Consider the following 57671-nt stretch of genomic DNA (forward strand, 5'->3'; position numbering starts at 1 on the left):
TGGTTCCGGGTCAGCAAACCCGACGGCGAGCGGCTGCCTACCGTGCGCAGCGGCAATGGCTTCTTCATCGTCTGCATCGACCGCGGCGACTACCTGCAGGTCGCCTACATGATCCCGAAGGGCGGATTCGCGACTGTGAAGGCCGCCGGACTCGCCGACTTCCGTGCCGACCTCGCCGCGATCTATCCGAGCCTCACCGAGCATCTGGCGGCCGAGATCCGCACCTGGGATGACGTGAAACCCCTTGATGTGCGGGTGGATCGGCTACGGCGCTGGTACCGGCCCGGCCTCCTCGCGATCGGCGATGCGGCCCATGCCATGTCGCCCGCGGGCGGAGTCGGCATCAATCTCGCGGTACAGGACGCGATCGCGACCGCCCGGCTGCTCGCGCCCATCCTCGGCACGGGTGCTCGACCGAGCGTCGCACAATTGCGCGCCGTGCAGAGCAGGCGTGAATTCCCCATGCGCGTAGTCCAATTCGCGCAACTGCGGCTGCTGTCGGATCTCTATCCGAATGCCGGACGACCGGGCACCGACAGGCCACTGCTGGTACGTCTGCTGCGGCGCTTTCCCCGGCTACCCCGTTTGGTGGCCCGGGTGATCGGGCTCGGCATCCGGCCCGAACATGTGCCACCGGTGGCCGATGTCGCCGGAACCGTCACTGCCCTAACGAAATTCAGGGAGAACTGATCGTGTCGACATATCTGCTCGTGCATGGCGCATTTCACGGCGGCTGGGCCTGGCAGCGGGTGCTGCCGCTGCTCGAGGACGCCGGACATCGTGTGCTGGCCCCGTCGCTTGTCGGCCTCGGCGACCGCGCCGATCTCTTGACCCCGGATGTCGGCCTGGATACCCACGTCGAGGATCTGGTCGGCCTGCTCACCTCCGCGGATCTCACCGACGTCGTCCTGGTCGGGCACAGCTACGCGAGCATCGTGGTGACCGCGGTCGCCGACGCCGTCCCCGACCGCATCGCCGAACTCGTCTATATCGACACCTTCGTCCCGCGCGACGGTGAGGCGGTCGCCGACATCATGCCCGGTATGGTCGATGCCTTCGCCGCCGCGGCCACCGAATACGGCGATGGCTGGCGCGTACCGCCGCAGACCGAGCCGATGGGCGACGGCGGCCTGTACGGCATCACCGAGGAACCCGATTTGAGCTGGGCCGCCTCGATGATGACCGCACAGTCGCTCGAGACTTTCCAACAGCGCATGCTGCTCACGAATCCCATTGCGCTGGCGGATATTCCGGTGACACACGTGTATTGCAGCGAGGGCGGCGAAGCCTACAAGGCCATGCGCGCCGCCATGCCGCGCACCCTGCCGCCCGCCGACCTGCCGCCCGGCCGTCTGCACGTGCTGCCGACCGGGCACGACTGCATGATCACCATGCCGCGCGAATTGGCCGGGCACCTCCTGGCATTGGCACCGCGGACAACGCTTGCCTAATGCAGGACACCGTAGGTCGCCGCAAGGGTGAACCCGTGCGCTCCGGTCTCGCAGGTCACCGTGCCCTGGTAGCCGATGCCGCAGGTGGTGCCACCGACGGCGACCTTCTGCCCCTCCGGCAGCACCTGCGCGCCACCCGGGTAGGTAAAGGTGGGTTGGTCGGCCGTCAGGAAATGGGCCGCTTCCACGGTCGACGAACGCACCTGGTTCGTGCCCGGCGGTGCGTCGATCGGCACCGCATCGCATCCGGCCGGGCCGTCCAGGAAGAATCCGCAGTTGCGGCCGTCGGGCGACCGGAAGAAGACGGCGCCCTTGTAGTGCGGGTCGTCGACCAGATATCCGGTCTCGTCCACCGGTGTCAGCTGATCGAGCCCATTGGGGTCGGCGGCTGCCGGGCCGGCGGCGGTCGCCACGGCGGCAATGGCGAGTGGTACCAGGGTCGACAGAGCGAACAGCTGCGAGCGATCGAACACGATGCGCCTCCTTGGTCGTCATCCGACGGAACCCCATGACGTTAGCGGTGAATCCGCGCGATAGCCATTGCCTCTCGATGACGAAACAGTTTGCCGCCCAGCCGGATCGGGTCAGGATTCGGCCGCGTCGTACGCGGCGCGGGCGGCGAGTACTTCGCTGAGATGTGCGCTCGACCAGTCGACGATGCTCGCGAAGACCGGGGTCAGGGTGACCGCGAGCGGGGTGGCTTCGTACTCGACGCGGGGTGGCACCTCGGCGTGGTAGGTGCGGGACACCAGTCCGTCGCGTTCCAGCTGGCGCAGGCGCTGGGTCAGCACCTTGGGGGTGAGGCCAGGGATGCGCTGTTCGAGTTCGGTGAAGCGCAGTCGGCCGTCATGGGTCAGCACCCAGAGCACCTGGGTGGACCACCGGCCGAAAACGAGGTCGATCACCGGGGTGATCGGACACGGATCGACGGCGGCCGGCCCACTCGCCGCCCGACCACCACCCCTCATCGAATCGCTACGCGATGCCTGCCTCATTGGTCCTCACTTTCCACTTGGTAAGTACTATACTTTGGAAAGTACTGTGAAGCCAGGGGTCGTGAGCGAGCACCACCGCGAACGAAAACCGAAGGGAACACAGTCATGACAACGGCATCCGTGGACGGACGCATCGATCTGCCGCGCCGCTCCGGCGACCGGCCGCGCACCCGGGCACACAATCCACATCAGCAGCTCAACCAGCTAGCGCCACCGGATCTGCAGGAAACCCTGTGGTCGCGGATGACCACGCTGAACGGCGTGCTGCTCGGCCGCAGCGGCGTTTCGCTGCCCGATACCCGGGCGCTGCATCTGCGCCCGACGATCGCCAAAGGACCGGGCGAGGCATATCTGGTCGGCACCGAATTCGCCCATCTACACGGATACGACGACGGCAGCCTGCACATGTGCCTGCCGAAAGATATTGCGGCCGAGGCGATCACGCAGGGCTGGGCGGAATTGCATCCCATGGCGCGGCAGCGTTTTCTGCCGCAGACGCTGGTAATGGTCTACGGGCCACGCGATCTCGACGAACTCGAGATGGTCTGGCGACTGGTGCGGATCAGCCACGGTTTCGCGCGTGGGGCGGCTACAGCGTGATTAGAGCGGCGGCCGCCATCGTGGGAGACATGAACGCCACCGATCTCGTCGGAACCTGGGAATTGCTGTCCTACTTCGATATCGACGAACACGATGCGACCAGCACCGGGCCACTGGGTGACGCACCGCGCGGCCTGCTGATCTACGGCGCGCACGGCTATATGTCGGTGAGCATGATGCGCACCGACGCAGCGACGGGCACACCGCCCTTCATGGGTTATGCGGGAACCTGGCGCAGGCGCGGCGCGGAGATGGTGCACGCGATCACCGTGTGCTCCAACCCGGCCTGGGCCGATACCGAACAGGTGCGCCAGATGTCGCTGAACGGCGACGTCCTCACGCTCATCGGAGCCGCACGGGTCGACGGGCGGATGCAGCGCCGGGTGCTGACCTGGCGCCGCTCCTGCCCGCCGTCCTGAAATCGCCTGTTATTCAGGCGAATACGAGAATAAGGGCTCATCGAATTGGACCGGTTCGTTGTTTTCCTTGAGTATCTCGGTGATCACGCCGCCAGCCTGCGCGGTCACCGGGATCATCAACTTCATCGCCTCCACGATGGCGATCTGCTGTCCGGCCGTCACCCGGTCGCCCACCTCTACGAAGGGGGCCGCGCCCGGTTCCTGGCCGCGATAGAACACCCCGACACTCGGTGCGCGGAAGACCGCACCGAGTGCCGGCTCATCGGGCGCGGCCGGGGTTTCCACCGCTCCCCCTGCCACTTCGGGGGCCACGCCGAGCGGTGCTGCCGAGACCTGCCATTCGGCCTCGATCGTCACCTCACCCACCTGGACACGCAGCGCGCTCGGCTGCTGCGGAAAACCCGCGAGCAGTTGCAGCGCACCCGTCTGGATCGCCTCGAGGATCCGCAGATACTCGTCGTGCCCGGTTGCGCCGTCGAGCGCACCCGATGTGTTCTCCTCCACTGCGGTCATTGCCCAGGCCTCTCAGTAATTGCCAAGTCCGCCACAGACATTCAGCGCCTGCGCGGTGACCGCGCCCGCGCCGGGGCCGATCAGATAGTCGACCATCGCCGCGACCTCGAACGGCTGCACGTAGCGTCCGATCGGCACACGTGCGCTCACCCGGGCGTGCACCTCGTCGGTATCCACACCCCACAGACCGGAGTAGACCTCCCGAACCCGTTCGGCCATCGGGGTTTCCACGAAACCCGGGCACACCGCGTTCACCGTGATCCCGGTCTTGGCCAGTTCCAGTCCGAGCGCCTTGGTGAAGCCGACCACGCCGTGTTTGGAGGCCGAATACGGCGCACCGTGTACGACACCCTGTTTGCCGCCGGTGGAGGCGATATTCACGATGCGGCCGCTGCCGCGCTCGAGCATGCCGCCCGCGGTCAGCGCTGCCTTGGTCATCAGGAAGACGCTGTTGAGGTTGGTATTGATCACGTCGAACCACAGCTCGTCGGTGACTTCCGCGGTGACGCCGCCGCCGCTGCGTCCCGCATTGTTGACCAGGATGTCGACCGGGCCATAGCGCCGCACGCCCGCGTCGACATATTCACGGATCTGCGCGGCATCGACGACATCGCAGACCGTGCCGTCGACCTCGTGACCGTCGTCCTGCAGGCTCTTGACCGTATCGGTCAACTTCTGCTGATCGCGAGCGCAGATGAACACCGCGATGCCCTGGGCCGCCAGGCTTTTGGTGATCTCCAGGCCCATACCGCTGGTCGCTCCGGTGACCAGCGCGACGCGCTGACTTTCCGCCATGACTCCTCCATCGGTCTTTCCGTACTCGCCGGGCTTTTCGACCTCCAGACTCGTCGCGGGTCCTATAGCCCCGGTCAACCCGCGCGCGGCTCGAGCCAGTCTCTAGCGGCATCGGCGACCGTTGCGTCCAGCCGCGCCCCGCCGCAACCAAGGAGCCACCATGACCACCGTCGCCAGCCGCACCGAGTTGTACGCCGAGGTCCAGCAGTTCTACGCCGATCAGATGCAGCGGCTGGACAACCGCGACATCCCGGGATACGCCGAAACCTTCACCGAGGATGCGGAATTCGAACACACACCGGGCCGGCCACCGGCCCGGACCAGGGCGGGCATCGTCTCGGACCTGGTCGAATTCCACAAGCGTTTCGAGGCTGATCCGATGCAGCGCAGGCACTGGTTCAACATGATCAACCTGCAGCCGCAGGACGATGGAACCATCGTCTCCACCGCCTACTGCCTCGTGGTCAAGATCCGGCCGAACAGCAAGCCCGAAATCGCGCCGAGCTGCGTCGTACACGACGTGCTCGTCCGGGTGGAGGGCAATCTGCTGACCCGGTCCCGGCGCGTCGCCCATGACTGATTCCGCTGTCCCCGACGATATTTCGAGGAGTACCACGTGAACACCGTGCAGCCAGAAACCCTGTTGACCCTTGCCGCCGAAGCCCAGGACCTGTTGTTCCGGGAGGCGCGCACCGCGAACACCTTCACCGACGCACCGGTCACCGACGACCAGATCCGCGATATCTACGAACTGATCAAATACGGCCCCACATCGATGAATCAGCAGCCGCTGCGCATCGTCCTGGTTCGCAGCCCGGAGGCACGGGCCCGCCTGGTCACCCACATGATCGACAACAACAAGCCCAAGACCGCGGCCGCACCCCTGACCGCAATCCTGGCCGCCGACTTGAACTTCCACGAAAACCTGCCGAAGGTCTTCCCGCACGCCCCCGAAGCCATGGACTATTTCGCCGACCGGGGCTACCGCGCCGAATCGGCCCGCTTCAACGCCCTCATCCAAACCGGTTACTTCATCCTCGGCATCCGCGCGGCCGGTCTCGCCGCAGGTCCCATGAACGGTTTCGATGCCGAGGGTCTCGACAAGGACTTCTTCCCCGACGGCACCCACAGCGCACTGGTCGTGGTCAACATCGGCATCCCGGGCACCGACGCCTGGTTCCCCCGCTCCCCCCGCCTGACCTACGACGAGGTCGTCACCACCGTCTAGACGACCCCCGCCGGCGAGTGGCAGGCGCGCCACTCGTCGGCGACACCAGGGCGGGAACATACCTCACCAGCGCGATCGCCCTAGCTGGTCAGACGATCACCATGCGTTGTTGGCGGCATAGGCCGATAACACCAGCGCATGGTGACCCTCTGTCCGAATTGGTGCAGGCTCGGCAGATCAGCAGCCCGGGCGTGTCGGCTCATCCCAGGGCACGGGTGAAGCCCTCGACGAGTTCGTCGACTTGGGCGTCGGTCATGACGAAGGATGGGGAGATCTGCATCGCGCCCTGACCTGCTGCACGTCCCGAAATACCGTTGGCTCGTAGAGTTTTGACCAGCGGGAGACCTTCGGCGGGATCGGCCAGTTGGATCGCGGCCACAGCGCCGAGGCCGCTGCGGACCTCGGCGACGCGGGGGTGATCCGCGAGGGGCGCGAGCTTTTCGTGGAGGGTGGATTCCAGGCGCTTCGCTTCGGCGAGGAGGTTTTCACGTTCGATGATGGCGAGGTTGGCGAGGGCTGCGGCGGCGGCGCCGGCGTGGCCGCCGTAGGTGTAGCCGTGGCGCCACCAGACGCCGCCGCGGAAGAAGGGGTCGGCGATGTGGGGTGCGATGAAGACCGCGCCCATCGGGACGTAGCCGGAGGTGAGGCCCTTTGCGGTGGTCATGAGATCGGGTTCGAGCTCGAAACGGGTTGCGGCGAACCAGGATCCGCCGATGCGGCCGAAGCCGGTGACGACCTCGTCGACGACGAAGAGGATGTCGTGATCGCGGCAGATGCGGCGGACCTCGGTGAGGTAGTCGTCCGGCGGCAAGTAGATCCCGCCCGCGCCGATGATGGGTTCGCAGAAGAAGGCCGCGATGCGCTCCGCGCCGATCTCCTCGATGAGCGCGAGTAGCGCCTTCGCATCGTCCCATTCGACGGTGCGGGCATCTGCCATCAGCTCGCCGTAGCCCTCGCGGTTGACCGGTATTCCCGCCAAAGCCGTTCCCGCGATATGCATTCCGTGATACGCGCGCTGTCTGCCGACCACAATGGTCTTGTCCGGCCGTCCCAGCTCGTGCCAGTAGCGGCGGGCGAGCTTGGCCGCGGTGTCCACCGAATCCGAGCCGCCGGAGGTGAAGAAGATCTTGCTGCCCGGCACCGGTGCGATGCTCGCCAACTTCTCCGCCAACTCCTGTGTGGCGGGTTCGGCGAAATCACCGAAGTTCGAATAGTGCGCGACCGTGCGCAGCTGTGCGGCGACCGCATCCGCGATCTCGGCGCGTCCGTGCCCGACATTGGTGAACCACAGCCCGGCCGTCGCGTCCAGATACCTGGTGCCCGCCTGGTCGTAGATGTAGGCACCCGCACCGCGTGCCACGACGAACGCGCCATCGCGTTCGACAGCACCCATGTCGGCGAACCCGTGCCATAGCGCGCCCATGTCAACCACCTCTATTCGACAACCACGTCACTTCGTCGCTCCCCGGCTCGTCCGCACCGCGCCGGCGGCCGCACAGCGCACCGAGCGCGGCCACCGCGACGACGAGTAGCGCGAATCCGATGACCAGGACCACCAGGCCCATCGCCATCGACACATAGCCCTGATGCCGTGGATCGAGGAACGGGTACGGATACCAGTCGACGATCGGCCCACGAATGAGGGTGTACGCGCCGTAGCCGAGCGGGTAGACCAGCCAGCACGCGATCAGCCGCCCGGAAATACCGAGAGCGACCGGTGCCAGCACCCAGTCCACGATCATCACCATAGGCATGATGCGCTGCAGCACGTCATCCACCCACCCCTGTTCATCTCCCACCGGGATATGCGACAGCAGCACCGCGTACACGATGCCGATGATGAGCAGATACAGCGTGGCCGCACCGCGCACCAACTGCCAGTGTCGATCACGCGGATCGAACAGCGCCCCGACCAGCAGTACGAGCAAACCGAGGAGATTCGCCTGATCGGTGAAGAGGTTCAGATCACCGGCCTGAACCGAGCCGTTCTGCAGCAGTCCGACGATGAGCGCGACCAGGCCGAGTACCGCGAACGCGACCCGAAGCCACCGTATCCACCAAGGAGAAATCGCGACGGCGCGCATGCCGCGATTGTTGCACGGACGGTGGCATGCACTCCGCGGTAACGCGGATCTGGTCGGCGGAGCGGAGCTGTTTCGTCACCATTCATCCACTGGCACACCTGTTTCCGACAACCAACCGCGACACGAAATTCAGACCGGCAGAGTCGTTGCTGATCACGCGGGACGAGCGAACGATCGACGCCTTCGGGACCGATCTACACGACCGTGAACACCGGATACCGTCCTTCCGAGCGGGATTCGCGCAAGCGGATGCGGAAGACGCACGACTCCACGGGATCTGGCCTACTTCAGCCCGTCGAGCCGTTCACTGATCCGGTGGCGGCCGACTCAGGAGGTCACCAAGCGAATCTGCTCGACTTCAGGAGCTGGTCAGGCGGTTGAGATCGGCTCGCGTCGCCGGTCGACCAGTGCGCCGAGAGCGGCGACGGCCAGTAGGGCGAAGACGCCGGTGAGGATGACCAGGCCGATGACGAGGGAGACGTCGCCCTGTTCGCGGGGGTCGATGAACGGGTACGGATACCAGTCGACGATGGGCCGCGGATGAGGGTGTGCGCGCCGTAGACGACCGGGTAGATGAGCCAGCCGCCGATCAGTGCGTGGCTGATGCCCAGGGTCACCGGGACCAGGATCCAGTTCAGGACCATGACGATCGGCAGGATGCGGTGCAGGATGTCGTTGATCCATCGGTCGGTGAGCATGACGTCGACCTTGGCGAGCAGGACGGCGTAGACGACGCCGGTGATCAGCAGGTAGAGGGTGGCGGCGCCGCGAATCGCCTGCCAGCGGCGGGCGCGGATCGCCCCGATCTCGTCGATTCTTCCCACATCAGGACCGCTCCGAGCGGCGAGCCGAGCAGCGCGACAGCACAGTGTCGCCGGCCGCACCGCCGGTGTGCTGAACGGATGCCCACGCCCGACTCGGATTCGACGCGCCGGTTTCGCTACCCTGGTGAACGCAATGACCAGGACAGCCGACGTGAATCTTCGCGAGCTTCGGACCCGCCTGGCCGCCGTAACCCTCCGCGATGAACACCGGTTGCGCCGCAACCTGGACCGGGCCCGCGGCGGCGATCTCACCGGCATCACGGCCGAGATCGCGGCGGCCGAGCAGCGCGTCGAGGCCCGCCGCGCCGCGGTACCCGAAATCCGCTATCCGGAGCAGCTACCGGTCTCCGCACGCCGCGACGATATCGCCAAGGCGATCCTGGACAACCAGGTCGTCATCGTCGCCGGTGAGACCGGATCGGGTAAGACCACCCAGATTCCGAAGATCTGCCTGGAACTCGGCCGTGGCATCCGCGGCACCATCGGCCACACCCAGCCGCGCCGTCTGGCCGCGCGCACGGTCGCCGAGCGCATCGCCGAGGAGTTGGGCACCGAACTGGGCGATGTCGTCGGCTACACCGTGCGTTTCACCGACCATGCCTCGGATCGCACACTCGTCAAGCTGATGACCGACGGCATCCTGCTCGCCGAAATCCAGCGCGACCGGCTGCTGCGCCGCTACGACACGCTCATTATCGACGAGGCGCACGAACGCAGCCTCAATATCGACTTCCTGCTCGGCTACCTGAAGCAATTGCTGCCGCGCCGACCGGATCTCAAGGTGATCATCACCTCGGCGACCATCGATCCGGAATTGTTCGCCAGGCACTTTGCGCAGCAAACAAATGACCCGAGCGCGGACGATTCAGGGATTCCCGCACCGATTGTCGAAGTATCCGGCCGTTCCTATCCGGTCGAAATCCGGTACCGGCCGCTATCGCTGGAGCTACCCGTCGCCACCGATGACGACGACGAGGACACCCGGATCGTCGACCGCGACCCGGTCGACGCCATCGGTGACGCGGTGCGGGAACTCTTCGCCGAGGGCGACGGTGACGTGCTGGTCTTCCTATCCGGCGAACGCGAGATCCGCGACGCCGCGGATGCGTTGCGCGACCTACAGATTCCGCGCACCGAGATACTGCCGCTCTACGCGCGCCTGTCCACGGCCGAACAGCATCGCGTCTTCGCCCCGCATCCGGGGCGACGAGTTGTGCTGGCCACCAATGTCGCCGAGACCTCGCTGACCGTCCCCGGCATCCGCTATGTCGTCGATCCCGGCACCGCGCGCATATCACGCTATTCGATGCGCACCAAGGTGCAGCGCCTGCCCATCGAAGAGGTCTCGCAGGCCTCGGCGCGCCAGCGCGCGGGACGCTGTGGCCGCGTCGCCGACGGCATCTGCATCCGCCTGTACTCCGAGGACGATTTCGAATCCCGGCCCGCCTTCACCGAACCGGAGATCCTGCGGACCAATCTGGCCGCCGTCATTCTGCAGATGACCGCGCTCGGACTCGGCGATATCGAGAAGTTCCCCTTCGTGGAGGCGCCCGACCGCAGGGCTATTCGCGACGGTGTCGCGCTCCTGGAGGAATTGGGCGCGCTTGCACCGCGCGCAACCGCGAAACCCGCTCGGCAGCAGGCTGATTCAACGACGCAAGAAGTTGCCGCCACCGATAGCACTGGGCGAGCGGACCAGGTGCCGGACACGACATTGACGCTTACGCCTACCGGCCGCGAAATGGCACAGATACCGGTGGATCCGCGAATGGCGCGCATGCTGGTCGAAGCCCACCGCAATGGCGTGCTCGCCGATGTGCTGATCATTGTTGCCGCACTGTCCATTCAGGATGTGCGCGAACGTCCCGCGGACCATCAGCAGGCCGCGGACACCAAGCATGCCCGCTTCGTGGTCGACGGCTCGGATTTCCTGGCTTACCTGCGGTTGTGGGAGTACCTGACCGAACAGCGGAAGTCGCTGTCGTCCAATCAGTTCCGGCGCATGTGCCGGGACGAGTTCCTGCACTATCTGCGGATTCGGGAGTGGCAGGATCTGCACGGGCAGCTGCGGACGATCACGCGGGGGCTCGGGTGGTCGGCGAGCGGCGACGGTTCGGACGGCACCGAAAGCGGTTCGCGCCGTGAGCGATCCGCCGCGGATAGTCGCGATTCGGAACGTGGACAGCGCAAGTCCGATTCAGCTCGCGCGACGGCGAACCGCGGCCGCGACAACACCGACGCTTCGAAACCACCGGCCGCCGGAGACGATGGCACACCATGGGATTCGACCGCCATCCATCAGGCCCTGCTGGCGGGCATGCTCTCCCACATCGGCGTCCGTGAGGCCGAGACCCGCGAATTCCTCGGTGCCCGCAATGCCAAATTCATGATCTTCCCCGGATCTTCGATGGCGAAGAAGCCGCCCCGCTGGGTGATGGCGGCCGAACTGGTCGAAACCTCCCGGCTCTGGGGCCGGATGGCGGCGCGGGTGGAGCCGGAGTGGGCCGAGCGCCTGGCCGGAGATCTGGTGAAACGCACCTACTCCGAACCGCATTGGTCATCCAAGCGCGGCGCGGCGCGCGCCTATGAGCGGGTGACGCTGTACGGCGTACCGCTGGTGGTCAGCCGTGCCGTCGACTACGGCCGGATCGATCCGGAACTGTCGCGCGAGCTGTTCATCCGGCATGCTCTCGTACAGGGTGAGTGGCAGACCCGGCACGAATTCTTCCACCGCAATCGCGAACTCCTCGACGATGTCGCCGATTTGGAGCACCGCGCCCGCCGCCGCGACATCCTCGTCGACGATGAGGTGCTGTTCGAGTTCTACGACAAGCGCATCCCGGCCGATATCGTTTCGGTGCGCCACTTCGACAGCTGGTGGCGCACCGCGAAGCGCAAAGATCCCGCGCTGCTGGACTTCTCGACCGATACCGTGGTCAATGACGCCGCGGCGACGCTCGACCCGACCGCATTCCCGGACGCTTGGCGCCAGGGCGAGTTGAGCTTCCCGCTCACCTATCAATTCGAGCCGGGCAATGACGATGACGGTGTCACCGTGCGGATCCCGGTCGAGCAGCTGGCACATGTGCGTGCCGTGGGCTTCGACTGGCTGGTCCCCGGTATGCGCGACGAATTGGCCACCGCGCTGATCAAGACGCTGCCCAAGGCTCTGCGCCGCACCGTCGTTCCCGCACCGGACTTCGCCGCGGCCGCACTCGCCGCGCTCACGCCGCGCGCCGAGCCCCTGCGCACCGGCCTGGCCAGGGAGCTGTCGCGGCTCGGTTCGGTCACCATCGCACCGAGGGATCTCGACCCCGCCGCGCTTCCGGACCACCTGCGCATGACCTTCGCCGCGATCGCTGCCAGCGGTCAGGTGCTGGCGCGCGGGAAGAATCTCGCCCAGTTGAAAACCCAGCTGTCCGAGCAGGTTTCGGCCTCGGTCGCCCGCGCGACCGCGGGTGCGGAACGTGCCCCCGCCACCGTGTGGACCTCGGAATCACTGGGGACGGTCGAGCCGACGGTGCGCAGCGAGGTGGCCGGACAGACGGTCACCGGTTACCCGGCGCTGGTCCCCGAGGGCGAGGGTGTCGCGGTGCGCGTCCTGAGCTCCCCCGCCGAGCAGGCCGCCGCCATGCGGGCGGGCACGCGCGCACTGGTGTCGAGCGCCATTCCCACCTCGGTCCGCACCGTCACGGCGAGTCTGCCACCGCGGGATCGGCTTGCGCTGAGCCAGAATCCGTACGGCTCGCTCGACGCGCTCATCGAGGACTGCCGCGCCGCCGCCGCGGACGAACTGATCGCCGCCGCCGGTGGGCCGGTGCGCAGTCCGAGCCAGTTCGACGCTTTGGTCGCGAAGATCCGCCCCGACTTCGTGTCCGCCGTTGCCCGCATCGTACGCCTGGTAGTGCCGGTGTTGGCTGGGGCGCACCAGGTTTCATCCGCGCTCACCGACACCGCCGAACGCGATATCGCCGACGATGTCCGCCAGCAACTCGACGACCTGATCTTCCCCGGTTTCGTCTCGGAGTGGGGCAGCGCTCGGCTGCGCGAACTCCCCCGCTACCTGGCGGCCGCCCACACCCGCCTGGAGTCGCTACCCGGCTCCGCGGTCCGCGACCGCCAGGGCATGGTCGAAATCGACCGCGCACTCACCGCCTACGACCGCCTCGTCAATGCCCTGCCCGAAACCCGCAAGCACGCGCAAGATGTCACCGAAATCTGGTGGATGATCGAGGAATTCCGCGTCAGCCTCTTCGCCCAGAAGCTCGGGACGCCGTACCCGGTCTCCACCAAACGCATCGAAAAAGCCATCGCCGCCATCCGCCGCTGACCCACCGCAGCCGTGCGACGGCTGCCAGAGCGCACATCAGCACCCGTTTGTCGCGATCCGCACCCCTTGTGTGCGCCCCCAGGATGCGGATCCCCGGCAAAGGGGTGGCGACAGTTTCGAGGCGCTCGCTGAGCTCGCGAGAGCGCGCGGGACCGATAGTTCTGGGGGCGTGACCGGAGCGTGCGCGCGGCGATACAGTCGCCAGGACATGGTCGCATGCGCCGGTATCGCGGACGCAGACTGCGCGTCGGTTCGGCCGTCCGGCGCGAATCTCGAAAGAGGCATTCGCTATGCGGAAATCCCTCGCGCCGATCCTCACCGCCTGTGCCGTCGCGCTCGCCCCGATGGCGACCGCTTCCGCGGACACACAGGCACCACAGCCCGCGTCGGTGCGCACCGACACCGATGTGCTGCGACAGCTGGTTCGGCTGCTCGACACCGGATCGGTCACCATCTGCCCCGGACAGGCCATGGGCAGCTTCGGCTGCTCGTGCCCGCCGGGGATCTGCCTCTGACCACCGGATCAGTCGGCGGCGGCGGCGACCGTCGCTTCCTCGCGATGCTTGCGCAGGTCGGCGATTTCGCGTTCGAAATCGTCGGCGGAGGTAAAGGAGCGGTAGACCGAGGCGAAACGCAGGTAGGCCACCTCGTCCAGATCGCGCAGCGGGCCGAGGATTGCCAGGCCGACCTCGTGGCTGGGCACCTCGGGCGAACCCGTGGCGCGCACCGCGTCCTCCACCTGCTGGGCCAGCATGTTCAGGGCGTCTTCGGCGACCTCGCGGCCCTGGCAGGCGCGACGAACACCACGGATCACCTTCTCCCGGGAGAACGGTTCGGTGACGCCGCTGCGCTTGACCACGGATAGGATCGCGGTCTCGACGGTGGTGAATCGTCTCCCACACTGCGGGCAGGAACGCCGGCGGCGGATGGCCGCGCCTTCCTCGGCCTCACGCGAGTCGACGACCCGCGAGTCGGGGTGTCGGCAGTAGGGGCAATGCATCCGAGAGATCCTTCGTCGATGCGCGCGCCCGCGTCCGAATCGGCTCCGGTTCGCCAGTCCCGATCCGGCGAGCACGTGTACAGGGGTCTAGACCGATACGTCGATATCAGGTCCAGGATACCCGGGAGGGGTCACCAACCGTCTCACACGTCCCAACTACCCCGTCGACCGATGCTCAGCCGAGTTGCCACTGCGTCGTCAGATCGGCGATCAGATCCGGAATGCGCGCGATCATCCGGCCGTGCGCGAGCTTGCTCCAGAACGATTCACCCAGCACCACCTCGGCGAATGGCCGGTTGCTCTCCATATCGATGTGGCGCAGCACCAGATCGCGGGTGATGTAGGCCCAGCGGGTATCGCGGTCGGCCCAGTTGAAGTCCGGCAGCGGTGTGCGCAGCGAGACGGTGCGTCCCGCGATATCCGCGCTGACGGTGGCGGGCGCGAAAACACCGGGTGCGCGCACGCCGGGGACTGCGGGCTTGCCGGCCACCGTGCTCACATAGGTCATGACCCGGCCCATCGCGCCGCGGCCCGCCGAGGTGGCATCCCATTGGTCGGCGATGACACGGTTCTGCTCACGATCGGTCATCCGGATGAGCGCGTCCACATATCCGTCGCGGGTATTCGAATCGATCGACTGCCAGGCGGTGCGGATATCGGCATCGATCACCCCGGCCGCATACATTTCGTCGATTCCGGCCATCCCCAGTGCGGCATACGCCTCGTGCATCGGGACCAGATCGGTGAAGATGTGCTTCTGCATGATCATCAGCCGGGTCTGGTACCAAGCGACATCCTCGACGCTCAGCCGCGAACCCTCGGTGGCGAGCAGCCGGATATCGGCGGGCAACCCGGCCACCAATTCCGGTGGGGTGCCGCGCAACAGGTCGGCGACCGCGTCGCCGAGTTGATGGATGCCCGGTACGTCGAGCACCAGCCCGACATCGCTGAGGTCGAAGAACCCCGATGCGAAGGAGCCGCCCGCAATTCCGGCAAGGCCCGCCCACCAGTACTCCTGATGCTGGTTCGCCAGCCGGAAGTAGTTGACGTACACCTGGCAGAAGGTGCGCTGGTTGGCACGCACGCCGAGCGCCGGATCCCAGGCCGCGAGGTCGATATCGGCATTGCGGGTCGAGACCACCAGCCAATACTGGTGCAGCAGTGTGGCATAGCGGCTCGGCGCCACCCCAGCGGCCCTGGCCTGGTCGAGCGCCACACGCAACGTCGACTCGTCCAGCGGTAGTGCGGGATTCAGACCACCGCCGCCTGCCCCGTCTCCGTTGAGCGCGGGTAAATCCAGGTACGCCTCGTATGCGGGTGCCGCCTGTGCGGCCGGAATCATGGTGAGCCCGAAGATAAGACAGGCCAGCAGCCCGGCGATCCGGGCGAGCAGACGGACGGCGAGTGCGGCGGTGGAGCGATGCGTCATTGCGTGGTGTCCCGAAATCGATCGTCGGCAAGAGTTGCCTAGGTCACGTTTTCAGGCACAGTAACAACATGTTCTAGTTTGCAATCGACAATTTCGGCCACGCTTCGTGGCGGATCGACCGGTCGCCATCCGCCACACCGACTTTCGACGAGCTACCGCGGCACACCGACTCCCACGCCGTCCGGAACCGACTGCTGTTCGACCACAGCGGGCACCGTCGTCGAGGTCTCGCCGCCGAAAGTTCCGGCGCGCCAATGCGCCAACCCGATCAAAGCCGTCACCGCCAGCGCGCTCAGCAGCGCGGACACCGCGAGCACGGCGAAACCGACCTGCGCCTGTTCGATCCGCTCCATCGGATGCGGCCCCCGCGCCCGACGTAGTGCGGGCGTTCGAACAGGACCGCGGTCGTACAGCACCACCGCACCGTCGGGCCGAGTGTCGCGCGGACGCCGATCCGTCACGACGCGCGCGGACTCCAGGGCGCGCACGCCACCGCGATGCGGACGCTGCACGCGCGGAACGGATTCGAAGCCGAGATCGACGTCGGCCTCGTCCTCGAGGTCGGTGCTCAGGGCGCTGATCGCTGTGCTCATCGGACAAACCTCCGTGAAGGGGTGTTGGTGGCTGCTCAGGTATGTCACGAGACGATGGGGGTAGCTGTTCGATCAAATGTTCGAAGAACTTGTGTTCGATTTCTACCACGCTCAACCGACAAAGTCAGCAGAAAACGCCGACATGCCTCGAACAGATGTTTGATACATCGGCGTGACCGGACTAGATTCGGTAGACGAAATCAATGGACACAGAAGGGCGGTTGCGGTGAGCCACACAGACGACACGGGCAACGAGAGCGGAGTTGGCAACGACCCGTCCGGTATCGGGGCGGATCTCACCGTGCGTCAGCGCAAAGTTCTGGAGGTCATCCGCACCTCGGTGAGCGAGCGCGGCTACCCGCCGAGCATCCGCGAGATCGGCGATGCGGTCGGACTCACCTCCACCTCGTCGGTCGCCCATCAACTGCGCACCCTCGAGCGCAAGGGCTATCTGCGCCGCGACCCGAATCGCCCACGCGCCGTTGACGTTCGCGGTCTCGACGAGGCGGTGCGCGCGGTGACCAGCCTGCCCACCACCGAGGATGTCGAGACCGGCAGGCCGGTCCCGACCTTCGTGCCCGTCCTGGGCCGGATCGCCGCCGGTGGCCCGATCCTGGCCGAGCAGGCGGTGGAGGATGTCTTCCCGCTGCCGCGCGAACTGGTCGGCGACGGATCGCTGTTCCTGCTCAAGGTCGTCGGTGAATCGATGGTCGACGCCGCGATCTGCGATGGTGACTGGGTGGTCGTGCGCCAGCAGAATGTCGCCGATAACGGCGATATCGTGGCCGCGATGATCGAGGGCGAGGCGACGGTGAAGACGTTCAAGCGCACCGGCAAGAATGTCTGGCTCATGCCGCACAATCCGCTGTTCGAACCGATTCCGGGTAATGACGCGCAGATCCTCGGCAAGGTCGTCACGGTCATCCGCAAGATCTGACCCCAGTTTCGCGTGATCTGGCCCAGCTCAGCGCGGCAGCATAGGTTTCCAGAAGTCGGCTCGGTGGTCGGCGGCGTAGGAGTCGATGAGCCGGTTTCCGCTGGGCCGGAAAGACATGACCAACGGTGCGGCCGGGTCGTAGGCCGGGATCGGTTCGAGACCGGCCGGATCCGGGCGCGCTTCGATGGTGAATCGGGTCCAGTACCTTCGCATCTCGGCGGCGAGGCGCTGTTGGTCCGGTGTCTGGACGGCGCCGTAGAGCCAGCCGAGGTCGCGCAGGCTCCACAGTGACGCCAATTCGCTGGCGTGATATGCGCCCAGCGGGAAGGTATTCGGCGGGCCGAGCGGCGCCGGGTCGTCGAAGGAGTAGGTGTAGGTGGGCGTGCGCGGTCCGAGCCCGTCGTATTCGACTACCAGCATGGTGAGGAACCGATCGGTCCAGGCGCGTGACAGTGCGAGTGCGGGCTCCGGATAGGCGGCGACCGGATACGTCAGTTCGACGCGGTCGAGTTGCTCCGGCGTCAGGTCGGGCATGGCGGCGGACAGTGCGTCGCGGTATCCGGCGGCAGTCAGCGGCCTGCCAAGGGGCACACCGTATTTCATGTACACCCATAGTGACATCTCGTCGTTGTTCGCCCCGACGAGCGTGGGCACATCGGCGAAAGCGCCGTTGCGCACGGCCGCCTGTGGCCCGGACGGCAGGAACCGGCCCCCGAATACCGTTGCGGTGATGGAATCGTTCACCAGCGTATCGACAGGCAGCGCGCGCAGGCACGCCGCGGTATCGGGTCCGGCGCACCCGATACGTGCGGCGTACGCGTCACCATCGGCCATCGCCGTCGCGGCGGGCACACCGGGGCTGCACGGTCCGCTCTCCATGATCGCGGCCCGGAACAGCCCGCGCGAGCTAGGCGCGGCCATCTGGGTGCATACAGAGGTCGCACCGGCCGATTCGCCCGCCAGCGTCACGCGCTCCGGATCACCACCGAATGCCGCGATATTGCGCCGCACCCAGCGCAATGCGGCCTGCTGATCCAGATAGCCGTAATTCCCGGCCCCGGCGCCTTCATCGAGCGCAGAGGCGGCGAGGAAACCGAGCGTGCCGAGCCGGTAGTTGATCGTGACCACGATCAGATCACCGTCCCCGTGCGCGATCAGCGGCTCGGCGCCGTAGACGTCGCCGGAGCCGGTGACAAAACTGCCGCCGTGGATCCAGACCAGCACCGGTAGCCCACCACCGTCGGCGGGCAGGTTGCGCGGCGTCGAAACATTCAGATACAGACAATCTTCCGACTTCGTCGGGTTCGCACCGACCACCCCGAAAAAGTCGTTGTCCTGCGGGCAGCTCGGCCCGGCCACGGTGGCATCCCGAACACCGGGCCACGGTGCGGCCGGAGCCGGGGGCCGCCACCGCAACTCACCTACCGGCGGGGCCGCATAAGGAATGCCCGCGAACAGTCGATGCTCCGCGGCCACGATGCCGCGCAACTCACCGGTCTCGACGGTGACGAGATCTGCGGCGACCGGCTCGGCGGGCGCCGGTCCGGCCACACCGATCAGCACGATGACGGCCGCGGGGATAGCGAACCAACCCCGAGCTGTGCCGCGAAACCAGCCTCCCGTTGTCACCCGACGATGCTTGCGCACGCGCCCACGCTAACTACCTGCACCGCCGCAGCGGGCGGCAATTCCGAAAGTGACCCTTGCCACACGCGGTACGTGAGCGTACCGTTGTGTTGGTACGAAGATGTACCACGCTGGGAGGTGCCGTATGACCACGGTGAAATTGCCCGACGGGCCGACGAGTCCGGCCTTCTTACAGGCCATCGAGGTGATGGCGAGCCGCACCCGCGCATGGCGCAGATTGCACCAGCGGTACGGCTCGGCATTCACGGTCTACCTACCGCGCTTCGGGCGGATCGTGGTGCTGTCCGAGCCGGCCGAGGTGAAGGCGCTGTTCACCGCGAGCTCCGACGTGGCCGATAACGTCGATATCAATCTCGGGCAGTTCCTGGGTCCCGGCTCACTGTTCGCGCTGCGCGGCGCCGAACATCGTAAGCAGCGAAAATTGCTCACTCCGCCGTTCCACGGTCGTCGCCTCGCGGTGTACGAGACGCTGATCGAGGAGGAGACGGTGCGCGAGCTGGCCACCTGGCCGCAAGGCCGGGAGTTCGCGACGATGGACTCGATGATGCGGATCACCCTGAATGTGATCTTGCGCGCCGTATTCGGCGCCGAGGGCAAGGAATTCGACGAACTGCGCGAGCTGCTGCCCAAACTGGTGCTGGTCGGATCGGCGCTCGCGGCACTGCCGGTGCCGCAAAGGTTCTTGGGGCGGTACGGTCCATGGGCCCGCTTCGCCGCACACCGCCGCAACTACGACGAGATCGTCGGCAGGCTCATCGACCGCGCCGCCGCCGATGAGCACCTCGCCGACCGCGACGATGTGCTGGCGATGATGCTGCAGGCCCGCTACGACGACGGCACCGCGATGACCCGCAGCGAGATCGCCGACGAACTGCTCACCCTGCTCACTGCCGGTCACGAAACCACGGCGACCACCCTGTCGTGGACCGTCGAGCGGCTGCGCAGACATCCGGAAGTGTTGCGGCGCTTGGTCGACGAGGTCGACGAAGGCGGTTCGGCACTGCGTGAGGCCACCCTGCTGGAGGTGCAGCGGGTGCGTCCGGTCATCGACTCGACGGTCCGCAAGATCCGCGCGGAGTCGATGCAGCTGGGTCGGTGGACGCTGCCCGAAGGGCAGAATGTGCTGGTCAGCATTCGGCTCATGCACGACAACGAGGAGCTGTTCCCGAATGCCCGCGCTTTCGATCCGGATCGTTTCGTCGGTGTCCGGCCGGGGACCTTCAGCTGGATTCCGTTCGGCGGCGGCGCCCGGCGTTGCATCGGTGCGGCCTTCGCCACTATGGAGATGAATGTCGTATTGCGCACGCTGCTGCGGGATTTCACGCTCGAGCCGACCGACGCGCCCGATGAGCGCACGCACTTCCGCGGTGTCGCGCTGGTGCCCGCGAAGAAGGGCCGCGCCGTGGTGTACCGCCGCGTGCCCCGGCCCATCACGGCCGAGGCCAGGGCCGAACAGGTGACGGCATGAGCGAGCATTTCGCCGATGTGGGCCACGGCGTCACCCTCGCCTACGATCGCCTCGGTGACGGCGGCACCCCGTTGCTGCTCGTCGCCGGACTCGGTCAGCAACTGCACGACTGGCCCGACGGTCTCTGTGAACTGCTCGTCGCGCGCGGCTACGACGTCATCCGCTTCGACAATCGTGATGTCGGCAGGTCGACGCACTTCGACTTCCCGCCGCCTGGCCCGCTCGATTTCCTGCGAAAGCGTTGGCACACAGCGCAATACGACCTCTCGGATATGGCCGACGACACGGTTGGTCTGCTCGATGCCTTGGAGCTGAGCTCCGCGCATGTGGTCGGGATGTCGCTCGGCGGGATGATCGCGCAGACGGTCGCCGCCCGCTATCCGGCCCGGGTCACCTCGCTGACCTCGATCATGTCGACCACGGGTGCGGCACGGGTCGGGCGTCCGGCCCTGTCGACCTGGCGGCTGATGTTCGGCCGACCGGCCCGCACCCGGATCGAACACATCGACCGCTCGGTGCGCATGTACCGCCACATCTGCTCGCACGGCTATCCGTTCGACGAGCAGGCGGTGCGCGCCGCTGCGGCGACGACCTGGGACCGCGATCCCCATCCGGCACCGGGCGTCGGCCGTCAACTCGCCGGCATCCTCAAATCCGGTGACCGCACCGCGGAACTCGCCACCGTCGTCGCCCCGACGCTGATCCTGCACGGTGACCGCGACCTGATGGTGAATCCGACCGGCGGCACCGTCACGGCGAGCGCCATTCCGGGTGCGCGGCTGCACACCCTGCCCGGCATGGGCCACGACCTGCCCGTCGGCGTCCGGCAGACGCTCACCGACCTCATCGACACCCATATCCGCACCGCCAGGAGCACCGATGCCCCGCACCGCTAGGCCGCTGTCCGGCCGTCCCGCCATGATCACCGGCGCCGCCTCCGGCATCGGTCGCAGTCTCGCCCAATTGCTTTCGCGCCGTGGGTCGCCCGTGGCGATCGCCGATATCGACGAGGTCGGCCTGAAGCAGACGGCCGCCACCCTGACCGGTCCGGTGCTCATCCGCGTGCTCGACGTCCGCGATGCCGCCGACCAACTCGCCTTCGCCGCCGAGGTCGAGGACTGGCTGACCGAACCGTTGGCGGCGGTATTCAACAATGCCGGTGTGGCGGTGAGCTCGTCGGTACTGGACGCGGTTCCGGAAGACGATGAATGGCTGCGGCAGATCAACTTCGACGGCGTGGTCAATGGCACCCGCGCGTTTCTGCCCATCCTTGTCGAACAGGACCAGGGCGTCATCGTGAATACCTCCAGCGTATTCGGACTGCTCGGCATGCCGAATCAAAGTGCTTACTGCGCAGCCAAATTCGCGGTGCGTGGATTCACCGACGCACTGCGCCAGGAACTTCGGGGCACCGGGGTATCCGCGGTGAATGTGCACCCGGGAGGTATCACCACCAACATCGCGCGCAATGCCCGGATGCGCAAAGACCCCGAGGGCCTCGGCCGTTCGCATGAGCAGATGGCGGCGGAGTTCGAGGCGATCACGTTGACCTCGCCGGACAAGGCGGCCGAAATCATCTGTCGCGGAGTCGAACGCGGAAAGTCGCGCATTCTGGTCGGGCCGGATGCCTACGTGTTCGACGCACTCGCACGCATAGCGCCGACTCACTACTACGACATATTCGCGGTGCTGGAGCGGCAGCTGCGGGCCCGCGCGAAGGCGGGAGTGACGGTATGAAAGCATCGGGCAGCGATTCGATGAGGGGTGGTGGCCGGGAGACGGGTGGGCCAGAGCATTTCGATGTGCTGATCATCGGTGCCGGTCTCTCCGGTATCGGCGCGGCGCACCATCTGCAGACGGCCTTCCCCAAGCGCAGCTACGCAATTCTGGAGGCGCGCACGGCAATCGGGGGCACCTGGGATCTGTTCCGCTATCCGGGGGTGCGTTCGGATTCCGATATGCACACCCTCGGTTACCGTTTCCGACCATGGACACAGGCCGCGGCCATCGCCGACGGGCCATCTATCCTCGACTACATCCGTGATACCGCGTCCGAAGCCGGTATCGATCGCCGAATCCGCTTTGGGCACAAGGTCATCGGCGCATCCTGGTCGACCGAGGCGGCGCAGTGGACGGTGACGGCGGAACACGACGGCACCACCTCGACATACACCTGCGGCTTCCTGTACGTGTGCAGCGGTTACTACCGCTACGACCACGGCTACACCCCCGGGTTCGCCGGAATCGAGGATTTCCGTGGGCAACTCGTACACCCGCAGCAGTGGCCCGCCGACCTGGACTATGCGGGTAAGCGAGTCGTCGTGATCGGCAGCGGGGCCACCGCGGTGACCCTGGTTCCGGCCATGGCCGAGACGGCAGCCCAGGTGACCATGCTGCAGCGCTCCCCCACCTACATCATGTCCGTGCCCACCGAGGACGCGGTGGCGATCCGCCTGCGCGAACGGCTCGGACCCCAGCGGGCCTACACGATCACCCGCTGGAAGAACGTGCTGATCGGCACGCTCATCTACCAACTCAGCCAGCGTCGTCCCCGCATGATGCGCGACTTCATCCGCAAGCAGACAGCCGCGCAACTGCCGACCGGATACGAGGTGGACGTCCACTTCAAACCGACCTACAACCCGTGGGATCAGCGGCTCTGCCTGGTGCCGGACGGGGATCTCTTCCATGCGATCCGGGCCGGGCGCGCCGCCGTGGTCACCGACCGCATCGAGAAGTTCACCAGCGACGGCCTGCGTCTGGCCTCGGGCGCCGACCTTCCTGCCGATATCGTGGTGACGGCCACCGGTTTGCAATTGCTCGCCTTCGGCGGGATCGAATTCAGCGTCGACGGCCGGGCCATCCCACTGCCCGAAACCATGGCCTACAAGGGGATGATGCTGAGCGGCGTCCCCAACTTCGCCTTCACCATCGGCTACACCAATGCGTCCTGGACGTTGAAGGCGGATCTGGTGGGCGAATTCGTGTGCCGGTTGCTGCGGCATATGGACGACAACGGCTATGACCAGTGCACGCCGTGGCCGGATCCGAGTATCGCCCCGGAGCCCCTGCTGAACTTCCGATCCGGCTACGTCCAGCGCTCCATCGACCACTTTCCCAGGGCCGGATCGCGACGGCCCTGGCGATTGGGTATGAACTACGCCCACGACGTGCTCGCACTGCGCCACGGACGGCTCGAGGACGGCACCATCCGGTTCGCGAGCCGGGCCGCCGCACCCGATCATATTCCGGTGCGTGTGAGGTCATGATCGCAGTGGCGGCGGGGCGAACTAACCTGATTCTCGTGACCCGCGCCGAGCCCACCGCCAGTATCACCACCGAGGCCACGCCGGAATCCGCATTCCGGCGTCGGCTCCTCGATGCGATGGCCGAGGCCGTGCGTGATCGCGGTTATCGCGAAACGACCGTGGCCGATGTGGTCCGCAACGCGCGCACGTCCCGTCGTACCTTCTACCAACATTTCGACAGCAAACAGGACTGTTTCATCGCGCTGCTCGCCGAGCGCAACAATGAGACGATCCAGCAGATCTACGATGCCGTCGATCCGGCCGCGCCCTGGCGCACCCAGGTCCGGCAGGCTATCGAGGCCTGGATCCACGCATCCGATCAGGACACGTCGATCACCCTCGCCTGGATTCGGGACATCCCCGCGCTCGGCGACGCCGCCCGCCAGGTCCAGCACGACGCGGGCGAGGCCTTCATCAATCTGATCCAAAGCCTCACCGCCACACCGGGATTCGAGGCGCCCGGACTGCATCCGCCGACGCGTCAGATGGCGACCATCCTCTACGGTGGTTACCGCGAACTCATCGCCTCCACGGTCGAAGCGGGCAAGGACATCCGCGACATCATCGACGTCGCCGTCGATACGGCCATCGCCCTGGTCGGCCCGCGCTACGAGCCGCCGGGCTAGTCCTTCACGGCCGTGAACTGTGCCAGCGCGCCATTGCACACCAGCTCGGCCTCGCGCAGGCCCGCCGCGGCGATCCAACCCGACAGCTCGGCCGCGGTACCGGACGGACCGAATACGCCCATCGTCCGCATCACCCGCATGTGCAAGTCGAAACGCGGCCGGACTCCGCGCACCACACAACTGCCGACCAGCCGTCCACCCGGCGCGAGCACCCGGGCGAGCGAGGCGACCGCGGCGGCCGGATCCGGCATACAGTGCAGGCCTGCAAAACTCACCACTAGATCGAATTCGCCGGTGGCAAAGGGCAGGTCGACCACATCCGCGCGCACATAGTCGATACCGGACAACCCGGCGCGCTCGGCCGCGCGACGCGCCGCCCCGAGCTGATCATCCGAAATGTCCGCGGCCACATAGCGGAGCTTGCGATCGGGTGCGAGTCGACGCAGGGTCACGCCGCCGCCGACCGGCAGATCAAGCAGCGCGGAACCCTCCGGCAGTTGGTTGACGACATCCATCGCCGCATACATCCGACGGGTGTCACAGCCCCACATCACCTGTCCGGCGGGCCGGGCCACCTGCGGATGGTCGAGCACGAAGTCGTATACCGGAGCCCCGAGATTTCCCCAGACTCTGCTCTGCCACACTTCACGGACGTCGGGCACTGTCGTCTCCTCTTCGCGCGGTGGGAGTCCAGGCTAGGCCGGAGGTCATCGGCGCGCCAAGGCTTTCGCCGATACGCTCTGCTTCGTCAGCGCGGCAGCTGCGGCAGCACGGCGGCCGCGACAGCGCGGGTCACCGCAGGCTTCGGGCTCTGCACCGTGACAATCGGCACGAGGCGTGCGCTGCGGCGGTCCTGCACACCCGAGAATTCTTCTCCGACAACGAGATCGACGACCGTATCGCCGTGACGTTCGTACTCGAAACCGGTGTACCTGTCGTACTCCTGCTGCCGCGCCTGCACGGGAATCGTTGCGCGCTCACGGTATTCGAAGCCGATCTCGACTCGGGCACCGTCCGCCGTCAGGGTGCACTTGTCGTTCATCTGCCCCTCCCAGGTGAATTCGACGCGATGGTCGGGCTCGAGGTGGGGAACAACCACGCAGGGCGTGGCCATACCGGTGAGGGCAGTGATCGCGGTGTCAGGTGAGGTGCCCTGTTTCGGTTGCCGCGCGACATTGGCCAGCATGCTGCGCACCAGTGGTTCCCCCGGTGAACAGGCTTGTGTGCCGGACGCCGTCGATACCGTCAGGATCGCCTGCACGGACGTTCCGTAGGGAATGAAATAGTCGCAGCCGTTCTCCCCCAGCTCGGCGCGTTCCTGCGACGACAGGCCCGTATAGCGGTCGGCGCGGTGTACCTGCTTACCGTCGATCTCCACGACCTCTGCCTGCCTGGGCGACCTGGACAGCCACGTCGGGCCGATGAACCACATCACCTCGGCGCCACCCCGCTCGGGCCCACCGCCGACCACGGCGTCACAGACCGACGGACCACTCGAGACTCCGACCTGGAGATCATTGCCCAGCGACGCCAATAGCTGCCGGTCGACCAACGCACACGGATCGATGGCCCGACTCCAGGTCAGCGCCTCCTGACGCGACTGCGGCACGTCAACAATGTTGGGCGACAACGCATCCCGTGACGACGGCTGACTCTGACACGCCGCGACCGCGATCAACAGCGCACCGACCAGCGCCACCCGACGATGCACGGAAACCTTTTCTCCCTCGGCCGATCGAATGCCGCGTCACCGTACCAGAAATCCACAACCCGCCCTGGTCGTCGCGGCGCCGCAAGGCGATACGCATGCACTACGATCAGCTAGCCATGCGTGCGGAAATCGAGATGGTCGCGCTTCCCGCGGGGCGGGTGACGCTGTCGGATCGGCGGACCCAGCGGAGTTGGGTGGTCGAGGTGGCGGGCTTTCGGCTGGCGGCGTCTTCGACTACCCAGTCGCAGTATGAGCAGGTCACCGGTGAGCTGCCGAGTGCCGCTCGGGGTGACCGGCTGCCGGTCGAGGGTGTCTCGTGGTTCGATGCGATCCGGTTCTGCAATGGCCTGTCATTGGAGGCGGGTTTGCCGCCCGCGTATCGCGTGCACGACGACGAGGTCGAGTGGGATGCCGATAGCGACGGGTACCGGCTGCCGACCGAGGCCGAGTGGGAGTATGCGTGCCGGGCGGGTACTTCGGGGCCGCGATATGGCGAGCTCGACGAAATCGCCTGGTATCGGGGGAATTCCGCAGAGCAGGTGCACGAGGTCGGCGGCAAGCTGCCCAACGCCTGGGGCCTGTACGACATGCTCGGCAACGTCTGGGATTGGTGCTGGGACATTTACGACGCCCAGGTGTACGACTCGTATCGGGTGCTACGCGGTGGCGGCTGGTCCGACGAGAAGTGGAGTTGCCGAGCCTCGGTGCGACGGCGCAGCCATCCGACCTACCGGATCGACGATGTCGGATTCCGGGTCGCGCGTTCGATATTCGCCTGAGCGGTCGCCTTATCGCTTGCCGCCCAAGAACTTCGGCAGCTTGCGCCTGCCGCGCCCGTCGAGCGCACGCATCAATCCTGCCACCACGCGCAAGCGCCCACGCGAGGCCGGATACCACATCAGCTCACGCTTCATCGCCGGTACGCGCGGCACCGTAATCGCTTGCTGGCGACAGTATTTCCGGATTCCGGCGGCCCCGCCCCACCGCGCGCCGATCCCGGAATCCTTCCACCCGCCCATCGGCAGCGCGAAGCTGAACAGATTCGCGAAAGCGTCGTTGACATTGACCGCACCGGCTTCCAGCCGCCGCGCCACCCGCTCGCCGCGCTTGCGGTCTCTTGTCCAGACCGTGGCCGAGAGCCCGTAGACCGAATCATTGGCCAGGCGCACCGCCTCGTCCTCGTCGGCGACCTTCAGCACCGGAATGGTCGGGCCGAATGTCTCCTCGCTGATGCACGCCATCGAATGGTCCACATCCACCAGCACGGTCGGTTCGAAGAAGGTGCCGACCCCGGTCGCCTTGCCACCGGTGGTGATCCGCGCACCCGCGGCCACCGCCTGCTCGACATGGCGTGCCACGATATCGCGCTGGGCCTCGGTCGCCATCGCCCCGATATCGAAAGCGAACCCGCGCCCGTCGTGTCCCTGCCGCAACTTGCGCACCTGTTCGGTCAGGCTGGTCACGAACTCGTCGTAGACCGGCGCCTCGACATACACCCGCTCGATCGAGATACAGACCTGACCGGAATTGAACAGTCCGCCATAGGCGATGCCCGCCGCGGCCCGCTCGATATCAGCATCCGCGAGGACGATCGCCGGATCCTTGCCGCCGAGTTCCAGGCTGTACGGGGTCAGGGTCGCCCCGCAGGCGGCGGCGATCGCCTTACCGGTCTTGGTGGACCCGGTGAACTGGACATAATCCACCGCCTCGACAACCGCGCGGCCGGTATCTCCGCGCCCGGTCGACACCGCGAAGATCGGCGGCGCACCGATCTCGGCCCACCCGCGCGCCAGCGCGACCGCACTCAACGGCGTGACCTCCGACGGCTTGACCAGCACCGCGGCACCAGCCATCAGCGCGGGCAGCGCATCGAAGCACACATTGAGCAGCGGAAAGTTCCACGGCGTAATGATCCCGACCACTGGATGCGGCCGATATGTCTTGACCAGTCGCTTGGTCCGGCCGAGCGGACTGTGCGGAGCCGGATGCTCATCGAGCAGGAATTTCGCGGCATTGCGCGCCCAGTATTTGATCAGATTGACCGCAGCGGGCACCTCGATCTCCGCGTCGTAGCGGGTCTTACCGGTTTCGGACTGGACCACATCGGTGAGCTCGTCGGAATTATCGATCAGCCAATCCTGCAGCCGAAACAGCCATTCGGCGCGCTTATCCGGACCGATCGCCTCCCATTCCGGCTGGAACAGGCGCAATTCGCGCACTGTCGCGGCCACCGACGCACTCGATTCGTCGGGCACCCGGCCGGTGACGCTGCCGTCGGCCGGATTGCGTACCTCGATCTCGACCTGCTGTTCCGCCGTACTCATCCGGCTCACCTCCTGTGCTGTGCCCCACCCTCCAGCGTGGCATTTCCGCCGGCGTGGCACCGGGTGTTCCGATTTTCCTGCGATGGAGAAGAAAGGATTGATATCTTCCGCCAATAGCAAGACGCGACCGGCTTCGACGAGGATGCAGTTCAGTGTTCGATTGGGATCTCCTGCGTAGTACATCCAGCGTGCATGTGCTGATGCAACTGGCGCAGGAACGCGGCATGTCGCCGGAAGTCTGTCTAGAGGGCACGAAGCTGGCGCCCGAGGCGGTAAGCGATCCCGATGCCGAAGTGACGGCGCGGCAAGAGGTGCGCGTCGTGCGGAATCTGCTCGCGCGATGCGGCGCTGAACCCGGATTGGGCGTCGAGGCCGGGAACCGCTATCACTTATCGCTGTACGGGCCATGGGGGCTGGCGCTGCTCAGCAGTCGCACGGTGCGCGAGGTGATCGAGGTTTCGCTGCGCTATGTCGATTCGGCCTTCGTGTTCGGTCGGTTGACCTTCGAGGAGGGACCGGCCGAGTCGCGGCTCATCTTCGACGATTCGGAGATTCCGGAGGATGTGCGCGCCTTCCTGACCGAGCGCGTCATCACCGGTATCCAGTCCATCGGCCGGGAACGGTTCTCCGCGGGTGTACCCGCCACCCGGATCAGCTTCCGCCATTCCGCTCCGGCGGATACGACGCGCTACCGCACCGTCTTCGGTGTCGAGCCGGAATTCGACGCGGCGGTCAACGAATTGGCCTTCGACAGTTCGTATCTCGATGTCGCGCTGCCGCAGGCCAACGAATGGGCGCGCGGGACATGCGAACAACTGTGCCGCGATCTGCTCACCGCCCGCCGCGCCCGCACCGGTATCGCCGGTTCGGTGCGTGACCTGCTGGTCCGGAATCCGGGTGAGATTCCGGACCAAATCGCCGTCGCCGCAGCGCTTTTCATGAGCCCGCGCACGCTGTCTCGCCGCCTGCGCGACGAAGACACCTCCTTCCGCAACCTCCTCGACGAGGTACGCCAGATGATGTCGGAGGAACTGCTCAGCCACACCGATATGACCACCGAACAGGTGGCCGCCCGACTGGGCTACGCCGAAGCCGCATCCTTCATCCGCGCCTTCCGCCGCTGGCAAGGCTGTCCGCCACAGGAATTCCGAGCCCGCGGGACACTCGTCGCAACCAGGTGAACCGTTGACCATGCGCTGGTGGCGGTAAACGTCGAGGACGCTCATCTCAGTCCATTCTCGACCGACTCGCGTTGGCGTGGATGATGGCGGATAGCCAGGGAGTCAGGCCGGGGGCGAGGGTGTCGAAGAAGGTGGTGTAGTTCGGGTCGGAGAGGTAGGTGCGGGCGATGCAGATGTGCATAGCGGGGGTGCAGTCGAAGTAGGCGTCGATGGAGCCGCGGTGGCGTTCGGCGAGGGCGTTGGCTTCGTCGCTGCCGGGGAGCACACCCGCGCGGTAGGCGGCAGCGAGGTCGGCGTTGAGTGCGTCGACGGTGTCGGCGATCTGTTGCCAGTCCTCGGCGGTCCGGTCCGCGGCGCGTTCGGCGTACTGCGCCCACTCGGCGGTGTCACCCCAGCGGTCATGGGCCTGCGCGGTCCACGTGGGTTGCCAGTGCGCGCCGAAGATCTCGACCTGCTCCTCGGCGGAGAGCCGGATTCCGGATTCTCTGGCCTCGATCAAGCGGTCCATGCCATCCGCCATCCGTTGCAGGCGCGCGGCGCGCTCGCGGAGTTCGTCACGCTGCCGCCGCAGCGATGACGTCGCATCGATGGCAGGTGCGTCCAGGACCGTCTTGATCTCATCGAGGGGTACGCCCAGCTCACGGTAGATGAGCACGCGATCGACGCGGGCGAGGTCCGCACTCGTGTAGAGCCGGTACCCGGCGTCGGTGCGCTCGGTCGGGCATACGAGCCCGATCGCATCCCAATGGTGCAGCGTCCGGATCGTGACGCCCATGCGCGCGGCAGCCGCACCGACGGTGAGACCGGCATCGGCCTGATCAGTCACACCGTCCAGTCTGGCAGGCGCGCTCATGCCGGCGGTTCCCCGATCCCGATGGACCGCAAATGCTCGGCCTCGGCACTGTTCGCATCGTACGGTCGCGCCGCCGTCATGATCACCCGCGTGTTGTCCGGCGTTCGGATCTCCAGATCCACCGTATTCCACGGCATCGGCCGCGGACCGGACGTGCAACCGGGCAGCAGTTGCTCACATGCGGCCGCGATCTCGTCGAGCTGGCTCAGCACGCAGGCGAAGCTCACGCTCAGTTCGGTTGCCGCCGCGGCCTGGTCAGCGGATACGAGCAGGACATCCTGGAACGCCCAGCGCCGCAGATGGGTGAGTCGGCCGGGGATGGAGAACAGGTCGAAGAAGCCGAGTCCACGCGTCCAGAAGTCCACCGACGCGACCAGATCGGCCGTGGGCACCGTGACGAACATCGGCATCCCGTAGAGGCCGCGGAAAAGTTCCGGCGCCACGGCGTCGAGGGCTGGTACGGGAACCGGACTGATATCGAATGCTGGGTAAGTTTCGCTCACCGCCACATCGTCGAGCCTGACGTAACGTCAGGGTCAAATCACGGCCCCGCTGGACCGAGATGGGCGAACCGATCGAACGGCGAAAGACGCTATGCCCCACGGAAGAACAGGTAGTCGAACAGGGCCAGAATTCGGTCGATGCCGAATTCACCGGGATGGTCGAGCACCAGGCGCGCCGCGGTTTGGATGGTGCCCTGTACGACCTGGGCCAATACATCCGGATCCACGCCATCGGCATCGGGCTCGTCCGCCAGCCACAGTCCGAGTGCATGCCGCAGTGGTACGCGCAATTCGTCGCGAGCTGCGGCGACCCGTTCCCGCAGTACCGGCGGCACACCGTCGATCGGGAAGTACACCAGCCGCCAGGTGTCGGGCATCGAGCAGACTTCGGTCAGGAAGTGGCCGAGCATCGCGGGCAGCTGTTCCGGTGCGGCGGTGCCGAATTCGGGTGTCGTGGCGTTCTCGGCGACCGAGCGGGCCACTGCCGCCGCCATGCGAGCAGTCTCGCGTTCGATGAGCGCCTCGAGCAGTTCGTCACGGCTCCCGAAGGAGTCGTAGACGACCGGCCTGGTCACCCCGCCACGCGCGGCGACGGCGGCGATGCTCACGCTGCTGAACCCCACCTCCGCCACAATCCGCAACGCCGCGTCGAGTAGTTGCTCACGTCGGTCCGCCGGCTGAAGTCGCTTGGCGTACTTGCGTTTAGTCGATTGCTCAGGGGGCGCTGCTTGTTTCGCATCGGTCATCGCTACTTCTCCCCGACTCCGGCGGCGGCGACCGCCCGGCGCGCCACCCAGCGCAATGTCTTGGATACCGCCTCGCGCCGTTGCGCGCCGTTCTCAGCGAGCACCAGCCTCGCACCGGTCTCGCTCGCACTGATCACCGCGTGGCTCAACAACTCTTCGTCCATATCTCGCTCGGTGAGCGCGGCGATCAGCGCGAGCACCGCTCGACTGCGCTCCCGCAACGCTTCGCGGCCGCGATCCACCCGTTCGTGCGCGGTTTCGGGTAGGCCATCGCCGGGCATGAGCACGAATCGCCAGCTCTGCGGCGCGGCCGCGACGAGGTCGAGAAAGATATCGACGGCATCGGCCGAGACGTCCGCCGCGATCGCGGCCAGATCCGCGCCCTCCTGGAATACCGGAGTCGCCTCGGCCGCCATGGCCAGCACCCGTTCTTCCTCGCGATCGAGCAGGGCCTCGAATAGTTCGTCCCTATCACCGAATTCGGCGTACAGCGCGGGGCGGGTAACACCCCCCGCTCGCGCGATCGCATGCATGCTGGCGCCGGCGTAGCCCTCGCGCACGATCAGGTCCCGTGCCGCGTCGAGAATGTCGTCGCGTCGTGTTGACAATTACCCTCCAACGTCGGCTGACGGACACCTGTTTCAGATTTGCTTCCGGCTGGGCCAGTGTACGCATTTCGCTCGCGCCCGCCGCGAATTCGGCTTCCCAGCGCGCGAATAACGCACCGGCGCAAGGGGTGCGTGGAATTTGCTCCCGTTGCATTCGGTGCGTCCGCAATCCATCGGTGGCATTGGCCTGGAACGCGAGCAGCATGTCGCCGATGACATCCGAGCGGGCCAGCAGCGTAGCCGCGAGCAGATCCGTAGTGTAGTTCGACTCGATCCGGCGGAATCGCACTCTTACCCAACGGTTTCTGCCCGGTCGGTGACATGGCCACATAGTGGCCGCCGACAACGGGTGCGCGGCGGCGGTAATGCTGCTCGGTGGTTGCGGTTTCGATCCGTCGTCGGTGCCGGTGCCGGTGCCTGGTGCCTCGGTGGCGGGTCCGACCTATCAGGTCCGGATCGAATACGCGAATGCGCTGAATCTGCCGAAGCAGGCCAAGGTGGTGGCCAATGGCGCCCGGATCGGCAGACTGCGCAGCGTCACAGTGGTCGATCCGTCCGCCCGGGACAGCGGCCGGATCGACGCCACCGTCGATATCTCCAGCTCGGTGCAGCTGCCGACGACAACCACCGCCACCCGTGGCATGCTCGTGTCATAGGTGATTTCCGACCGGAAGGCGGGTGCGATGCCCGAATCAGCCCCATGACCGAGACCGTGTGGTACGCGTCATACGGCTCGAATATGCATCTGAGCCGCCTGCGCTGCTACCTCGCCGGCGGCACACCCGGCGGCGGCGCGATCACGCTCCCCGGCTGCCGCCACGGGGCCGAACCGCTGCGCTCGGTACCGCTGACGCTGCCCGGCCTGCAATATTTCGCCACCGAATCCCTGACCTGGACCGGCGGCCGAGCCTTCTACGATCCCGACGCCGCCGGTGAAACCGCCGCCCGCGCCCATCTGGTCACCATCGACCAGTTCTGCGATATCGCCGCCCAGGAGATGTACAGAACCCCCGGAACCGACCTGGACCTCCGCGAAGCAATCACCCACGGCCGCTTGACACTCGGTCCCGGTCGCTACGAAACCCTGGTCTGCACTGGCACTTTCGAAGGCCATCCGGTCCTCACCATCACCGCACCTTGGCGCTATACCGACCTGCCCGGCAACCCGCCGTCAGCCGCCTACATACACCACCTCGCCGCCGGCCTCACCGAATCCCACGCGTGGACAGTCGAAGAGATCGCGAACTACATCGCCACCCGCCCCGGCGCGGAACTCGGCTGGACCGCCGCGACCATCGCCACCGTGCTGGGTCAGGCCACGCGAATTGATGCGGAAACGATCGCGCCGTCCCGAACGACGTAATAGCCCGCGAAAGTGCGGTAGGTGCCATCGGATTGCCGGGCGGACAGCCGGATGTGGATGGTGTCGCCCTCTTCCGAGGTGATCGTCACCGCATCATGGTCCGTGGTGGTCAGGCCGGCCACGAAATCGTCGTAGCCGGAGTCGAGATTGTGGCCGCCGAGCGCCCACGCCTGCGGATAGTCGCGACGGTTGATCGCGTCGAAATAGGCGTAAACGACGGCGGCGGAGGCGGATACCACTGCCGCGACGGTGGTCGGCGGCACGCTGGTCGTTGTCGTCGCCGGGGTGCGAGCGCCGAGCGCTTCCACCACCGGGACCGTGGAAGCGCTCGGCGTCGCGGACGGCCCCGACCGGCCGTCGGACGGGGTGAGTACGAGCACCAACGAGACGGCGGTGGCGAGTGCCGCCGGCAACAGCACCGGCGCGCACACAAAAGATGCTCTCGGAGTGGGCCGTTCAGGTTGCCGAGGCGCCAGATTGGTGCCGCAGCCGGTGCAGAACCGGCGTGCGGTATCGGTCGGTTCGCTTCCACAGTTCCAGCACACCTGCGCACCGCACGAAGTGCAGTGCCGCTGCCAGGTCCCGGGGAGCGGGCCCCCGCATTTCCAGCATGTCGCCATGAGAACCGCCGGGCACCGTCGCGTCGCTCAGCCGCCGAGGATCGAGGTGGCGGCGGCCTCCAGGGCCGTCACCACCCCGACCAGCGAGCCGATGCCGACCACCGCCCTGGCGACGGCATGCAAGAGCCCGACGAGCAGATGACGGTTCGGGCGATCCCTTTCGGCCTCGGCGCGGGCCTGTTCGACCGCGGCGACGATATCGTCGCGATCACCCATGCCTTCGGTGGCCGTGCCGATGACGCTCAGCAGTTCGGTCAGCGCGTCGCGGAGTTCGGGCAGATTCGTCGGGGCCGCCGCATGGCGCGGACCATTGGTATTGGTGACCGTCGCATCGTGTCCGCCGATCGCCGATCGGGACAGCCGCGCATCGCCGCCGATGGTGACTCCGGTGTTCTTGTCCATGGGTGCCTTCCTGTGCCACTGGGTTGTGGGTCTTATCGTTCGGCCGCGTCGCCGGCCGTAGCGTTCACCGTCGTCGCGGTCGAACCGCCGATCGACGAATTGAGCAGCGTCGCATCGCCGCTGATGGTCACACTGTTATTGGTGATCTGTTCGCCGCGCCGCAGCAGTTCGTCGGGATCGATGTTCTTCTCCACGAGGAAGGCGGCCAGTGTCTCGAAGACCCGCTTCTCCAGGATCTTGGTGTACATCTCCTGGTCGAGCAGCTGGAAGTAGCGGTGGTAGCCGATCGACCTGCCACGCTTATCGACGCGCAGATCACTGGCCGCCTCCCGAATGCTCAGCAGTGCACCGTGATCGAAGGTGAAGACCTGGCTGATCTCGTTCTGCTGACGCGCCAGCTTCCGTCGCCTGCGCACGTCCGCGAAGCCCTGGTACATCACATTCGGCACGGCACGCAGCCACATGCGCGGCAGCCGGAGGAGACTGCGCCACAGCAGTTTCAGCAGTTGGCGCGGACGCGGGCGCAACAGCAGTTCGTCGACTTCGTGATAGGCCCTGTGCAGCGGCGGCACCATGCAGTACGTGGACTCCACGAACAGCGAGGTAGAGCTGGCGGCCAGCCGCAGGAATCCGGACCACGCCAATTCACCGTCCCAGCCGATGATTTCGGTGGTCAGATAGGGCCGGGCGCGATCCTCTGGCGCGAGCATCAGCGCTTCGACCGTGGACTCCGGAACCCGGTCGAGTGGGCGACCCAGCGCATCCGGCAGGAAGCGCTGATCGTGATGAATATCGTTGCCGTTGACGAACAATCGGTTGTAGACGTCGAGATTCGGCACGTCGAGTTGGGCGATCTGCTTGCGCAGCCGTTCATTCAGTTCGGTGACGGTGAATTCCTGGATCGGCGCAGCGCCATTGCGCGCCTTGGTGATGTCCAGCGCCATCGACCACGCGCCGAGCGGAAATCCGTGCCCGAGGAATGGCTGATAACCGTGGTACACCGTGACGTTGCCGCCCGCGTACGCCGCCACATGCTCGATTTCGCCGCGAACCGCCGCCAGATGCGGCACCGGTGCACGCGAAGCCCGAAAGACGCCGCGCCGCAATGTATGTGCGGTTCGCCCCCAGCGTGCCGCATACGCCTCGGCGAAAACCACCACCCAGGCGAGCACGATGGCGAATATCGCCAGCTTCGACAACAGCGCGAACGGATTGAGGACGTTCAGGTAGCTGAGCGCGCCACCGGGCTCGACGCCGAGGAATTGGTTGCCGATCAGCAAGACCAGCACAGTGAACAGCGCCAGATCACGGATCAGATGCCGGGTCCGTGCGGCCACCGCATGTTTGGCCACCGCGACCAGATCGACACCGGGTGAACGAGCGACCGATCGCAGCGGTTCTTCCAACACCTTCTCGACCACCTCGGTGGCGAGCACACTGTCCAAATGGACAGCCGCGCAAAGATACCGGGTGGCCTCGTCACGACGCAGCGGACCGGGTCCGGTCGGCTGTGTCCTCCCCTCCGCAGGATCCACTCGGCGCGAGGGCGCTCCACAGCTCCCGCAGAACGCGTAGTCATCGGGGTTCGTATGGTCACACTCTGGGCATTGCACACCGGTAGCCAAACATTTCACAGGGGTCGTTTCCTGGAAATTCACTGTGCTGTACCGCAATTCGCCTGCACACGACCACGGCGGGTGTAAGAATCACCCGATGAGCCTGGGTGCGGGCAATATGTTGCTCGAACGGGATATGGGGCACCTGCGAATACTGGTGGCCTCGCCGCTGGGTCGGGTCATCGAGCCGGTACTGAAACAAGCATTCGCTGGTTCGACCATCGCGGTGGCGCTGGACCGGCAGGCCGTGCGGCGCGAGGTCGTGCACCAGGTCCGCTTCGACGTGGTGATCACCGACCTGATCTGGAACGATCCGGCGCTGGAGTACAGCTTCGACGGCCTGGATGTGCTGGATATGCTGGGTTCGGCGCAACGCCAGGCCGCGGTGCTGATGGCGGCGCAGGGGCACAGCATGGAGCGCGACCATCTGGACGAAGCACTGCTCAGGTCTTCGGAATTGGCCGGTTTCTATTCGAAATCCTCTGGCGTCCCGGCATTGTTGGAGGCGATTCTCCCAGCGGCGACCGGACGACGGCCGCATCTCGAGCCGCTGCCGACCACACCGCCCCCGCTGTATCGGCTGTTCCAGGGACAGCGCGGTGAGACGGCCGCGCGGCTGGCCGGAGCCATTGCCGCGGGCCGCGCCACAGATGCCGTTTCACTGGCCAAGGCCGCGCGGGTCGGTCTCAATACCGCCAATAAGGTGGCCAGCGTCTATATCGGGCCGATCGTGCTCGAACGCGGCGAGCACGATCCCGAGTTACCGCTGACCGCCAATGCGATCTATCGGTGGTGCGGCGTGCACGCGCATTACCTGCTCAGCTGGTGCCGCCGCAACGGTCACGACGACGTACTCACGGCTGACACACCGAGCAGCAGTGCGTCGAGATCCACCCGATAGCGCCCGGAACGCAGCCCACCACCGCACGCGATCAAACGCGCGGCCAGTGCGCCCACGGCGCCGGCCATGGTCGCCGCGGTGCCGAGCTGCGGCCAGGTCGGCAACGTATGGCCCACCTGGGTGAGCGAATAGCGCAGCCGCGAGGTGAGTCCGCCGCCGACTATGGCACCGACCAGACGCGACCGCCGGGCCGGATCGCCGAGTTCGGCGAGCGACCAGTGCGCCGCGAACTCGACACGGCCGTGCAGGATCGGATAGGCCGGGTCGAGGTCGTAGCGTTCGATATCGAGCAGCACATTGTCGCCGTTGTCGGTGACCATGACGACCGGGATTCCGGCTGCCTTCGCGCGTCGTCGGATATCGAATTTCATCGGCAGATCGTCCATTTCCTCGAGTAGCACGGCCAACCGCTCGGTGCCGTGCCCGCCGAGGAAGTCGTCCGCGAACTCGGGCACATAGCCGTGCGAGAAGGCATCGATCCGGGTGTAGGGATCGACCTCCAGCGTGCGGCGTTGCGCGAGCGTCAGTTTCGGCTCGCCCAGATCGCAGACCGAGGCAGCCAAGCGGTTGAGATTCGTCGTGCCGAGGGTGTCGCGTTCGGCGAGACGGAAGCGTCGCGCGCCGGTCAGCGAGCAGACCGAGAGCGCCGCCGCGCCGACACTCAGCCCGGCGATGCCGATCAAAGTCTCCGACCAGGTTCGCTGCTCGTGCGTTTCGATCAGGAATCGGTTGCGGGCCGTGCGCAGTCGCCAGAAGAGTTCGGCATCGGGCAACTTCACCACGGTTCGACGCCAAGGAAAAACGATATAGCGGGCGACCGGTCCGCTACGGCGCAGCGACGCAATGTGATTCGCCATATCCGCTCGTGCCTGCCGCGTGGCGGCAACGAGCCGGGGATGGTCGAGAGCGACCAGTTCGGGTAGGCATCCGTCCCATGCATCGACGTAGCGGAATCCGGAGCCGGGTGCGAGCAATTCCGCGATCCGTGCGGAATCGTTTGCAGGGTGCAGTATCTCGATCATGCCGCACGCTCCGTCCAGCGATGTTTGATATCGGCTTCGAATCCGGCCGATGCGAAGGGCCGCAGGTTGATCTCGGGCTCGGCGGCCGCGCCCAGCCCCCGGTGCAGGCGGCGGTATTCGGTGTTCGTGCGTTCCAGCGCATCCACGACCGCGCGCCGCAGCCGCACCTCGAACCCCTCGATCGGGTGCGTGCCCGCGCGCAATTCGACCCGCAGAGTGAGGGTCTGCTCGAACTGCCTGCCGGTGCTGGTGGCGAGTACGAACTTTCCGGTCACCGTCGGGGCTATATCCGGATGTTCCAAGGCCATTCGCACGCTGTCCGGGTAGATCTTCAGCGCGTAGAAGGACGCGGCGATATCGGTACGCCGGTGCAGAGCCAGGAATTTGCACGACTCGGTTGAGGTGGTAATCGGAATTTCGTTGTCACCGACCAGATCCGCGAGCTCGGTGGCCGAGAACAGCGCACCCTGATCGTTGATGCGGTAGCGCACCAACGGGATCGCGGTGTCGACCGTGAACAGGAAGCGCTGCTCGGCATCGAGTTCGGCGAACCGATAGTCGGTATCGTATTCGACCAGGGTGGGCTGGATTTCGTCCGCGCCGAACAATTCCCCGCCGAGGAGACGTTGTCGCGCGGCCAATCGGCGCACAGCGATGGTGGTCGCGGTCTCGTGGCCCATGATGCCCCCATCTGCTGTGCCGTAGATCAGGCAGGTCGCGGTGGGGTCGCCGGATTTGCCGATCCGCCGCAGCACCCAGTCACGCCAGTTCTCGCTGATCGCCTCTCCCGCCAACAGGATTCGCAGATCCTGACCCAGCACCTCTTCGGGCGCGCGGTCCAGCACATCCTTGATGAACGGCGGATAGCCCGCGAGCACCACTTGGTCGTAGTGCGGGCCGAGCGTCGCGATATTGTCCAGAATCGCTTCGGCGTCGATGCCGGGGGCGATGACCGAGAGTCGATGGCCGCGGCGGCGCAGCATCAGCGCACCGGTGTAGGTGTAGGTGCCGCCGATCCAGTTGCCCATGGCGAAGCCGATCACCAGCAGCGTCGAACGACGCTGGGATACGAAGCACTGCTGGAAGATCCGCGCGTAAAGTTCTGTGCTCTCGTCGAGGGAGGCGATATCGCGCGGCCAATAGGTCGGGCGGCCGGTGGAACCGGAACTCGTGGACCACGTTCCCGCCCTGGTGATATCGCCGCGCCAGACGAGCGCGTCGAGCGGATATTTGTGCAGATAGTTCTCTTTCGTCATGGCGGGCACATTGGCGAAATCGGCGAGGGTGTGGATATCGGCGGGGTAGACGCCGTGCGCGGCGAGGAAGTCCGCATAAGCGGGAACCTGCCGAGCAGCACGGTGGAAAACACCGAGCGCACGTTGGAATCCCGGTGTCGGGTCCGGTTTCACGGTTGGCAGAGGTATCGACATGATGGTTGTCCCTGAGTCGGAAGTAGTGCTCCGCAATCGTCCGACCTGGGATAACGCCATGCGGAACAGTCCATACAAGGTCCATACAGGCGCTGCGCGGCGGGTCAGCGTGTCGAACAGAGCGGTCGGGATGGCACCCCGGGTAGGTAGCGCTGCCACTCGACCGAGCTCAGTCCGGTGCTGCCGCTATCGCACAGCGCATCGGCGACACGGTCCGGATCGGTCGCCCACAGCCGCACGACCTTATCGGGACCGGCGCCGATGAGCAGTTGGCCGCCCAGTGCGTAGCCCGCGTCGTTGACCCGGCCGGTGTATGCGGTCAGCACGGCGACGCGGCGTGGCCTATCCGGATCGATGACATCCCAGATCCAGATATCGCTGCCCTCACCGCCACCGACAACGTAGCGGCCGTCGGGGCTGAAGTTCACCGTGATGATCGGGTCGGGCGGCCCGTCGAGCGTGCCGAGGTTGCGGGGGTTTTCAGGATCGGACAGGTCGTAGAGTCGGGCGGTGTGGTCGGTGCTGCCCGCGACGATGACTTGATTCTGCGGGCTGAAGGCTACCGAGGCCACGTCGTTGTCGAAACCTTTGAGCGACGGCAGTTCCCGCGGCGGTCGGCCGCGCTCGCGGATGTCCCAGATGCGAACGACGTCATCGGTGGTTGCTATGGCGAGCAGGGTGCCGGTCGAGTCGATGGCGACCAGATTCGGCAACGCCTTTTTCAGATCGAGGGCGGCGATGGGCTGTGGGGTGTTCGGGTCCGTGAGGTTCCACACCGTTGCGATCGGATTGTCCTGTCCGACGACCGCGAGTACGGATCCGTCGGGGCTGAAGGCGATCGCGGCCACTATGCCCTCGACCGCGTCGATCGGTTGCCCGAGCCGATGCGGCTGACGGGGATCACGGACATCCCAGAGATAGATGTGGCCGGTGCGGGTGCCGATGGCGGCGCGGGAGCCGTCGGCGGAGAACGCAACGGCACCGCAGGTCTTTTCGTCATCGCCTACCCCGAGCACCGGGTAGTCGATCGGTGTGGCCGGATCGGTGATATCCCAGATGCGGGGACGACTGTCGCCCGCGCCGGTTCCGGTGAGGAATCGGGTGCCGGTGCGCTCGATCGGTGTCTGATAGATGGTGCTCTGGGCACCGCGCAGCAGCGGGCCGGGCAGCGGCCACAGGTGTGCCACGCCGGTCTCGTCACCGGTGACGACCATGCGTCCACCGAGCGCGTAGCGCACCGAGACGACGATCGCGAGATTCGGCAGAATCAGCTCGGGCTCAATCGATTCGGTGGTGGTATTCCAGATGCGGGTGCTGTGATCGGAACTGCCCGCGGCGAGTCGGGATCCGTCGGGGCTGAAGATCAGATCGTTGATGTAGCTGTCGAATCCACGCAATCTGGGCAACTCGGTGGGTGCGGCCGGATCGTCGAGGCGCCAGCGCAACACTTCCCGCGATCGGCCGCCCGCGACAAGGGTTTTGCTGTCGGGGCTGAACCGCAGCGCCAACGCCTGCGCGGTGGAACCGTCTCGAGCGCGGTCGAAGACCTGCTCTGCATCGGTTCCACTGTGACGCCAGATCCGCACCGACGCTTCGGGTCCCGCCGCGGCCAGCATTGTGCCGTCCGGGCTGAATGCCACAACAGGCGAACCGGCCGGCAGGACGAGCGTGGGCAAGGCGACCGGGTGGGCGGGATCGGCGATATCCCATCTGGCCAGGCCGGTATCGGTGGTGCCCGCGGCGAGTTGGCGTCGGTCCGGGCTGAATGCCACACCGGTGTAGGTGACTCCGGAACTTTCCACGGTCGAAAGCAGATGCGGTGCACGCGGATCCGCGATATTCCACAGCTCGATCCGCCCGGCGGTGATCCTGACGAGGACATCGTCACCCGGACCGATCTCCAACACCATCGGCTGCGGCCCCGGCGGTCCCGCGGGTGCCGGGATCTGACCGACCTCGGTCGCCGGGGTAATGCCGCCACTCACCTGGTTCAGACTGACCGTCGCATCCACGGCACCAATGGCCAGCAGCGTGCCGCGAGAATCGGTGGTGACGACCGTGCGCCCCTCGTGTTCCCCGACGAACCGCACCGGAGTGTGCACGGCGCTCGAATCCAATAGCGCCGAACGCGCTTCCAGCGTCGGCTCGACCCGATAGGCCGCCAAGGCGAGTTGCGCCGACAATGCGGGATCCTTGTCCCGCAATCGAACCGCCTGCAATGCGATCTGCCGGGACATCGCGTCATCGCGCGCCTGCGCGGCACTCTGCTGCTGGGTGTAGGCCGCCAGTGCAAGCACGAGGGCAACCACCGAGGCCGTCGCCAGTGCCGCGACCAGCCGCTGCAGGATGCGGGTGCGGCGGCGCTGGGCAAGGATCGCGGCCTGCTGTTCGACGGAGCTGGCGGCGAGATAGTCGCGTTCGCGCTGATTCAGGTCGCGGTGGTGACCGCCGGTGCTCGCCCACTCCTGCGCCAGCGGCAGCCTTGCCGGGCCGAGCAATTCGCCCGGATCGCAACCACTGTCGTGCCAGACCTGGGTGGCGTGGGTGAGTCTGCGGTGCACGATGAGGCCACCGCGATCACTGTCCACCCAGTCCGACAATCGGTTCCACGCGCCGATGATGGCCTCGTGGGTGATCTCGACGGTCTCCTCCTCACAGGTGAGCAGGCGCTGGGCGCAGAAGCGATCGATCACGGCATTGACGTCGGCGGCGGTGTCGTCGTCGAAGAACAGTTCCGAACGATGCACCCGCCGACGGGTCACGCTCTCCTCGTCGATGGTCACCAATCGCAGGAAGGTGCGGCGCGCGATCTGACGTTGCGGGGTGGTGAGATCGGAATAGACTGCGTCGGCGCTGCGTTGGATTGCTCCCCCGATCCGTCCCACCGCGTTGTAGTCGAGGACGGTCATCCGCCGCCGGGTGCCGCGCTGCCAGGTCTGCAACAGTGCGTGCGAAAGCAGCGGCAGGGCACCCGCATCGTGTGCCGCGCGGGAGCCATGCGGTGCGAGTTCGAGCAGCAGCAACTGCACCAGGTCTCCGTCCACGGTCCAGCCCGCTTTGCGCGCCGGTTCGACGATGACCTCGCGGACGCCACCACTGCTCAGCGGCCGGACCAGCACCGCGTTCGCGGCCAGCGCATCGTGCAGTACCGATTCCTCGGCGGCGTGCCGGTAGAAGTCAGCGCGCAGGCCGAGCACGAAAACCGTTCGGGTGCCCTGGTGGTCGGCGATCGCCTCCAGGAAAGCGGCCCGCTGCACCTCGTCCCCGCATTGGGTCCAGGTCTCCTCGAACTGATCGAGTACGACGACCTCGGTCTCTTCGAGTTCACGCAGTGCGTCCAGCGGATGTGTGCCCGGCAGCGCGACACCGGCGGTGAGTCCCTCCTCCTGCAGCGCGGGCAACAGACCCGCCGATAACAAGGAGGATTTGCCGGATCCCGACGCACCGATGACGAACATAATGCGCGGTCGCCCCCGCGAGCGCAGCAGTACATCGACCTTGCCCACCAATTCCGCGGTGAGTTCGGCGCGTCCGAAAAACCAACCGGCATCATCGAATCGGAACGGCTCCAGCCCCCGATACGGACTCTCGTCATCGCGGCGGCGACGCCCGGTGGTACCGCGCACCCGACGGACCGCGGTCAGCCAGGGCTCCTGTTCCGCCCGTGCGTCGATGCCGCAGACGGCGAGTACCGCGCGAAACATCTTCTCATTGCCGTCGGTCGGAACATGTTGTCCCGCAAACCATCCGCTGAGCGTGCCCTGCGGACATCCCGAAAGTTCCACGGTCTGACGGACAGTCAGCTCCGCCGCGACGCGCAAGGCCGACAGCGCAGCGGCGAATTCTTCGCGAGTTCGAATTTCCGCGGGATCGAGCCCCCCGGCCCACCCTCCTACCACGCTCTGACCATAGGGATTTCGCGCGCAAAGCCGAAAGGGCCGTAGGGACCTTGAATTGACTACTACCGACCCTGCCCCGGCTGGTCACCCGCTGCCTGACAGCGCATATTCCGTTGCTGCCCTTGGGACCCCGGCCCTAACCGGCGTTGTCCGCGATGCGGAGGATTTCGTCGACGATCAGATCGGGTTCGGTGAACATGATGAGGTGACCCGAGCGCTCGGCCTCGACGAGTCGGCCGTTGGGGAAGGCGGCGGCGGTGCGGCGGTGGGCGGCGGTCAGTGCGGTTCGGGTGGTCTTGTCGAGTCGCGGAAGTTTCGTGCCGGTGATGACGCTGACATGCACCATGCCGAGCTCGTGCGGCTGGTCGCGGAGGTTTCGCAGACCTGCGCTGAATTGGTCCTGTTCGGCGAGCATGGTGCGCGCGGCACGCGGGGTGAAATCCTCGGCGCGGTGATCGGCGGCGATATCGGCGGGCTGTTTACCGCCGATCCGGCTACCGAGCAGGCGGTAGAGACCCGAGCGAGCGAGTTTGGGCAGCAGGGCCCTGGTCATCGCGTACCGCTTCTCCGCCGAGGGTAGGAAATACAGTTCGCAGTTCTCGTCGCTCTGATCGACCAGCACGATTCCCTGGATGCGGGCCGGATCCGCGGTCGCGGCGACCCGGACGATGGGGCCGCCCCAGCTGTGTCCGACGAGGATGAAGGGACCATCCCCCAGCTCCGCCAGCACCGCGGCGAGGTCGTCGGCCATCCGGGTGAGGGTGCGTGGGTTCGGATCGTCATCGCTGCGACCGCTCCCGGCACGATCGTAGACAACGGCGCGTACACGCTCGGCCACGACCGGCTGCACCAACCCCCAGATCGACCGGGAGAAACCCATACCCGATTCGAAAACCACGGTCGGCCCGACGGTTCCGCGCACCATGTAGTGCAGTCGACGGCCATCGGATGTGGTCGCGAATGCGCTCGTACCGAAGGTGTGCTCCTGCCCGAGGGCCTGCTCCGTCACTGTGCCCAACCTACCTTCTCCTCGCCCTTCGAGCCGCGGTGGCCCGATAACAGGACTAGACAACTTCGGCCGGTGGCGCAACAGGCTCGATTGCCCAGCCGCAGACCGGAGCCTGCGGCTGGAACGCGAAACTGGTTGGTATCAGCTCAGTTTCAGCGAACGCCCGATGATTTCCTTCATGATTTCGGTGGTGCCGCCGTAGATGGTCTGGACGCGGGCGTCCATGTAGGCCCTGGCGATCGGGTATTCCTTCATGTAGCCGTACCCGCCGTGCAACTGCAGGCAGCGATCGATGAGGTAGAGCTGCTCCTCGGTGCTCCACCACTTGGCCATGGCGGCATCCTCGACAGACAGCTTGCCCGCGTTGAGGTCCTCGATGAAGCGGTCGACCAGGACGCGGACGGCGGTGGTCTTGGTGGCCAGTTCGGCCAGCACGAAGCGGGTGTTCTGCAGGGCGCCGATCGGCTTGCCGAAGGCCTTGCGATCACGCACGTACTGGATGGTCATCTCCAGGCAGGCTTCCATGGCCGCGGCCGCCATGACGGCGATCGACAGGCGTTCCTGCGGCAGATTGTTCATCAGGTGGATGAAGCCCATGCCCTCGGTGCCGAGCAGGTTCTTACCCGGAACGCGAACATCGGTGAAGCTCAGTTCGGCGGTGTCCTGCGCCTTGAGGCCGAGCTTGTCGAGGTTGCGGCCGCGTTCGAAACCGGGCATGCCGCGTTCCACGACGAGCAGGCTGAAGCCCATCGCGCCCTTCTCCGGATCGGTCTGGGCGACCACGATGACGATATCGGAGTTGATGCCGTTGGTGATAAAGGTCTTGGCGCCGTTGAGGATCCAGTCGTCGCCGTCACGGACCGCGCGGGTCTTGATGCCCTGGAGGTCGGAGCCGGTGCCCGGTTCGGTCATCGCGATGGCGGTGATGATCTCGCCGGAACAGAAGCCGGGCAGCCAGCGCTGCTTCTGCTCATCGTTGGCGAGTTCGACCAGATAAGGCGCGATTACATCGTTGTGCAGGGCGAAGCCGAGGCCGGAATACTGGCCGCGCACCGACTCCTCGGCGACGATCGCGTTGTAGCGGAAATCCTTGACCCCGCCGCCGCCGTACTCCTCCGGCATGGCCATGCCGAGGAATCCCTGTTTACCGGCCTCGAGCCAGACCGCGCGGTCGACAATGCCCTGCTCTTCCCACTTCGCGTGATTCGGCGCGACGTGCTGATCGAGAAACTTGCGGAACGACTCCCGGAACAGCTCGTGTTCGGGTTCGAACAGTGTGCGCTCCACGCCAACCTCCTAGTGACCCCACGGCCGGTCCACACCGACCCGTCGTTGCTACATACGGTACCCGGAACGAGAACCATCGTTTACTTCTGGGCCAGAAATCGTAGTCTCACCTGGACCGGCGGAGGTGGTTCGGCAAGTCGATCGGCAAACACGGAGGTGCACTGAGCGCCCGTTCCCGTCGGGATGTCCGGGGGGATCCAGGCAAACGCGACCGGAATGGGCACTCAGCGCATCGACCTAGGCAGGCAATCCCAGCCCCTGCGCGAGCACGGGCCACGACGCCTTCAGCGCGTCTTCCCAGTAGCCCCAGGAGTGGGTGCCGGTGGGTTGGAAATCGTAGGTGGCGGGGATGCCGAGTTGGTTCAGGCGGGTCTGCAGGTTGTGTGTGCAGTAGTTGGTTGCGGCTTCGAGTGCGCCGCCGACGGCGACCTGGTTGGCGAGGCCGCCGGCGCCGGGCAGGGCGTGCTGGCCGTTGAGAGTGTCCCATTGGCCGGGGATACCGGTGCCGTCGGAGATGAACAGGTTCAGGCCACGCAGTTGGTCGGCATGCATGTACGGGTCGTTCGCGGCCCACATCGGATCACCTTGCGGTCCATACATATTCGCCGAATGACCGCCGCCCGCAGCGATAACTGCGTTCACGAAGTTGTAGCCGACCGGGTCGGAAATCTGCGCGCAACCGCTGTAGGCGGCCACCGATTTGTAGAGGCCCGGTGCGGCGATGGGCAATTGCAGTACCGAAGTACCCGACATCGAGAGGCCCGCAATCGCATTGGTGCCGTTCGCGCCGAGTCCGCTATCGATGAGCGGGGGCAATTCTTCGGCGAGGAAGGTCTTCCACATGTTCACGCCGAGCTCAGGGTCGGTGCCGCGCCAGTCGGTGTAGTAGCTCCATTTGCCGCCGACCGGGGTGACCACATTCACATCCTTGTCGTCGAAGAACTGCGCGGCATCGGTCTGCGCCTGCCAGGTCGCCGAATCCTCGCCGCCGCCCGCACCATTGAGCAGATACAGCGTCGGGCGCGGTACGGAGGTATCGGCCGGGCGCTGCACTTGGATCTCGATGTTCTTACCCATGGCGGCCGAGTACACCTGCAGGGTCAGATTGCGGTTGTCGCGCACCGCGACATCGGCGACATACGAGCCATCGGTCGAGCTCAACGAGGCGAGCAGTTTGCCGGACGTGATGACCGGATCGGCGACGGGAGCCGCGGACGCGAGAAAGCCACCCGATGCGGCTGGAAATCCCACCAGAACTGCTGCTACACCCGCTACCGCCGCCATACGTACTCTCGTTCCAGCCATTCGGCCAAGGTATGGAGAGTTACTGACAAATAACTGAGAGCAGACTCAGAACAGACTGCGCAGTCGACCGAACAGGGTGCGACCCGGATCACGATCGCGCTCGCTGAACAGGAACTTCAGTTCCTCCTCCAACTCCTTGCGCACTACGTCACGAAGTTCCACCGCGGCGGCATGCATATCGGGCGCATCACGCCACGGCGTCGGATCGATCGGCGCACCGGCGGAGAAGTAGAAGCGCTCGGGACGCGGGATGCCGGTCGGTCCGATGCCGCGGATCAGCGGCGGGGTCAGGTCCCGGTTCAGGCCGAGCGCCTCGACGGCCCAGCGCAGCGGTCGCATGACCGGATGGTCGCCGTCGAAAACGATGTCGTAGGCATCGTCGACACCGATCATCGCCACCGGCACGATCGGCGCGCCCGCCTCGATCGCCATATGCGCGAAGCCGGAGCGACCCTCCCACTTGAGGACGTACTTCTCGTTCTTGCGGCGCACCGCCTCTCGACCGCCGCCCGGGAACACGATGACGGCCTCGCCGCGGGCCAGCAGCGCCAGGCAGTTGCGGCGGTTGCCGCGCACCGTGCCGAAGTGGTGCAGCAGTTGACGAATGCCGGGCACATTGATGAGCACATTCTCGGCCAGCCCGCGGATCAGTCGACCGCGCCTGCGCAACACCTCGGGCAGCAACAGCGGTGCATCGATACCACCCATCAGATTGTGGTTGCCGACCAGCAGCACCGGCCCCTCCGCCGGAATATTCTCCAGGCCGTAGAACCGCGGACTCGTCCACGCACGCAGCGGCGCGAGCAGTGTGTCGAGCACCCGCATATCGGTATCGGTGAGCGAAACCGACAGTGGCGCACCATCACTCAGCCCCGACGCGGCGAGCGACGAATCACCGGAGCGCCGATCACCCGAATCGGCCGCACCGGAGTGGTCATGCGACATTTAACCCTCCTGATGTCGATTCGATGACGATAGCGCAACGAATTCGCCTGTGTTGCACCGGATGTGCCGGGCATATGCGACCGACCGGCCGGTCCGCGACCGAATCGGGCCGGCTCCGGTGCGCCGTGTGGCCCGCAACCGCGATCGGCGACCGCTCACCAGTCCTCGCGGCCCACGATTCGACGGAACGTCGGCACACCATTGCTGCGCGCCCCGTCAACGGCACTGCGTCCGACTGGTCCACTCGATGCAGTGCCCGAAAACGACTCGACGGCCGATCGAGACCACAGCTCAGTGCGCGACACCATCGGCGTCGGGCGAACCCGCACCGTCCGGCTCGGACGATCCGCCGGCGTGCGCAAACGGTGACAGCGCCGCCGCCAGTGCGTGCGGAACGCGGGCGCGCACCCGGGTGCCGCCCTCCTCGTGCTCGGAGGTGGTGATGCGGCCGTCCGCGTGGATGCGGGCGAGCAGATCGCCACGGGTATAGGGCAGCAGCACACTGATTTCGACGTCGAGGCCGCCGAGCACCTCGGCAAGGCGCTCGCGCAGCTCGGTGATGCCGGTGCCCTTGTGCGCCGAAACGTAGGACGCGTCGGGCAGCATCGCGCGCAGCCGAGTGAGCTCGACCGGGTCGACCGCATCGATCTTGTTGACCACCAACAGCTCCGCCGGCGCCGGTGACCCCGACTGCTTGATCACATCGGTGATCACCTCGCGGACCGCCTTGATCTGTTCAGCGGGTAGCGAGTCAGAGCCGTCGACCACGTGCAGCAGCAGATCCGCGCCGGTGACCTCCTCCAGGGTGGACCGGAACGCCTCGACCAACTGAGTCGGCAGATGCCGCACAAATCCGACGGTATCGGTGAAGACGACCTCGCGGCCGTCGTCCAGTTCGGCACGGCGGGTGGTCGGATCCAGGGTCGCGAACAGTGCGTCCTGGACCAGCAGACCCGCGCCGGTCAGCGCGTTCATCAGGCTGGATTTGCCCGCGTTGGTGTAGCCGACGATGGCGACCGACGGGATGCCGCTGGAAGTGCGACGGGCCCGCTTGGTATCGCGTGCGGTCTTCATCTCGCGAATCTCGCGGCGCAACTTGGCCATTCGCTCGCGAATGCGGCGACGATCGGTTTCGATCTTGGTCTCACCCGGACCACGCAGACCCACACCGCCGCCATTGCCGCCCGCGCGACCACCGGCCTGCCGGGACATGGACTCACCCCAACCGCGCAGTCGCGGCAGCATGTATTCCATCTGGGCCAGCGATACCTGCGCCTTACCCTCGCTGGAGGTGGCGTGCTGGGCGAAGATGTCCAGGATCAGTGCGGTCCGGTCGATCACCTTGACCTTGACGACCTTCTCCAGCGCGGTCAGCTGGGCCGGGGTCAGTTCACCGTCGCAGATCACGGTATCGGCGCCGGTTTCGAGTACCACGGCGCGCAGTTCGTCGGCCTTACCGGAACCGATATAGGTGGCCGGATCCGGCTTGTCGCGACGCTGGATCAGTCCTTCCAGCACCTCCGAACCCGCGGTTTCGGCGAGTGCGGCCAGTTCGGCCATGCTCGCCTCGGCCTGTGTCGCGGTGCCCGTGGTCCAGACCCCGACGAGCACGACCCGCTCCAGTCGCAGCTGGCGGTACTCGACCTCGGTGATATCGGTGAGCTCGGTCGACAGACCCGCGACACGCCGCAGCGAGGAGCGCTCGTCGAGCTGCATCTCGCCGACAGTCGGATCAGCGGTCCACCCGGACCGCCGCATCCGCGCGGCGTGCTCGGCGACTACATCGCCGGTGTCTTCCGTCGTGTCCTCGACGGCCTCGACGTGGTCATCGTCGTCGTCGGCCGGAGTGAATTCAAAAGTCTTCGATTTCGTCATACATCATCCATGCTGCCACGAGTACTGACCGATGCGCACTCGGTTATCCCTGGACACGGCCGAGGCCGGTCCCGGCTGCTGCACAGCGAGGCGTATCAGCGAGCTCAGCTCGGTGAATGCGACGACCACCAGTCTTCGGCAATCCGACCCGTCGCAACCAGCACCGACGGTCCGCGCAACCAAGCCGCACCCTCGGCGAGGCGGACGGTGACCGCACCACCGAGCACCCGGACGCGCGCCTCACCGGTGTCGGTGGCGATGCGGAAACCGTCGGCGGCCAGCGCGGCCGCCGCGGCAGCGACGGTTCCGGTTCCGCAGGAACGGGTTTCGCCGACGCCGCGTTCGTAGACGCGCATATCGACCGCGCCGTCGACCAATCCGGTCAGGATCTCGACATTCACGCCCTGCGGGAACAGATCCGGGTCGAAGCCGGGTGCGACGGTGAGATCGAGTTTGGCGAGCGCGTCCACGGACAGGTTCGCATCGACGCAGGCCAGGTGCGGATTGCCGACGTCGATGCCGATGCCGGGCAGCGCCCAACCACCGATGGTCGCGTTCGAGGAACCGAGCTCGCGAACGATGCCCATCCCCACGGTTACCTCGCCATCGGCAGGCCCACCGGAATGCACCGTGACCGGACGCGCCCCCGCGCGACTACCGACGACGTACTCGGTACGCGATTCGAGCCCCTTTGCCGCCAGGTAGTGCGCGAATACCCGCACGCCGTTGCCACACATCTCGGCGATCGAGCCGTCGGCATTGCGGTAGTCCATGAACCAGTCGGTATCGGCGATACCCTCGGGAATCTCGGCAAGCACACCCGCGTCCCGCAGCGTGCCCGCGCGCGCCACCCGCAGCACACCATCCGCGCCGAGTCCGCGGCGACGATCGCACAGCGCGGCGACCCGGTCCGGCGTCAGGTCCAGTCGGACCTCCGGATCGGGCAGCACCACGAAATCGTTCTCGGTGCCGTGGCCCTTGGTGAACTCGATATCCGACACGCGCATCCTCCCTGCTTATCGTCCTCGAACCAACGTACGGCGCTGCCGCGAAATTTCGTACAGCGCGACCGCGGCGGCCGAGGGCGCACCGAGCGAGCTGGCGGTGCCACCCATCGGGATATAGACCATATCGTCACAGGCCTCCTGCCAGGCCGCGCTCATGCCGCTGGTCTCATTGCCGACGACCAGGATCGTCGCCTCGGCGAAGTCGTAGTCGAAGACCGCGTCCGCGCCGTTCTCATCGGTGCCGACAATGCGGGTCGGGATGCCGCGCTGGATCTGCCGGTCGCGGAATTCGAGCACCTGCGCGGGCCCGGCCGCCCGGAAGATCGGCATGACGAATAGCGAACCGGTGGATGCGCGGACCGCCTGCGGATCGTATTGGTCGGCACCGTGACCGGTGACGATGATGCCGCTGGCACCGAAGGCGTCGGCGGAGCGGATGAGCGTGCCGAGGTTGCCGGGCGAGTTGGGGCGATCGAAAACCACCACGACAGGTGGCGCGGTGTCACCGGGTTCGCCAGGCTCGAAGGTGTCGAGCTCGGGTTGCCTGGATATCGCGACGGCCACCAATTCCGGTATGCTGGTGGACTTTTCGCCGAGTTCGGCCATCAGCTCCGGAACCAGGCCGACCTGCTGCACGCCGCTGGTCTCCAGTAGTTCGCGGGCCCAATTCGACAGCTCCGGCGCGCCGAGGCGGTAGAGCATCGTCTCCAGCGGCCAGTCGTTGGCGATCGCTTGAGTGATCGGGCGCACGCCCTGCACCAGGAAGCGGCCGTCGCGGTGGCGCTTGGTCCGGTTGTTCAGATACGCCTGCCACACCTGGACCGAGGCATTGCGGGTACTCACACGACGTGTCACTGCGGGATCCGTTCCTTCTCTAGCAGGGACAACGCGGTCGCGACCAGACCGGGATCGGCGCCGTCCACCCACCGCACCCTGGGATCGCGGCGGAACCACGAGCGCTGCCGCCGGACATAGCGCCGGGTGCCGATCAGGGTGCGTTCCTGCGCGTGGTTCAGGTCGTATTCGTTGTCCAGGTAGGACAGGACTTGTGCGTAGCCGATCGCCCGGCGCGCCGTGACGCCCTCGCGCAGACCTTTATCGATCAGTCCGCGGACCTCGTCGACGAGACCGGCCTCGAACATCAGCGCGGTGCGCCGTTCGATGCGCGCGTCGAGTTCGGCAGTGTCGCGGTCCACTCCGATGATCACGGTGTCCCAGCGTGGTTTTCCGATGACCGGCGCCGAGGCCGCGAAGGGGCGCCCGGTGAGTTCGACGACCTCGAGCGCACGCACCATGCGGCGGCCGTCGGTGGGCAGGATGGTCGCCGCGGCCGCCGGATCGGCCGCTCGCAATGCCTCGTGCACCGCACCGACGCCACGCTCGGCCAGCAGTCCCTCCCAGCGCGCACGGACCGTCGGATCGGTGGCCGGAAATTCCCAATCATCCAGCAGCGCTTGGACATACATCATCGAGCCGCCGACGATGATCGGCGTGCGGCCGCGCGCCATGATCTCGCGTACGTCCACGCTGGCCGCGGCCTGATAAGCGGCGACGGTGGCGGTTTCGGTGACCTCGAGGACATCGAGTTGGTGGTGCGGGATGTCCCGGCGTTCGGCGGGCAGGAGTTTCGCGGTGCCGACGTCCATGCCGCGATAGAGCTGCATTGCATCGATATTCACGATTTCGCCGCCGAGTCGTTCGGCGAGATCGAGGCCGAGGTCGGATTTGCCGGTGGCGGTGGGTCCGACGACGGCGATCGGCGTTGTCACCGATCACCTCCCGATGTGCGCCAGATACTCACCTGATAGCCGACGCCGAACGGGGCATCGCTGTACAGGGTTTCGACGGATGGGGCGACCGAATCGGCGGCGAAAAGTCCGGCGAGCACCTGATAGGCCGCGCGGCCGGATAGCACGAGTTCGGCGCACAAGGCCGGATCCAGGGCGAGCAGTCCGGCGGTATCGCCGTCGGCCAGCGCACGGTCCAGTTCGCGCTGCACGTCGGCGGCGCGCTCGTCGAGGTAGCCCGGTGCCTCGAGGGTCAGGGTCGCCGCGCCGTCCGCGACGACGAGAACGCCCGCCTCCTCGGGCGAATCGTCCAGGGCGGAACGCAACTGCGCACCGATCCGGGCGCATTCGTCGGCGGGTGTGTCGACGGCGACGAGAGTCGTCGTGGCCAGCGCCTCCGGTGCGACCTGACCACGCAACCACCCGGCAATCAGGGCGGCCAGCGGCTGCTGTGGATCCGCTGCGCCGGACGTGTGCCGCGATCGCGACAGCGCGTCCGCCGAAAGCCCTACCTGTACGTCCGCACCGAAACCGCGGAAGGTGCCGACCGCATCCGGTCCGACGACCTGCGCCGCCGCGCCCACACCCACGACGGTCCAGTTCCGAGTCGTCGCGGCCAACGCGCCGACCGCAGCGAGTGCGGCCGCGCGCAACACCGCGGGCGCGTCAACGGAATCCGACCCGGCCGCGTGCGCGAGACCGCCGCAGAGCTCGGGCACCAGGATCGGCGGCGACGGGACCAGGGCCGCAATGGAGAACACGCCGTAACCGTAGTCGTTCGCCGAATGCGCGATCCACAGCACCGCTGCGGCGTCCGCAACGTCGGGGTTCGAGTGTCTCTGCCGCAAACTCGGCCGAGATTGATAGTGTTCGAGGTGCTACAACCCAGGTCATCACGGGTTGATTTCCCTGGGAATCATCAGTCGGAGGGTATTGATCGATGGTTTACAGGGCTCGGACCGGGTTCAATGGAGTGAGCTAGGGCGTAACCAGGCAGCCGTGACGCGCGGCAGGGACGAGGAGCAATGAGCGAGAGCAACGGAACGGCGAAAGCGACCCCCGGCAGCACGCCGCGCCCCTCGGATTCCCCGAAGGCCGCCGTGCCTAAACCCTCCGCCGCCCCGAAACCAGCCGCGGCCCCCAAACCGGGCGGGTCTGCGGCCCATCCCAAGCCGCATGCGGTCAAACCGGCCCCGGGGCAGGCCGCGCAGCAGCATCCGCATCCGGTCATCGTCCCGACTGCCAGCGATCCCAGTGCGTGGGGTCGCGTCGACGACGACGGCACCGCATGGGTGAAGACCGCCGAGGGCGAGCGCGTCGTCGGATCCTGGCAGGCCGGCGACGCCGCCGAGGGACTGGCGCACTTCGGCCGTCGGTTCGACGATCTGGCCACCGAGGTAGCGCTGCTCGAGGCGCGACTGGCCGCCGGGGCAGATGCCCGCAAGACCAAGGCGGCCGCGGTCGCCATCGCCGAATCGCTGCCTACCGCGGCGGTCATCGGCGATGTCGAGGGGCTCGGCCAGCGACTGCAGGCCATTGCCGAACACTCCGAAGAGGCGGCGGTCCACGCCAAGGAGGAGAAGGAAAAGGCCAGGCACGAGCACACCGAGCGCAAGGAAGCACTCTGCGCCGAGGCCGAAAAGATCGCCACCGAATCCACGCAGTGGAAGGCCGCGGGCGATCGGCTGCGGGAAATCCTGGACGAGTGGAAGTCCATCCGCGGCGTGGACCGCAAGGTCGACGATGCATTGTGGAAGCGCTACTCCAAGGCGCGTGAGGCGTTCAACCGCCGTCGCGGCGCACACTTCGCCGAACTCGACCGCGAACGCGCGGCCGCGAAGTCGCGCAAGGAAGAACTCTGCGTGCGCGCCGAGGAACTTTCCGGCTCCACCGACTGGGTCGGCACCGCCGGTGTGTTCCGCGATCTACTCGCCGAGTGGAAGGCCGCGGGCCGGGCGCCACGTGAGGCCGACGAGGCGCTGTGGCGGCGTTTCAAGAGCGCCCAGGACGTATTCTTCGCCGCGCGCAATGCCGCCGTCTCGGAGCGCGACGCCGAATTCGAGCAGAACGCCGCCGCCAAGGAAGAACTGCTGCAAGCCTACGGACACATCGATCCCGCCACCGGTCTGGACGCCGCCCGCGCCGCCCTGCGCGAACTCCAGGACAAATGGGACGCGATCGGCAAGGTCCCACGCGAACGCATCCAGGAACTCGAAGGCAAACTCCGCACCATCGAAAAGCGCGTTCGCGACGCGGCCGACGCCCAATGGCGCCGCACCGATCCCGAGGCCATGGCCCGAGCCGCCCAATTCCGCGAACGAGTCGCCCAATTCGAGGAACAGGCCGCCAAGGCAACCGCGGCAGGCAACAAGCGCGATGCGGAGAAGGCACTGGAGCAAGCCAAACAGTGGCGTGAGTGGGCCGAGGCCGCAGAAGGCGCAGTCAGCAACCGCTGATCCTGTACCGCCATGCGCTGGCGCGGATCGCTTCGGTCGGCTGCGCGAGCGCTTTACGAACTCGGGTGTGATCGGCACCTGGCCGTCGATGCGACCCTCTCGCAGGCGAGACAGCGTGGCATCCAGGCACCTTGGAGGCCAGCGCCGCGTGTCTTCCGCAGCTTGATCTCGGGCTCTCGCGGGATAATGCCCGTCTCCGGAGGTACCTCTCACGAAATCTGTATCGGCGGAACGGATTCGCCGCGACGGCAAGTGAGATCCTCGGCGGCGGCCAGATCGCCGGAGCCGTCAGATCGAGGCCGATCACCACGAAATCGTCCAGCGGGCAACAGATCCAATGCTCGCCAGTGCGACACTGAGGTTCGGCCGGACGCCCTACCTATGCGGCGGATGAGGCGATACTGACCGGGTCGCCGGGAAAGTGCATCCTCGAGCGTAGGGGTGCGCTGTTAGGAGTCGCCGGTGAGGCGGCGGCGGTCACGTTCCTCGGCGGCGGCTGCGGCGTTGCGGCGCTGTTCCTCTGCGGCAAGTTGCAGGGCGGTGCGGCTCCAGACGACGCGGATCCAGTGGAAGGTCAGCACGATGATGGCGATGGCGCCGAGGATTAGGCCGACACCTGGGCCTGCGCCGTGGTAGTTGCCGAGGCCGGGGGTCTGGCGGTGCCAGATCGAGAAGACGCCGAAGACGCTGCCGATCGCGGAACCGGCGACCGCGATCCAGGCGAGGACCCAACGGCGGGTCATCAGCGCCAGCAGTGAGAAGCCGATGCCGAAGAGGACGGCGAACCAGACGAAGATCCGCGACGGCAGACCGATGTGCTCGGCGCGCGCGGCATCGGTGCCGAGCAGAACATCGAATCCGCGCGCACCGCCCGCATGTGACAACACGAGCGAAAACAGCAGCAGGAAAACCGCACCCGCGACCACCATCGCGCGCACCCCGGGGTCGATCTCCCCCGCAATGCGCCGCTCGACGGCGTCGAGATCGTCCTTGAACTGCTCGAAGCCATTACTGCTCTCGACCGAGTTCACTGCGCCCTCGTCTCCTTCGGCTGATCCCTGCTCCGCTGCCTTACCCGCATCCACTGTGCCATCACCGCCCCCATCCCCCGCAGCCACCCCACTACGTCCGGTAGTACTCGCATTCCTCGCACCAGATCGCGAGTCCGCGGCATCCTGGCCGGGTCCCGAATCCGTCGCGCCACCCTCGCCTCCCCGCGAACCCGCAGCGCCCACGCCCGATCCCGAATCCGCGCCACCCTTGCCCGCACTCGAATCCGCGCCGATCTCGCCGGGTCCTGAATCCGCGCCAACCTTGCGTCCACGCGAGTCCGAAGGGCCTTCGCCCGGTCCTGAGTCCTCCCCAACACGCGAATCCACGCAGCCTTCGCCCGCATTCGAGGCACCGCTGTGGTCGCCCTTGGGATCGCCCGCACGCGTCCTACCGGCTCCGAGCGAATTCATCTCGGGTGAGCTCGGCGCGACCTCGCGGCGTGCACCGCTCAGCGCGGCACTCTCACCTGCACGGTCCCCGCGATCAGCCTGCGCACCAGGCGAATCCGACTCGAGCCCACCAGGTGCGGGGTCCGCTCCCCCAGCACGCGTCAGATCGTCGTCACCCGACCGGGGACTCATGCGCCGCAGCCGGTTGAGCAGCCTGAGGCGACGGGTTCGGGCGCGGGAGCGCCGATGCGGGGGAGGCCGAGGCCGACTCCGATGGGGTCGGTTTTGGGGGTGATTCCGCGTTCGTGGGCGTCGCCTGCGCGGGTGCGGCGGTGGGTTTTGATGGGGGCGTCGGCGATCAGGTGATGCGGGGCCGCTTCAGTGATGTCGACGGTGATGATGTCGCCGGGGCGGATCTTTTCCGCAGCGCCTTCAGGGCGGAAGTGCACGAGTCGGCCGTCGCGGGCGCGGCCGCTCATGCGGGCGGTCGCTGCGTTCTTCTTGCCCGCACCCTCGGCGACTAGCAGTTCGACCTCGGTGCCGACAAGCGCCTTGTTCGCACCGAGGGAGATCTCCTCCTGCAGCGCGATGAGCCGCTCGTAGCGCTCCTGCACCACCACCTTGGGCAGTTGGTCGGGCATATCCGCGGCGGGTGTGCCGGGACGCTTGGAGTACTGGAAGGTGTAGGCGCTGGTGAACCGCGCCTGCCGGACCACATCCAGGGTCTCCTGGAAATCCTCCTCGGTCTCGCCGGGGAAGCCGACGATGATGTCGGTGGTGATCGCGGCATGCGGCATCGCGGCCCGCACCTTCTCGATGATGCCGAGGTAGCGCGCCTTGCGGTAGGACCGGCGCATCGCCTTCAGCACCCGATCCGAACCGGACTGCAGCGGCATATGCAGCTGCGGGCAGACATTCGGCGTCTCGGCCATCGCCTCGATCACGTCATCGGTGAATTCGGCCGGATGCGGCGAGGTGAAGCGCACTCGCTCCAGCCCATCGATGCGCCCGGCCGCGCGCAGCAGTTTGGCGAAGGCACCGCGGTCACGCGTCTCGTCGGGATCGGCGAAGGACGCACCGTAGGAGTTCACGTTCTGGCCGAGCAGCGTGACTTCCAGGACGCCCTGGTCGA

55 protein-coding genes (2 of these 55 only partly in view) are annotated in these 57671 nt (G+C 66.5%); 20 read left to right on the forward strand and 35 right to left on the reverse strand.

From position 1 onward, the window contains the following. Together OIE68_RS16300 and OIE68_RS16305 are read left to right on the forward strand one after the other, a co-directional pair. Positions 1-690, forward strand: the 3' portion of a protein-coding gene (locus OIE68_RS16300; protein ID WP_327100199.1) for an FAD-dependent oxidoreductase. Its footprint begins 570 nt before the window's first position; only the last 690 of its 1260 coding nucleotides appear in the window; its start codon lies beyond the left edge, outside the window; the stop codon is at positions 688-690. A gap of 2 nt (positions 691-692) precedes the next feature. Further along, positions 693-1451: an alpha/beta fold hydrolase gene (locus OIE68_RS16305; protein WP_327100200.1), complete on the forward strand. Its 759-nt coding sequence runs from the start codon at positions 693-695 to the stop codon at positions 1449-1451. On the opposite strand, the gene OIE68_RS16310 is transcribed toward OIE68_RS16305, so the two are convergent. Further along, positions 1448-1924, reverse strand: coding sequence for a hypothetical protein (locus OIE68_RS16310; RefSeq protein ID WP_327100201.1), 477 nt, complete (start codon positions 1922-1924; stop codon positions 1448-1450). The genes OIE68_RS16305 and OIE68_RS16310 overlap by 4 nt on opposite strands. Positions 1925-2035: 111 nt before the next feature. After that, complete coding sequence (locus OIE68_RS16315; RefSeq protein ID WP_327100202.1) at positions 2036-2356, reverse strand: winged helix-turn-helix transcriptional regulator; 321 nt, start codon at positions 2354-2356, stop codon at positions 2036-2038. A gap of 195 nt (positions 2357-2551) precedes the next feature. On the opposite strand from OIE68_RS16315, the gene OIE68_RS16320 reads away from it, so the two are divergent. Beyond that, positions 2552-3046: a luciferase family protein gene (locus tag OIE68_RS16320; RefSeq protein ID WP_327100203.1), complete on the forward strand. Its 495-nt coding sequence runs from the start codon at positions 2552-2554 to the stop codon at positions 3044-3046. Between the two features lie 29 nt (positions 3047-3075). Continuing rightward, complete coding sequence (locus OIE68_RS16325) at positions 3076-3465, forward strand: lipocalin-like domain-containing protein (protein WP_327100204.1); 390 nt, start codon at positions 3076-3078, stop codon at positions 3463-3465. 9 nt (positions 3466-3474) lie between these two features. On the opposite strand, the gene OIE68_RS16330 is transcribed toward OIE68_RS16325, so the two are convergent. After that, complete coding sequence (locus OIE68_RS16330; protein WP_327100205.1) at positions 3475-3978, reverse strand: acetyl-CoA carboxylase biotin carboxyl carrier protein; 504 nt, start codon at positions 3976-3978, stop codon at positions 3475-3477. Between the two features lie 12 nt (positions 3979-3990). Further along, positions 3991-4773: an SDR family NAD(P)-dependent oxidoreductase gene (locus tag OIE68_RS16335; protein WP_327100206.1), complete on the reverse strand. Its 783-nt coding sequence runs from the start codon at positions 4771-4773 to the stop codon at positions 3991-3993. Positions 4774-4933: 160 nt separating this feature from the next. Between OIE68_RS16335 and OIE68_RS16340 the strand changes: the two genes are divergently transcribed. Together OIE68_RS16340 and OIE68_RS16345 are read left to right on the forward strand one after the other, a co-directional pair. Continuing rightward, complete coding sequence (locus tag OIE68_RS16340) at positions 4934-5353, forward strand: nuclear transport factor 2 family protein (protein ID WP_040692670.1); 420 nt, start codon at positions 4934-4936, stop codon at positions 5351-5353. A gap of 36 nt (positions 5354-5389) precedes the next feature. Next, a complete protein-coding gene (locus OIE68_RS16345) occupies positions 5390-6001 on the forward strand; it encodes a malonic semialdehyde reductase (protein ID WP_327100207.1) in 612 nt (203 codons plus the stop codon). 199 nt (positions 6002-6200) lie between these two features. Here the strand turns inward: OIE68_RS16345 and OIE68_RS16350 are convergent, their stop codons facing one another. The 3 genes from OIE68_RS16350 to OIE68_RS16360 form a co-directional block, all read right to left on the reverse strand. Next, a complete protein-coding gene (locus OIE68_RS16350; protein ID WP_327100208.1) occupies positions 6201-7424 on the reverse strand; it encodes an aspartate aminotransferase family protein in 1224 nt (407 codons plus the stop codon). A gap of 1 nt (position 7425) precedes the next feature. Next, on the reverse strand, positions 7426-8085 hold the full coding sequence (locus OIE68_RS16355) for a Pr6Pr family membrane protein (protein ID WP_327100209.1): 660 nt from the start codon (positions 8083-8085) through the stop codon (positions 7426-7428). A 335-nt stretch (positions 8086-8420) separates the two neighbouring features. Further along, positions 8421-8909, reverse strand: coding sequence for a Pr6Pr family membrane protein (locus tag OIE68_RS16360; RefSeq protein WP_327100210.1), 489 nt, complete (start codon positions 8907-8909; stop codon positions 8421-8423). Positions 8910-9042: 133 nt separating this feature from the next. Between OIE68_RS16360 and hrpA the strand changes: the two genes are divergently transcribed. Next, positions 9043-13239: an ATP-dependent RNA helicase HrpA gene (gene hrpA, locus OIE68_RS16365; protein WP_327100211.1), complete on the forward strand. Its 4197-nt coding sequence runs from the start codon at positions 9043-9045 to the stop codon at positions 13237-13239. Between the two features lie 290 nt (positions 13240-13529). Continuing rightward, complete coding sequence (locus OIE68_RS16370; RefSeq protein WP_327100212.1) at positions 13530-13754, forward strand: hypothetical protein; 225 nt, start codon at positions 13530-13532, stop codon at positions 13752-13754. Between the two features lie 8 nt (positions 13755-13762). On the opposite strand, the gene nrdR is transcribed toward OIE68_RS16370, so the two are convergent. From nrdR to OIE68_RS16385, 3 genes are all read right to left on the reverse strand, one after another. After that, the gene (nrdR, locus tag OIE68_RS16375; protein ID WP_327100213.1) at positions 13763-14239 is read right to left on the reverse strand and encodes a transcriptional regulator NrdR; all 477 of its coding nucleotides are present in this window, start codon (positions 14237-14239) and stop codon (positions 13763-13765) included. Positions 14240-14414: 175 nt separating this feature from the next. Beyond that, positions 14415-15668, reverse strand: coding sequence for a hypothetical protein (locus tag OIE68_RS16380; protein ID WP_327100214.1), 1254 nt, complete (start codon positions 15666-15668; stop codon positions 14415-14417). 152 nt (positions 15669-15820) lie between these two features. Then, positions 15821-16261 (reverse strand): hypothetical protein, encoded by a 441-nt coding sequence (locus tag OIE68_RS16385; RefSeq protein ID WP_327100215.1) that lies wholly within the window; start codon positions 16259-16261, stop codon positions 15821-15823. 226 nt (positions 16262-16487) lie between these two features. On the opposite strand from OIE68_RS16385, the gene lexA reads away from it, so the two are divergent. Then, positions 16488-17198: a transcriptional repressor LexA gene (lexA, locus tag OIE68_RS16390; protein ID WP_419150713.1), complete on the forward strand. Its 711-nt coding sequence runs from the start codon at positions 16488-16490 to the stop codon at positions 17196-17198. A 27-nt stretch (positions 17199-17225) separates the two neighbouring features. Here lexA and OIE68_RS16395 read toward each other — a convergent pair whose 3' ends face one another. After that, a complete protein-coding gene (locus OIE68_RS16395; RefSeq protein ID WP_327100216.1) occupies positions 17226-18845 on the reverse strand; it encodes a carboxylesterase/lipase family protein in 1620 nt (539 codons plus the stop codon). Positions 18846-18969: 124 nt separating this feature from the next. Here OIE68_RS16395 and OIE68_RS16400 point away from each other — a divergent pair, with 124 nt between their 5' ends. From OIE68_RS16400 to OIE68_RS16420, 5 genes are read left to right on the forward strand one after another with little or no spacing between them, the layout of a single operon-like run. Continuing rightward, the gene (locus OIE68_RS16400; protein ID WP_327100217.1) at positions 18970-20313 is read left to right on the forward strand and encodes a cytochrome P450; all 1344 of its coding nucleotides are present in this window, start codon (positions 18970-18972) and stop codon (positions 20311-20313) included. Next, positions 20310-21209: an alpha/beta hydrolase gene (locus tag OIE68_RS16405; RefSeq protein WP_327100218.1), complete on the forward strand. Its 900-nt coding sequence runs from the start codon at positions 20310-20312 to the stop codon at positions 21207-21209. The genes OIE68_RS16400 and OIE68_RS16405 overlap by 4 nt, the downstream gene beginning before the upstream one ends. After that, positions 21193-22050: an SDR family NAD(P)-dependent oxidoreductase gene (locus OIE68_RS16410; RefSeq protein ID WP_327100219.1), complete on the forward strand. Its 858-nt coding sequence runs from the start codon at positions 21193-21195 to the stop codon at positions 22048-22050. Before OIE68_RS16405 ends, OIE68_RS16410 begins: the two co-directional genes overlap by 17 nt. Next, positions 22047-23582, forward strand: coding sequence for an NAD(P)/FAD-dependent oxidoreductase (locus OIE68_RS16415; RefSeq protein WP_327100220.1), 1536 nt, complete (start codon positions 22047-22049; stop codon positions 23580-23582). The genes OIE68_RS16410 and OIE68_RS16415 overlap by 4 nt, the downstream gene beginning before the upstream one ends. A 35-nt stretch (positions 23583-23617) precedes the next feature. Further along, positions 23618-24247: a TetR/AcrR family transcriptional regulator gene (locus OIE68_RS16420; RefSeq protein WP_327100221.1), complete on the forward strand. Its 630-nt coding sequence runs from the start codon at positions 23618-23620 to the stop codon at positions 24245-24247. Here OIE68_RS16420 and OIE68_RS16425 read toward each other — a convergent pair. Next, positions 24244-24909, reverse strand: coding sequence for a class I SAM-dependent methyltransferase (locus OIE68_RS16425; protein ID WP_327100222.1), 666 nt, complete (start codon positions 24907-24909; stop codon positions 24244-24246). The two genes, OIE68_RS16420 and OIE68_RS16425, sit on opposite strands and share 4 nt — an antisense overlap. Before the next feature lie 86 nt (positions 24910-24995). After that, on the reverse strand, positions 24996-25958 hold the full coding sequence (locus OIE68_RS16430; protein ID WP_327100223.1) for a hypothetical protein: 963 nt from the start codon (positions 25956-25958) through the stop codon (positions 24996-24998). 134 nt (positions 25959-26092) lie between these two features. On the opposite strand from OIE68_RS16430, the gene OIE68_RS16435 reads away from it, so the two are divergent. Further along, positions 26093-26737, forward strand: a complete 645-nt coding sequence (locus tag OIE68_RS16435) for a formylglycine-generating enzyme family protein (protein ID WP_327101696.1) — start codon at positions 26093-26095, stop codon at positions 26735-26737. Between the two features lie 9 nt (positions 26738-26746). Here the strand turns inward: OIE68_RS16435 and OIE68_RS16440 are convergent, their stop codons facing one another. Continuing rightward, entirely contained in the window at positions 26747-28282 is a 1536-nt protein-coding gene (locus OIE68_RS16440) for an aldehyde dehydrogenase family protein (protein ID WP_327100224.1), read from the reverse strand. A 152-nt stretch (positions 28283-28434) separates the two neighbouring features. Between OIE68_RS16440 and OIE68_RS16445 the strand changes: the two genes are divergently transcribed. Beyond that, on the forward strand, positions 28435-29463 hold the full coding sequence (locus OIE68_RS16445; protein WP_327100225.1) for an AraC family transcriptional regulator: 1029 nt from the start codon (positions 28435-28437) through the stop codon (positions 29461-29463). Positions 29464-29509: 46 nt separating this feature from the next. Here OIE68_RS16445 and OIE68_RS16450 read toward each other — a convergent pair whose 3' ends face one another. The 4 genes from OIE68_RS16450 to OIE68_RS16465 all read right to left on the reverse strand — a co-directional run bounded on the left by OIE68_RS16450 (position 29510) and on the right by OIE68_RS16465 (position 32173). Next, positions 29510-30289, reverse strand: coding sequence for a MerR family transcriptional regulator (locus tag OIE68_RS16450; protein WP_327100226.1), 780 nt, complete (start codon positions 30287-30289; stop codon positions 29510-29512). Between the two features lie 23 nt (positions 30290-30312). Further along, on the reverse strand, positions 30313-30819 hold the full coding sequence (locus OIE68_RS16455; protein WP_327100227.1) for a VOC family protein: 507 nt from the start codon (positions 30817-30819) through the stop codon (positions 30313-30315). Positions 30820-30908: 89 nt separating this feature from the next. Beyond that, positions 30909-31565 carry a TetR/AcrR family transcriptional regulator gene (locus OIE68_RS16460; RefSeq protein WP_327100228.1) on the reverse strand — a complete coding sequence of 219 codons (657 nt, stop codon included), beginning with the start codon at positions 31563-31565 and terminating at the stop codon, positions 30909-30911. A gap of 2 nt (positions 31566-31567) precedes the next feature. Continuing rightward, complete coding sequence (locus OIE68_RS16465; protein WP_327100229.1) at positions 31568-32173, reverse strand: helix-turn-helix domain-containing protein; 606 nt, start codon at positions 32171-32173, stop codon at positions 31568-31570. A 332-nt stretch (positions 32174-32505) separates the two neighbouring features. On the opposite strand from OIE68_RS16465, the gene OIE68_RS16470 reads away from it, so the two are divergent. Continuing rightward, positions 32506-32829, forward strand: coding sequence for an MlaD family protein (locus tag OIE68_RS16470; protein ID WP_327100230.1), 324 nt, complete (start codon positions 32506-32508; stop codon positions 32827-32829). A 44-nt stretch (positions 32830-32873) separates the two neighbouring features. After that, complete coding sequence (locus tag OIE68_RS16475; protein ID WP_327100231.1) at positions 32874-33536, forward strand: histone deacetylase; 663 nt, start codon at positions 32874-32876, stop codon at positions 33534-33536. Here the strand turns inward: OIE68_RS16475 and OIE68_RS16480 are convergent. The 3 genes from OIE68_RS16480 to OIE68_RS16490 form a co-directional block, all read right to left on the reverse strand. Next, the gene (locus tag OIE68_RS16480) at positions 33485-33955 is read right to left on the reverse strand and encodes a hypothetical protein (RefSeq protein WP_327100232.1); all 471 of its coding nucleotides are present in this window, start codon (positions 33953-33955) and stop codon (positions 33485-33487) included. The genes OIE68_RS16475 and OIE68_RS16480 overlap by 52 nt on opposite strands. A 228-nt stretch (positions 33956-34183) precedes the next feature. Beyond that, the gene (locus OIE68_RS16485) at positions 34184-34558 is read right to left on the reverse strand and encodes a hypothetical protein (RefSeq protein ID WP_327100233.1); all 375 of its coding nucleotides are present in this window, start codon (positions 34556-34558) and stop codon (positions 34184-34186) included. A gap of 32 nt (positions 34559-34590) precedes the next feature. Beyond that, positions 34591-36093 (reverse strand): hypothetical protein, encoded by a 1503-nt coding sequence (locus OIE68_RS16490; protein ID WP_327100234.1) that lies wholly within the window; start codon positions 36091-36093, stop codon positions 34591-34593. A gap of 178 nt (positions 36094-36271) precedes the next feature. Between OIE68_RS16490 and OIE68_RS16495 the strand changes: the two genes are divergently transcribed. Then, a complete protein-coding gene (locus OIE68_RS16495) occupies positions 36272-37075 on the forward strand; it encodes a response regulator (RefSeq protein WP_327100235.1) in 804 nt (267 codons plus the stop codon). On the opposite strand, the gene OIE68_RS16500 is transcribed toward OIE68_RS16495, so the two are convergent. The 12 genes from OIE68_RS16500 to OIE68_RS16555 form a co-directional block, all read right to left on the reverse strand. Beyond that, positions 37015-38097 carry a ThiF family adenylyltransferase gene (locus tag OIE68_RS16500; RefSeq protein WP_327100236.1) on the reverse strand — a complete coding sequence of 361 codons (1083 nt, stop codon included), beginning with the start codon at positions 38095-38097 and terminating at the stop codon, positions 37015-37017. The genes OIE68_RS16495 and OIE68_RS16500 overlap by 61 nt on opposite strands. Next, positions 38094-39527, reverse strand: a complete 1434-nt coding sequence (locus tag OIE68_RS16505) for a phenylacetate--CoA ligase family protein (protein ID WP_327100237.1) — start codon at positions 39525-39527, stop codon at positions 38094-38096. Before OIE68_RS16505 ends, OIE68_RS16500 begins: the two co-directional genes overlap by 4 nt. Positions 39528-39631: 104 nt before the next feature. Further along, positions 39632-43426 (reverse strand): WD40 repeat domain-containing protein, encoded by a 3795-nt coding sequence (locus OIE68_RS16510; protein ID WP_327100238.1) that lies wholly within the window; start codon positions 43424-43426, stop codon positions 39632-39634. 136 nt (positions 43427-43562) lie between these two features. After that, positions 43563-44435 carry an alpha/beta hydrolase gene (locus OIE68_RS16515; RefSeq protein WP_327101697.1) on the reverse strand — a complete coding sequence of 291 codons (873 nt, stop codon included), beginning with the start codon at positions 44433-44435 and terminating at the stop codon, positions 43563-43565. Between the two features lie 141 nt (positions 44436-44576). Further along, a complete protein-coding gene (locus OIE68_RS16520) occupies positions 44577-45722 on the reverse strand; it encodes an acyl-CoA dehydrogenase family protein (protein WP_327100239.1) in 1146 nt (381 codons plus the stop codon). Positions 45723-45959: 237 nt separating this feature from the next. After that, positions 45960-47027, reverse strand: coding sequence for an alpha/beta hydrolase family protein (locus tag OIE68_RS16525; protein WP_327100240.1), 1068 nt, complete (start codon positions 47025-47027; stop codon positions 45960-45962). A gap of 45 nt (positions 47028-47072) precedes the next feature. Then, positions 47073-47972: a lysophospholipid acyltransferase family protein gene (locus OIE68_RS16530; RefSeq protein WP_327100241.1), complete on the reverse strand. Its 900-nt coding sequence runs from the start codon at positions 47970-47972 to the stop codon at positions 47073-47075. Between the two features lie 291 nt (positions 47973-48263). Next, entirely contained in the window at positions 48264-49730 is a 1467-nt protein-coding gene (gene hflX, locus OIE68_RS16535) for a GTPase HflX (protein WP_327101698.1), read from the reverse strand. A 221-nt stretch (positions 49731-49951) separates the two neighbouring features. Further along, positions 49952-50839, reverse strand: a complete 888-nt coding sequence (dapF, locus tag OIE68_RS16540; RefSeq protein ID WP_327101700.1) for a diaminopimelate epimerase — start codon at positions 50837-50839, stop codon at positions 49952-49954. A 24-nt stretch (positions 50840-50863) separates the two neighbouring features. Then, positions 50864-51709 (reverse strand): TrmH family RNA methyltransferase, encoded by an 846-nt coding sequence (locus tag OIE68_RS16545; RefSeq protein WP_327100242.1) that lies wholly within the window; start codon positions 51707-51709, stop codon positions 50864-50866. Further along, positions 51706-52623, reverse strand: a complete 918-nt coding sequence (gene miaA / locus OIE68_RS16550; protein WP_327100243.1) for a tRNA (adenosine(37)-N6)-dimethylallyltransferase MiaA — start codon at positions 52621-52623, stop codon at positions 51706-51708. The genes OIE68_RS16545 and miaA overlap by 4 nt, the downstream gene beginning before the upstream one ends. Then, positions 52620-53402, reverse strand: coding sequence for a hypothetical protein (locus tag OIE68_RS16555; protein ID WP_327101701.1), 783 nt, complete (start codon positions 53400-53402; stop codon positions 52620-52622). The genes miaA and OIE68_RS16555 overlap by 4 nt, the downstream gene beginning before the upstream one ends. A 264-nt stretch (positions 53403-53666) precedes the next feature. Between OIE68_RS16555 and OIE68_RS16560 the strand changes: the two genes are divergently transcribed. Next, positions 53667-55097, forward strand: a complete 1431-nt coding sequence (locus OIE68_RS16560; protein ID WP_327100244.1) for a DUF349 domain-containing protein — start codon at positions 53667-53669, stop codon at positions 55095-55097. 449 nt (positions 55098-55546) lie between these two features. Here the strand turns inward: OIE68_RS16560 and OIE68_RS16565 are convergent, their stop codons facing one another. Next, positions 55547-56128, reverse strand: a complete 582-nt coding sequence (locus OIE68_RS16565; RefSeq protein ID WP_327100245.1) for a hypothetical protein — start codon at positions 56126-56128, stop codon at positions 55547-55549. A gap of 599 nt (positions 56129-56727) precedes the next feature. Beyond that, positions 56728-57671, reverse strand: partial view of a tRNA (N6-isopentenyl adenosine(37)-C2)-methylthiotransferase MiaB gene (gene miaB, locus OIE68_RS16570; RefSeq protein WP_327100246.1) — the 3' portion only. 613 nt of this gene lie beyond the right edge of the window; the window shows 944 of its 1557 coding nt (coding positions 614-1557); its start codon lies beyond the right edge, outside the window; the stop codon is at positions 56728-56730.

This window comes from Nocardia vinacea, assembly GCF_035920345.1.
GTDB lineage: Bacteria > Actinomycetota > Actinomycetes > Mycobacteriales > Mycobacteriaceae > Nocardia > Nocardia vinacea_A.

Coding starts and splice junctions, on each gene's coding strand:
- OIE68_RS16320 (WP_327100203.1), top strand. CDS start 2,552: ATGACAACGGCATCCGTGGACGGACGCATCGATCTGCCGCGCCGCTCC.
- OIE68_RS16325 (WP_327100204.1), top strand. CDS start 3,076: ATGAACGCCACCGATCTCGTCGGAACCTGGGAATTGCTGTCCTACTTC.
- OIE68_RS16330 (WP_327100205.1), bottom strand. CDS start 3,978: ATGACCGCAGTGGAGGAGAACACATCGGGTGCGCTCGACGGCGCAACC.
- OIE68_RS16335 (WP_327100206.1), bottom strand. CDS start 4,773: ATGGCGGAAAGTCAGCGCGTCGCGCTGGTCACCGGAGCGACCAGCGGT.
- OIE68_RS16340 (WP_040692670.1), top strand. CDS start 4,934: ATGACCACCGTCGCCAGCCGCACCGAGTTGTACGCCGAGGTCCAGCAG.
- OIE68_RS16350 (WP_327100208.1), bottom strand. CDS start 7,424: ATGGGCGCGCTATGGCACGGGTTCGCCGACATGGGTGCTGTCGAACGC.
- OIE68_RS16355 (WP_327100209.1), bottom strand. CDS start 8,085: ATGCGCGCCGTCGCGATTTCTCCTTGGTGGATACGGTGGCTTCGGGTC.
- hrpA (WP_327100211.1), top strand. CDS start 9,043: ATGACCAGGACAGCCGACGTGAATCTTCGCGAGCTTCGGACCCGCCTG.
- OIE68_RS16370 (WP_327100212.1), top strand. CDS start 13,530: ATGCGGAAATCCCTCGCGCCGATCCTCACCGCCTGTGCCGTCGCGCTC.
- nrdR (WP_327100213.1), bottom strand. CDS start 14,239: ATGCATTGCCCCTACTGCCGACACCCCGACTCGCGGGTCGTCGACTCG.
- OIE68_RS16380 (WP_327100214.1), bottom strand. CDS start 15,668: ATGACGCATCGCTCCACCGCCGCACTCGCCGTCCGTCTGCTCGCCCGG.
- OIE68_RS16385 (WP_327100215.1), bottom strand. CDS start 16,261: ATGAGCACAGCGATCAGCGCCCTGAGCACCGACCTCGAGGACGAGGCC.
- OIE68_RS16400 (WP_327100217.1), top strand. CDS start 18,970: ATGACCACGGTGAAATTGCCCGACGGGCCGACGAGTCCGGCCTTCTTA.
- OIE68_RS16405 (WP_327100218.1), top strand. CDS start 20,310: ATGAGCGAGCATTTCGCCGATGTGGGCCACGGCGTCACCCTCGCCTAC.
- OIE68_RS16410 (WP_327100219.1), top strand. CDS start 21,193: ATGCCCCGCACCGCTAGGCCGCTGTCCGGCCGTCCCGCCATGATCACC.
- OIE68_RS16415 (WP_327100220.1), top strand. CDS start 22,047: ATGAAAGCATCGGGCAGCGATTCGATGAGGGGTGGTGGCCGGGAGACG.
- OIE68_RS16435 (WP_327101696.1), top strand. CDS start 26,093: ATGGTCGCGCTTCCCGCGGGGCGGGTGACGCTGTCGGATCGGCGGACC.
- OIE68_RS16440 (WP_327100224.1), bottom strand. CDS start 28,282: ATGAGTACGGCGGAACAGCAGGTCGAGATCGAGGTACGCAATCCGGCC.
- OIE68_RS16460 (WP_327100228.1), bottom strand. CDS start 31,565: ATGACCGATGCGAAACAAGCAGCGCCCCCTGAGCAATCGACTAAACGC.
- OIE68_RS16475 (WP_327100231.1), top strand. CDS start 32,874: ATGACCGAGACCGTGTGGTACGCGTCATACGGCTCGAATATGCATCTG.
- OIE68_RS16485 (WP_327100233.1), bottom strand. CDS start 34,558: ATGGACAAGAACACCGGAGTCACCATCGGCGGCGATGCGCGGCTGTCC.
- OIE68_RS16495 (WP_327100235.1), top strand. CDS start 36,272: ATGAGCCTGGGTGCGGGCAATATGTTGCTCGAACGGGATATGGGGCAC.
- OIE68_RS16500 (WP_327100236.1), bottom strand. CDS start 38,097: ATGATCGAGATACTGCACCCTGCAAACGATTCCGCACGGATCGCGGAA.
- OIE68_RS16505 (WP_327100237.1), bottom strand. CDS start 39,527: ATGTCGATACCTCTGCCAACCGTGAAACCGGACCCGACACCGGGATTC.
- OIE68_RS16525 (WP_327100240.1), bottom strand. CDS start 47,027: ATGGCTGGAACGAGAGTACGTATGGCGGCGGTAGCGGGTGTAGCAGCA.
- OIE68_RS16530 (WP_327100241.1), bottom strand. CDS start 47,972: ATGTCGCATGACCACTCCGGTGCGGCCGATTCGGGTGATCGGCGCTCC.
- hflX (WP_327101698.1), bottom strand. CDS start 49,730: ATGCGGCGGTCCGGGTGGACCGCTGATCCGACTGTCGGCGAGATGCAG.
- OIE68_RS16560 (WP_327100244.1), top strand. CDS start 53,667: ATGAGCGAGAGCAACGGAACGGCGAAAGCGACCCCCGGCAGCACGCCG.